This is a genomic window from Limosilactobacillus agrestimuris (genome assembly GCF_943193105.1).
Lineage (GTDB): Bacteria > Bacillota > Bacilli > Lactobacillales > Lactobacillaceae > Limosilactobacillus > Limosilactobacillus agrestimuris.
The window spans coordinates 115,343-173,013 of sequence record NZ_CALPCW010000003.1 but is presented as its reverse complement, the minus strand read 5'-3'; the positions used below and the strand labels follow the sequence as shown (position 1 = coordinate 173,013).

At 39.2% G+C, this 57,671-nt stretch carries 56 protein-coding genes, 1 pseudogene and 1 riboswitch (2 of these 58 running past the window's edge); of the genes and pseudogenes, 6 read left to right on the top strand and 51 right to left on the bottom strand.

What is annotated here, in order from left to right:
- The 5 genes from ylqF to NFR46_RS03605 all read right to left on the bottom strand — a co-directional run.
- Window positions 1-418, bottom strand: partial view of a ribosome biogenesis GTPase YlqF gene (gene ylqF / locus NFR46_RS03625; RefSeq protein ID WP_251574779.1) — the 5' end (the start) only. Its footprint begins 455 nt before the window's first position; the window shows 418 of its 873 coding nt (coding positions 1-418); its start codon is at window positions 416-418; its stop codon lies beyond the left edge, outside the window.
- 12 nt (window positions 419-430) lie between these two features.
- Window positions 431-658 carry a YozE family protein gene (locus NFR46_RS03620; protein ID WP_251574777.1) on the bottom strand — a complete coding sequence of 76 codons (228 nt, stop codon included), beginning with the start codon at window positions 656-658 and terminating at the stop codon, window positions 431-433.
- 14 nt (window positions 659-672) lie between these two features.
- A complete protein-coding gene (locus tag NFR46_RS03615) occupies window positions 673-1,263 on the bottom strand; it encodes a YpmS family protein (RefSeq protein WP_251574776.1) in 591 nt (196 codons plus the stop codon).
- A gap of 3 nt (window positions 1,264-1,266) precedes the next feature.
- On the bottom strand, window positions 1,267-2,190 hold the full coding sequence (locus NFR46_RS03610; protein WP_251574775.1) for an SGNH/GDSL hydrolase family protein: 924 nt from the start codon (window positions 2,188-2,190) through the stop codon (window positions 1,267-1,269).
- Window positions 2,191-2,260: 70 nt separating this feature from the next.
- On the bottom strand, window positions 2,261-3,103 hold the full coding sequence (locus tag NFR46_RS03605) for a DegV family protein (RefSeq protein ID WP_251574774.1): 843 nt from the start codon (window positions 3,101-3,103) through the stop codon (window positions 2,261-2,263).
- Window positions 3,104-3,285: 182 nt separating this feature from the next.
- Here NFR46_RS03605 and trhA point away from each other — a divergent pair, with 182 nt between their 5' ends.
- Window positions 3,286-3,924: a PAQR family membrane homeostasis protein TrhA gene (gene trhA / locus NFR46_RS03600; RefSeq protein WP_251574773.1), complete on the top strand. Its 639-nt coding sequence runs from the start codon at window positions 3,286-3,288 to the stop codon at window positions 3,922-3,924.
- Here trhA and NFR46_RS03595 read toward each other — a convergent pair.
- The 4 genes from NFR46_RS03595 to NFR46_RS03580 are packed head-to-tail and all read right to left on the bottom strand — an operon-like array spanning window position 3,904 to window position 8,506.
- Window positions 3,904-4,401 (bottom strand): dihydrofolate reductase, encoded by a 498-nt coding sequence (locus NFR46_RS03595; protein WP_251574772.1) that lies wholly within the window; start codon window positions 4,399-4,401, stop codon window positions 3,904-3,906. The genes trhA and NFR46_RS03595 overlap by 21 nt on opposite strands.
- Window positions 4,402-4,420: 19 nt before the next feature.
- Window positions 4,421-5,383 carry a thymidylate synthase gene (locus NFR46_RS03590; protein ID WP_251574771.1) on the bottom strand — a complete coding sequence of 321 codons (963 nt, stop codon included), beginning with the start codon at window positions 5,381-5,383 and terminating at the stop codon, window positions 4,421-4,423.
- 19 nt (window positions 5,384-5,402) lie between these two features.
- On the bottom strand, window positions 5,403-7,289 hold the full coding sequence (locus NFR46_RS03585; RefSeq protein ID WP_251574770.1) for an ABC-F family ATP-binding cassette domain-containing protein: 1,887 nt from the start codon (window positions 7,287-7,289) through the stop codon (window positions 5,403-5,405).
- 5 nt (window positions 7,290-7,294) lie between these two features.
- Entirely contained in the window at window positions 7,295-8,506 is a 1,212-nt protein-coding gene (locus tag NFR46_RS03580) for a CCA tRNA nucleotidyltransferase (protein WP_251574769.1), read from the bottom strand.
- Between the two features lie 144 nt (window positions 8,507-8,650).
- Here NFR46_RS03580 and NFR46_RS03575 point away from each other — a divergent pair, with 144 nt between their 5' ends.
- Complete coding sequence (locus NFR46_RS03575; RefSeq protein ID WP_251574768.1) at window positions 8,651-9,478, top strand: phage integrase N-terminal SAM-like domain-containing protein; 828 nt, start codon at window positions 8,651-8,653, stop codon at window positions 9,476-9,478.
- Window positions 9,479-9,536: 58 nt separating this feature from the next.
- Here the strand turns inward: NFR46_RS03575 and NFR46_RS03570 are convergent, their stop codons facing one another.
- The 17 genes from NFR46_RS03570 to dnaE all read right to left on the bottom strand — a co-directional run bounded on the left by NFR46_RS03570 (window position 9,537) and on the right by dnaE (window position 28,362).
- Window positions 9,537-10,799 carry a tetratricopeptide repeat protein gene (locus NFR46_RS03570; RefSeq protein WP_251574767.1) on the bottom strand — a complete coding sequence of 421 codons (1,263 nt, stop codon included), beginning with the start codon at window positions 10,797-10,799 and terminating at the stop codon, window positions 9,537-9,539.
- Between the two features lie 133 nt (window positions 10,800-10,932).
- A complete protein-coding gene (locus NFR46_RS03565) occupies window positions 10,933-11,208 on the bottom strand; it encodes an HU family DNA-binding protein (RefSeq protein WP_003717019.1) in 276 nt (91 codons plus the stop codon).
- A gap of 205 nt (window positions 11,209-11,413) precedes the next feature.
- A complete protein-coding gene (gene der, locus NFR46_RS03560; RefSeq protein ID WP_251574766.1) occupies window positions 11,414-12,727 on the bottom strand; it encodes a ribosome biogenesis GTPase Der in 1,314 nt (437 codons plus the stop codon).
- An 84-nt stretch (window positions 12,728-12,811) separates the two neighbouring features.
- Window positions 12,812-14,047, bottom strand: a complete 1,236-nt coding sequence (gene rpsA, locus NFR46_RS03555; RefSeq protein WP_191683980.1) for a 30S ribosomal protein S1 — start codon at window positions 14,045-14,047, stop codon at window positions 12,812-12,814.
- 72 nt (window positions 14,048-14,119) lie between these two features.
- Window positions 14,120-14,806, bottom strand: coding sequence for a (d)CMP kinase (cmk, locus tag NFR46_RS03550; RefSeq protein ID WP_251574764.1), 687 nt, complete (start codon window positions 14,804-14,806; stop codon window positions 14,120-14,122).
- A gap of 19 nt (window positions 14,807-14,825) precedes the next feature.
- On the bottom strand, window positions 14,826-15,395 hold the full coding sequence (locus tag NFR46_RS03545) for a LysM peptidoglycan-binding domain-containing protein (RefSeq protein ID WP_251574759.1): 570 nt from the start codon (window positions 15,393-15,395) through the stop codon (window positions 14,826-14,828).
- A gap of 63 nt (window positions 15,396-15,458) precedes the next feature.
- On the bottom strand, window positions 15,459-16,925 hold the full coding sequence (locus NFR46_RS03540; protein WP_251574757.1) for a RecQ family ATP-dependent DNA helicase: 1,467 nt from the start codon (window positions 16,923-16,925) through the stop codon (window positions 15,459-15,461).
- A complete protein-coding gene (locus NFR46_RS03535) occupies window positions 16,926-17,957 on the bottom strand; it encodes a helix-turn-helix domain-containing protein (RefSeq protein ID WP_251574755.1) in 1,032 nt (343 codons plus the stop codon). It lies immediately after the preceding gene.
- Window positions 17,958-18,104: 147 nt separating this feature from the next.
- Window positions 18,105-18,686, bottom strand: a complete 582-nt coding sequence (locus tag NFR46_RS03530; RefSeq protein WP_251574753.1) for an ECF transporter S component — start codon at window positions 18,684-18,686, stop codon at window positions 18,105-18,107.
- 112 nt (window positions 18,687-18,798) lie between these two features.
- Window positions 18,799-18,916, bottom strand: a riboswitch (FMN riboswitch).
- Window positions 18,917-19,053: 137 nt separating this feature from the next.
- The gene (locus tag NFR46_RS03525; RefSeq protein WP_251574751.1) at window positions 19,054-19,776 is read right to left on the bottom strand and encodes a pseudouridine synthase; all 723 of its coding nucleotides are present in this window, start codon (window positions 19,774-19,776) and stop codon (window positions 19,054-19,056) included.
- On the bottom strand, window positions 19,748-20,380 hold the full coding sequence (scpB, locus tag NFR46_RS03520; protein WP_251574750.1) for an SMC-Scp complex subunit ScpB: 633 nt from the start codon (window positions 20,378-20,380) through the stop codon (window positions 19,748-19,750). The genes NFR46_RS03525 and scpB overlap by 29 nt, the downstream gene beginning before the upstream one ends.
- Window positions 20,343-21,140, bottom strand: coding sequence for a segregation and condensation protein A (locus NFR46_RS03515; protein ID WP_251574748.1), 798 nt, complete (start codon window positions 21,138-21,140; stop codon window positions 20,343-20,345). The genes scpB and NFR46_RS03515 overlap by 38 nt, the downstream gene beginning before the upstream one ends.
- A complete protein-coding gene (locus NFR46_RS03510) occupies window positions 21,130-21,489 on the bottom strand; it encodes a reductase (protein WP_251574742.1) in 360 nt (119 codons plus the stop codon). The genes NFR46_RS03515 and NFR46_RS03510 overlap by 11 nt, the downstream gene beginning before the upstream one ends.
- A gap of 18 nt (window positions 21,490-21,507) precedes the next feature.
- Window positions 21,508-22,386 (bottom strand): tyrosine-type recombinase/integrase, encoded by an 879-nt coding sequence (locus NFR46_RS03505; protein WP_251574740.1) that lies wholly within the window; start codon window positions 22,384-22,386, stop codon window positions 21,508-21,510.
- On the bottom strand, window positions 22,370-23,266 hold the full coding sequence (locus NFR46_RS03500; RefSeq protein ID WP_251574738.1) for a CvfB family protein: 897 nt from the start codon (window positions 23,264-23,266) through the stop codon (window positions 22,370-22,372). The genes NFR46_RS03505 and NFR46_RS03500 overlap by 17 nt, the downstream gene beginning before the upstream one ends.
- Window positions 23,267-23,418: 152 nt before the next feature.
- The gene (gene pyk, locus NFR46_RS03495) at window positions 23,419-24,840 is read right to left on the bottom strand and encodes a pyruvate kinase (RefSeq protein ID WP_251574737.1); all 1,422 of its coding nucleotides are present in this window, start codon (window positions 24,838-24,840) and stop codon (window positions 23,419-23,421) included.
- Window positions 24,841-25,014: 174 nt separating this feature from the next.
- The gene (gene dnaE, locus NFR46_RS03490; RefSeq protein WP_251574840.1) at window positions 25,015-28,362 is read right to left on the bottom strand and encodes a DNA polymerase III subunit alpha; all 3,348 of its coding nucleotides are present in this window, start codon (window positions 28,360-28,362) and stop codon (window positions 25,015-25,017) included.
- Window positions 28,363-28,480: 118 nt separating this feature from the next.
- Between dnaE and NFR46_RS03485 the strand changes: the two genes are divergently transcribed.
- A complete protein-coding gene (locus NFR46_RS03485) occupies window positions 28,481-28,687 on the top strand; it encodes a DUF2929 family protein (protein WP_225209518.1) in 207 nt (68 codons plus the stop codon).
- 57 nt (window positions 28,688-28,744) lie between these two features.
- Here NFR46_RS03485 and NFR46_RS03480 read toward each other — a convergent pair whose 3' ends face one another.
- The 19 genes and pseudogenes from NFR46_RS03480 to rpsU form a co-directional block, all read right to left on the bottom strand.
- Window positions 28,745-29,542, bottom strand: coding sequence for a metal ABC transporter permease (locus NFR46_RS03480; protein WP_251574736.1), 798 nt, complete (start codon window positions 29,540-29,542; stop codon window positions 28,745-28,747).
- Window positions 29,542-30,210, bottom strand: a complete 669-nt coding sequence (locus NFR46_RS03475; RefSeq protein WP_251574735.1) for an ABC transporter ATP-binding protein — start codon at window positions 30,208-30,210, stop codon at window positions 29,542-29,544. The genes NFR46_RS03480 and NFR46_RS03475 overlap by 1 nt, the downstream gene beginning before the upstream one ends.
- 1 nt (window position 30,211) lies before the next feature.
- Window positions 30,212-31,126: a metal ABC transporter solute-binding protein, Zn/Mn family gene (locus NFR46_RS03470; RefSeq protein ID WP_251574734.1), complete on the bottom strand. Its 915-nt coding sequence runs from the start codon at window positions 31,124-31,126 to the stop codon at window positions 30,212-30,214.
- A gap of 187 nt (window positions 31,127-31,313) precedes the next feature.
- Complete coding sequence (pepT, locus tag NFR46_RS03465; RefSeq protein ID WP_251574731.1) at window positions 31,314-32,561, bottom strand: peptidase T; 1,248 nt, start codon at window positions 32,559-32,561, stop codon at window positions 31,314-31,316.
- A 2-nt stretch (window positions 32,562-32,563) separates the two neighbouring features.
- Window positions 32,564-33,403 carry a Nif3-like dinuclear metal center hexameric protein gene (locus tag NFR46_RS03460; protein WP_251574730.1) on the bottom strand — a complete coding sequence of 280 codons (840 nt, stop codon included), beginning with the start codon at window positions 33,401-33,403 and terminating at the stop codon, window positions 32,564-32,566.
- Entirely contained in the window at window positions 33,390-34,097 is a 708-nt protein-coding gene (locus tag NFR46_RS03455; protein ID WP_251574724.1) for a tRNA (adenine(22)-N(1))-methyltransferase, read from the bottom strand. Before NFR46_RS03455 ends, NFR46_RS03460 begins: the two co-directional genes overlap by 14 nt.
- Window positions 34,098-34,211: 114 nt before the next feature.
- On the bottom strand, window positions 34,212-35,396 hold the full coding sequence (locus tag NFR46_RS03450; RefSeq protein ID WP_251574721.1) for an aminotransferase class I/II-fold pyridoxal phosphate-dependent enzyme: 1,185 nt from the start codon (window positions 35,394-35,396) through the stop codon (window positions 34,212-34,214).
- A gap of 264 nt (window positions 35,397-35,660) precedes the next feature.
- Complete coding sequence (gene rpoD / locus NFR46_RS03445) at window positions 35,661-36,803, bottom strand: RNA polymerase sigma factor RpoD (protein WP_191683999.1); 1,143 nt, start codon at window positions 36,801-36,803, stop codon at window positions 35,661-35,663.
- Between the two features lies 1 nt (window position 36,804).
- Complete coding sequence (gene dnaG, locus NFR46_RS03440) at window positions 36,805-38,673, bottom strand: DNA primase (protein ID WP_251574716.1); 1,869 nt, start codon at window positions 38,671-38,673, stop codon at window positions 36,805-36,807.
- A 137-nt stretch (window positions 38,674-38,810) separates the two neighbouring features.
- Window positions 38,811-40,886, bottom strand: a complete 2,076-nt coding sequence (gene glyS, locus NFR46_RS03435) for a glycine--tRNA ligase subunit beta (protein ID WP_251574714.1) — start codon at window positions 40,884-40,886, stop codon at window positions 38,811-38,813.
- A gap of 1 nt (window position 40,887) precedes the next feature.
- Window positions 40,888-41,883, bottom strand: a complete 996-nt coding sequence (gene glyQ, locus NFR46_RS03430; RefSeq protein WP_251574713.1) for a glycine--tRNA ligase subunit alpha — start codon at window positions 41,881-41,883, stop codon at window positions 40,888-40,890.
- Window positions 41,884-42,169: 286 nt separating this feature from the next.
- Window positions 42,170-42,940, bottom strand: a complete 771-nt coding sequence (gene recO / locus NFR46_RS03425; protein WP_251574712.1) for a DNA repair protein RecO — start codon at window positions 42,938-42,940, stop codon at window positions 42,170-42,172.
- An 18-nt stretch (window positions 42,941-42,958) separates the two neighbouring features.
- Window positions 42,959-43,864, bottom strand: a complete 906-nt coding sequence (gene era / locus NFR46_RS03420; protein WP_251574708.1) for a GTPase Era — start codon at window positions 43,862-43,864, stop codon at window positions 42,959-42,961.
- Between the two features lie 15 nt (window positions 43,865-43,879).
- Entirely contained in the window at window positions 43,880-44,278 is a 399-nt protein-coding gene (locus tag NFR46_RS03415) for a diacylglycerol kinase family protein (protein WP_251574706.1), read from the bottom strand.
- On the bottom strand, window positions 44,262-44,741 hold the full coding sequence (gene ybeY, locus NFR46_RS03410) for an rRNA maturation RNase YbeY (RefSeq protein WP_251574704.1): 480 nt from the start codon (window positions 44,739-44,741) through the stop codon (window positions 44,262-44,264). Before ybeY ends, NFR46_RS03415 begins: the two co-directional genes overlap by 17 nt.
- Before the next feature lie 3 nt (window positions 44,742-44,744).
- Entirely contained in the window at window positions 44,745-45,779 is a 1,035-nt protein-coding gene (locus NFR46_RS03405; protein ID WP_251574702.1) for a PhoH family protein, read from the bottom strand.
- Between the two features lie 183 nt (window positions 45,780-45,962).
- A pseudogene (gene bsh / locus NFR46_RS03400) lies at window positions 45,963-46,939 on the bottom strand (choloylglycine hydrolase).
- 104 nt (window positions 46,940-47,043) lie between these two features.
- Window positions 47,044-47,490: a GatB/YqeY domain-containing protein gene (locus NFR46_RS03395; protein WP_251574700.1), complete on the bottom strand. Its 447-nt coding sequence runs from the start codon at window positions 47,488-47,490 to the stop codon at window positions 47,044-47,046.
- A 67-nt stretch (window positions 47,491-47,557) separates the two neighbouring features.
- The gene (gene rpsU / locus NFR46_RS03390) at window positions 47,558-47,749 is read right to left on the bottom strand and encodes a 30S ribosomal protein S21 (RefSeq protein ID WP_182581349.1); all 192 of its coding nucleotides are present in this window, start codon (window positions 47,747-47,749) and stop codon (window positions 47,558-47,560) included.
- A gap of 318 nt (window positions 47,750-48,067) precedes the next feature.
- Between rpsU and NFR46_RS03385 the strand changes: the two genes are divergently transcribed.
- The gene (locus NFR46_RS03385; RefSeq protein WP_251574699.1) at window positions 48,068-49,573 is read left to right on the top strand and encodes an ABC transporter substrate-binding protein/permease; all 1,506 of its coding nucleotides are present in this window, start codon (window positions 48,068-48,070) and stop codon (window positions 49,571-49,573) included.
- Window positions 49,563-50,303: an amino acid ABC transporter ATP-binding protein gene (locus NFR46_RS03380; RefSeq protein WP_277612846.1), complete on the top strand. Its 741-nt coding sequence runs from the start codon at window positions 49,563-49,565 to the stop codon at window positions 50,301-50,303. The genes NFR46_RS03385 and NFR46_RS03380 overlap by 11 nt, the downstream gene beginning before the upstream one ends.
- A gap of 91 nt (window positions 50,304-50,394) precedes the next feature.
- On the opposite strand, the gene aspS is transcribed toward NFR46_RS03380, so the two are convergent.
- A complete protein-coding gene (aspS, locus tag NFR46_RS03375; RefSeq protein WP_251574698.1) occupies window positions 50,395-52,197 on the bottom strand; it encodes an aspartate--tRNA ligase in 1,803 nt (600 codons plus the stop codon).
- A gap of 372 nt (window positions 52,198-52,569) precedes the next feature.
- Between aspS and NFR46_RS03370 the strand changes: the two genes are divergently transcribed.
- Window positions 52,570-53,421 carry a fructosamine kinase family protein gene (locus tag NFR46_RS03370; RefSeq protein WP_251574696.1) on the top strand — a complete coding sequence of 284 codons (852 nt, stop codon included), beginning with the start codon at window positions 52,570-52,572 and terminating at the stop codon, window positions 53,419-53,421.
- A gap of 114 nt (window positions 53,422-53,535) precedes the next feature.
- Here NFR46_RS03370 and dtd read toward each other — a convergent pair whose 3' ends face one another.
- The 5 genes in view from dtd to prmA are tightly spaced (at most 49 nt apart) and all read right to left on the bottom strand, a layout consistent with a single transcriptional unit that may run on beyond the window.
- Window positions 53,536-53,973, bottom strand: a complete 438-nt coding sequence (gene dtd / locus NFR46_RS03365) for a D-aminoacyl-tRNA deacylase (protein ID WP_251574694.1) — start codon at window positions 53,971-53,973, stop codon at window positions 53,536-53,538.
- A gap of 13 nt (window positions 53,974-53,986) precedes the next feature.
- Entirely contained in the window at window positions 53,987-56,224 is a 2,238-nt protein-coding gene (locus tag NFR46_RS03360; RefSeq protein WP_251574690.1) for a RelA/SpoT family protein, read from the bottom strand.
- Between the two features lie 21 nt (window positions 56,225-56,245).
- Window positions 56,246-56,590, bottom strand: a complete 345-nt coding sequence (locus NFR46_RS03355) for a hypothetical protein (protein WP_251574688.1) — start codon at window positions 56,588-56,590, stop codon at window positions 56,246-56,248.
- Between the two features lie 49 nt (window positions 56,591-56,639).
- Window positions 56,640-57,392, bottom strand: coding sequence for a 16S rRNA (uracil(1498)-N(3))-methyltransferase (locus NFR46_RS03350; protein WP_251574686.1), 753 nt, complete (start codon window positions 57,390-57,392; stop codon window positions 56,640-56,642).
- Window positions 57,392-57,671: the 3' portion of a 50S ribosomal protein L11 methyltransferase gene (gene prmA / locus NFR46_RS03345; RefSeq protein ID WP_251574684.1), read on the bottom strand. 683 nt of this gene lie beyond the right edge of the window; 280 of the gene's 963 nt are visible here — the last part of the coding sequence; the start codon falls outside the window, past its right edge; it ends in the stop codon at window positions 57,392-57,394. Before prmA ends, NFR46_RS03350 begins: the two co-directional genes overlap by 1 nt.

Sequence of the window (57,671 nt, the reverse complement as noted above, 5' to 3'; positions counted from 1 at the left end):
GATTCAATAAGGTTGATTTCCCAACATTAGGAACGCCCACACACATTGCACGAATTGGTCGCTTCTTTAATCCCTTTGATGCTTCCCTTGCTAATTTATCGTGGAGGATTTCCTTGCTCTTTGCTGTGACAATTTTACTAACATTTTGCTGCCGTGAGTCAAGGGCTAAGACTGGTTGATCATGTTCCTTAAAATAGTTCAACCATTCATTTAATCTCTTAGGATCAGCAAGGTCAGTTTTAGTCATAATTAATAATCGTGGCTTTTCACCCGCTGCTAGTGCTATTTCAGGATTCTGCGAAGAATATGGAACTCGAGCATCGACAAGTTCAAAGACAATATCCACCAAGGGCATCTGCTCACGAATTTGACGTAGTGCTTTTGCCATATGCCCTGGGAACCATTGAATTGTAGCCATTTATTCTACCTCCTAATTCATTGCGTCCTGATACTGCTGCCAGGCAGTATCAAAAATTGTCATTGATGGTAAATAATCTGCATTTTCTTCTAAATATTTAGAAATCTCATCAAAATCTGTTGACTGTTTAGGAAACGCTGAATCAAAAAATGCATTATTAGCAAATTGTTCAACTTCATCTGCATCAGTAGGTTTCCGTTGAGTCATTAGGTAATGGTAAAAGCTATCACGAATTGCCATTTAATCTCCTCCTCTTATTTTTCAGGAACAGTAATTAAGAATTTAAAGTGACCATCTTGCATATTAATTTCCTGTGCTGAATACTTCAATTGGCGATTCTTACTGTAACGTTTTAGGTCTAATAGAACCGTCTTCTTCTTTGGATTAATAGAAACCCATTTAGGAATATTATAATTCTTGGCAATATACCCCATAACAAACTTAATTGGGATATTAAGGCGGCCAACACTTAACCCCTTAGCACGTAAAAGAACATTTCCTTGACTTGTACGCTCAGGAATAAAATTAATTGCAAAACGAACTTTAGTACCAAGGAATTTAGTGTTTCCTACTAAAGTTGCGTACTTTTCGCCAACCATAAAGTTATACTTAATTTTATTATCCTTTAAGAAATTATCCAAGTAGTTTGCTGATAAGGCATTTACTTGCTTTCGGTTTAACTCAACTACAAACGATGAATCATTAACCTTTGTCGACTGGACCATTTCCGGTTGCGGTGCTGGCGCAGTTGCCCGATGGAGGATCACACCAGATGAAACTACAATTACCAATACTAAGACAATAAATGCCCATTTCCACCAATTAATTTTCTTCTTACTAACCATTATCTATTTCCTCACATATTCCCAGCTATCATACTTAACCATGCTCCTAAACAATTGGTTTGCCATGTGTTGGTATCCTAAATGATTGGGATGAAAGTTATCCTCAGTTGAAATATACTCATTCAAGTTATGATCCTTATTCCCCATAATCGATAGCAACTGTGACTGCTTCACTTTACCATGGTTAACTTTTTCTTCTTGCTGAATTAATTGTTGCCGTTGTTCCTTTGTTTGATATTGGCCATACGACATCACCTTATAAATACTAACAAAGTGCATCTTGGTATATTTTTTCGTTACTTTTTCGGTTGCTTGATTCCACTGCTTAATCGAATCGTTAATTGCTACAACATCCGGGAAGTACGTATATACCGGATTATAAATACTCATCACAAAAATGGGTGCATATTGATTTTCTTTTCTAATTGCTGTGAATAACTGATTTAATTTATTTTCATACGTTCCCTGGGCCTGATTAATGCTTGATTGAATTTTACTTTGTGAATCCATCATAATGTCTTTTTCAAGAGTTTGCATTAAGTCATTTCCGCCAACCGTTACTACAATTACATCAGCATTTTTTAAATCCGTCTGCATCTTTTTTTGTTTATTTAACCGGGCTAGGATTTGATCAGACCGATCACCACTTACACCATAGTTTGCTGTCGAGACAGTGGTCTTCTTATATTTGTTTTGAATTTTCTGTTTGATGATCCCGACATAACCGCCATCTTTTTCTTCGTCACCCTGACCATAAGTAAGCGAATCACCAACCGCAACCAATTTTACATTTTTTCTCTCTACACGCTTAACTGGCTGTTCTTGCTTAATTTCTGAGTGAAAGAAGTAACGGTAGCTATACCAACTACCAATTAGGAACAGTAATAAAATCAGAATTACCCAAAACCATATTTTTCTTTTTCTCATTATTATTTTCACCTTTTATTAAAAAAGCGGCATAGTAACTATGACCGCTTTGAAAATGTTAAATTTTAGACTATTCAGTATAGTAGAGCAAGCAACAAGCCCCTAATCCAGTATGGGTAGCGATAATTGGTACTGTTTCCCGAACAACCACATCAAGATTGGGTTCAAATTCCTTAATCTTAGTTAAAAGACGGTTGACTTCACTATCACCTTGAACGTGAGAGATACCAGCACCCATAACTTTTGCTCCATCTTTCATTTCTTTGAGAATCCGATCCCATTCTTTATGAAGGGCCTTCTTTCCCCGTCCCTTCATAATAATATGAATCTGACCATCATAAACCTGAAGCATTACCTTAATATTCAAAAGGTTAGAAAGAGCACCGGCAAATTTACTAACACGACCACCAGCAACCAGATTATCCAAATTATCAATTGCTAAGTAAAGTTTTGAATGGGCAAGAACATACTTCATTCGTTCAATGGCATCCTCAACAGAGCCCCCATTCTCAATCACCTTAGCAGCTTCAATTATTTGAAAGGCCATTCCCCGATCGGTTGTTTGAGAATCATAGACAGTAACCTTTGTCTGAGTCATTCCTGCAGCCTGTTCAGCTGCATGAACAGTTCCACTAATGGATTCCATCATGTTCACACAAAGGACCTCACTGCCATCCTCACCAAGCTTATTAAATGCGTCAACAAACTTACCAATCGGTGGCTGAGATGTCTTAGGTAGTGACTTAGCTTTTTTCATCAACTCTGGGAACTGGTCATTAGTAATGGTTTCCCGTTCTACATATACAGTTCCATCAATCATTACCGTTAATGGAATAACCGTAATGTCATACTTTTTAATTTCTTCTTCCGTTAATCCAGCAGAAGAATCACAAACGATCTTAATCTTTCCCATGAAAATTCACTCTTCCTAGAAAATGTTATGTTATAATATTCTAGTCTTCGAAACTAGATGACAAGATTTTACAAACTATTATGCTATATAGATTTGCTATGGTCAACTTAATTATTTATTATTTAAGTATAGCAAAAGTAGCAGCAAAATTCATTGCTACATTATACGAAAGGGGTAGAAAAATGGAAAAAAGCAGAAATACCGAGCATTCGGTAGTCATCGAGATTGGAAATGCAATCACACATGGAATTGGCCTTGGCCTTGCAGTTGCTGGCTTGGTTTTACTAATCCTTAGCGCAGTCCGAACAGGAAATCCAATGAGAATTGTTACGTTTACCGTATACGGAAGTACACTAGTACTATTTTACCTATTCTCTACTCTCTATCACTCACTTTACTTTACAAAAGCGCGCCGAGTCTTTCAAATTCTCGATCACGACTTTATTTATATCCTAATTGCTGGCACGTATACTCCTTATTGTTTAGTAAGTATTCGTGGTTGGCAAGGATGGACCTTATTTGGTGTCATTTGGGGACTAGCCATCATTGGGGTTGTATACAAGAGTATCTGGTTGAAAAAGAAGAGTCACTGGTCAACCATTTTATACGTCCTTATGGGGTGGTTATGCATTGTTGCCTTTTGGCCGCTTTGGGATGCTTTAGGGCCAGTTGGCTTTGGCTTACTTTTTGCCGGTGGGATCACTTTCACAATCGGTGCTCTCTTTTATAGTCGGCCCACTCAATACACCCACCTTATTTGGCACATCTTTGTTTTAGTAGGAACTATCTTGATGTTTTTCTCAATTCTTTTCTTTGTTTAGTTCCCAAGTTTCAAACCAACAATTAACTTTATTATCATCTCTATATTCATCGCGTCTAATCAAATGCCATTGATCATAATTGATCGGTGGCATTTTTACATCCCCATTATAATGTCCATTAATAATCGTTCGTTCAAGTTTATTAACTAATGGCATCATCAAAGAAAAGATCCGTGCCCCACCAATTACATAGACTTGGTTATCCGGTAAAGCATCAATAAGTTGATCAAGTGTTTCAACATCGTGCACAACAGTCAGCCGTTCATCAGCAATTGCCTGGTGAGTTAATACAATATTTTGTCGATGAGGTAACGGCCGTCCGATTGAATCGTAGGTTTTTCTCCCCATAATGATTGGGTGACTAGCGGTTAATTCACGAAAATGTTTCAGGTCTTCTGGAACATGCCATGGCAAGCTGTTCTCCTTACCAATCCAGCCATCAAGATCTTCTGCCCAAATAAAATTAACTTCACGCATTCTATCTCTCCTTATCAAGTTAAACTGCAACGGGAGCTTTAATCGCCGGTTCATGGGTATAGCCTTCTAGCTTAATATCGCTCATTTGGTATTCATCAATTGGCTTGGGCTCCTCCGGTAAAATTAGCTTAGGGGCTTCATGTGGTGCTCGTGACAATTGTTCCTTAACTTGTTCCAAGTGGTTTAAATAGATATGGGCATCTCCTAAAGTATGAACAAAGTCCCCAACTTGAAGTCCACACTGATGAGCAATCATGTGAGTCAACAACGCATAACTGGCAATGTTAAATGGTACCCCAAGAAAGATATCAGCACTTCGCTGATAAAGTTGACAACTTAGCTTTCCGTCGTTTACATAAAATTGGAACATCGTATGACAAGGTGGAAGTGCCATTGAAGGGACGTCTTCTGGATTCCAGGCGGAAACAATCATCCTTCGTGAGTTTGGAGTTGTTTTAATTTGCTGAATTACATTTGCAATTTGGTCAATGGTTTGTCCATTACTTGTCTTCCAATGACGCCATTGACTTCCATAAACCAGTCCTAAGTCACCATATTTTTTTGCAAAGTCGTCATCGTTAATAATTCGGTCACAAAATTCTTGCTTCTCTTTCAAATATACCTGCTTAAATTCTGGATCCTTTAACCAACGGTGACCAAAATCCGTCATATCAAGTCCATGGTATTTATCACTTTCAACCCACTTTTTAAACGCCCATTCATCCCAAATATGGTTCTTGTGCTTCAAGAGGAACTGGATATTGGTATCTCCACGAAGAAACCATAGTAATTCACTTTTAATTAAGCCAAACGGAACCTTCTTAGTTGTTAAAAGAGGGAATCCCTTTTCAAGATCAAACCGCATTTGATAACCAAAAACAGACCGAGTTCCAGTTCCGGTACGATCGCTCTTTGTATGGCCATGATCCAGTACGTATTGCGCTAAGGTTAAATATTGCTGTTCGTTTTCATTTGTTGCCATTACTTACCCTCACTATCTATTAATCAACATAGTTGCTCAAATACTCCCAACGTGCCGTCTTTTCGTCAATTTTCTTTTTTACCTGATCTAGCTTCTTTTGTAATTCCGCTAGTTTTTGATAATTTGCAGCCTGTTCAGTCATCTGCTTTTCGATTTCTTTTCGCTGATTATCAAGTTGGTCAAGATCATCATCAATATGATCCCACTCTAATTTTTCAGCATAAGTTAACTTAGTCTTTTCTTTCTTTTCACTAGTTGCTGATTGTTTCTTCTCCGCTTTCTTTTGCCGTTGTTCTACCTCCACCTGCTTTTTTGTATCAGCCAGGTAATCGGTAAAGCGGCCAGTATAACGTTGAATATCCCCATTCCCATGGAAAATTAGTAAATCATCCGCAACCTTATCCAAGAAATAACGGTCGTGAGAAACCGTAATTACTGTACCCGCAAAGTTATCTAGATAATCTTCAAGGACAGTTAGCGTCCCAATGTCTAAATCATTTGTTGGTTCATCAAGAAGAAGAACATTCGGTTGCTGCATTAAAATTTTTAATAGATAGAGGCGACGTTTTTCACCCCCTGAAAGTTTCCTAATTAAGGTTCCATGCATAAAGCGAGGAAATAAGAACCGTTCCAAAAGTTGGGTAACACTTAACTTATTACCATCTTTATCAGTAACGTTTTCAGCAATTTCACTTAAGAAACTGATCATTCTTTTATCATCATCAATTCCTTCAGTTTGCTGAGTATAGTAACCGAGCTTGACTGTTTCACCAATCTTCAATACACCACTATCCAATGGAACCCGTTGGGCAATTACATTTAGGAGACTTGTCTTTCCAGCTCCATTCTCACCCGTAATTCCGATCCGGTCTCCTGCTTGAACTAACCAGTCAAAATGCTGAAGGATTTGATGATCACCAAATGTTAAATTGGCATCTTTAAACTTAATAACATCCTTACCCAACCGTTGGGAACCAAGATTAATTGAAATATCCTCGTCTGTTTTAAGATTGCCAACTTTATTCTCTAACTCGTGAAAACGATTAATCCGGCCCTTTTGTTTAGTTGAGCGTGCCTTAGCTCCCGTTCTCATCCAAGCTAATTCTTTTTTATATAATTGTTGATTCTTTTTCTCAGTATCCTTGGCTAACTCTACACGCTCTGCTTTTTGCTGAACAAAATCTTTGTAATTGCCATCATAATGATAAAGATTACCAAAAGATAATTCCCAAATATGATTCGTAACCTGATCAAGGAAGTACCGATCATGAGTTACTAAAAGGACTGCTCCTTTATAAGAAGCAAGAAAGTCCTGAAGCCAAACCACCGAATCAAGGTCTAAATGGTTTGTCGGTTCATCTAATAACAAAAGGTCAGGATGTTGAATCAATACTTGGGCAAGGCCAACCCGCTTTTGCTGACCACCAGATAGTTCACTAACCTTTTGACTAACGTTTTTAATCTTTAACTGAGTAAGGATCGTCTTAACACGACTGTCTGCCTCCCAAGCATCTTCCTGATCCATCTTTGCTTGCATCTTTGTATACTGATCCATTGCTTTAGAATCTTCTGGATGATTACTAAAACGATCAAGGGCAAGTTCATATTCGCGAATTGTCTTAAAAACTGGTTGTTCACCTTCAAAAATTGCATCCATAATTGTTTTAGTTGGATCAAGTGTGGGTTGTTGTTCTAAATAACCAATTGTATAGTCATTCGGTGTAGTGATTGTTCCCTTCTCTGGACTTGTTCGTTTGCTAATGACGTTTAGAAGGCTTGTTTTCCCACTCCCATTAACGCCAATTAATCCAATCCGATCATTCTCGTTAATTGTAAAGGAAACATTATCAAATAAGGTCTTCTCCCCGTAGGTACTAGTTAAACCCTCAGCCTGCATTGTTTGCATTCTTTCTATCCCTCTTTTTTAATCTTTTCTACTTCAGTAATTAAGTCATCCTTATTATTTGCCAAATTACCGTTGACCACTTCTACCGTTAACTGGTTAAGGAGCTTTCCTAGTAATGGTCCCGGCTTAATCCCAGCTTCCTTAATTAAGGTTCCACCATTAACCGCTAATTCCTTGCCACTTTTGATAGGCAATGCGTTATATTGTTCTTTTAACTGTTCATCAGGAATTGACCAACCGTACAATTTAGCAACTTGGTTGGCGTCCTGTACTGCCTTTTCACCGGCGTTAAATAAAGATAACGATGATAATTCTTGAGTCTTTAATTCCTGAATTACCGGCAACATTCTTTTTACGTTAGTAATTAACTCATTTGAAGTTTTCCATTGCCGAAGAAAATTACTGGTTTCTTGTGCATTAAGTCCTAACTGTGTCACAATTACTGCCCATGCTTGTTCAGCATTTTGGATTTGCCAGTTATTCAGTAATAATAGCCCACTTAAGGAGTCATGTTGGTTAGCTAATCCAGGACAATACCGATAAAGTCCCGTACGAAGAAAATCACTAAGACCTGTAACTGGATTTTGACCCATTAATAATTTTTCGAATTCTACCCGGATCCGTTCTACAGCAATCTTGGCCAATAGCTCAGCATTTTGTTTAATTCCCGCTAAGGTTTCAGCAGCAATCACAAAATCTAATTTACTGGCAAAACGAACCGCTCGCATCATCCGCAAAGCATCTTCATGGAATCGCTCGTTAGGATCACCAACTGCCTTAATTAGATGCTTCTTTAAATCATCTAGGCCGTTAAAGAGGTCAATTACTTCACCATTTTCCTTTAAAGCAAGAGCGTTAATTGTAAAGTCGCGGCGTTTTAAATCCTCACTTAGAGAACGGACAAAGGTTACATTATCTGGTCGTCGAAAATCTTGATAGCCTGATTCAGTCCTAAATGTTGTGGTTTCATACCCCGTACCATGATCAAGAATCATTACTGTCCCATGTTCGATCCCAGTATCAACGGTTCGGTTAAAAATCGCTTTTATTTCACTAGGGTAAGCACTCGTAGCAATATCAATATCGTGAATTGGGTCCCCAAGAATTGTATCCCGAACACACCCGCCTACGAAATAAGCTTCGTAACCTGCATCTTCAATTCTTTGCAAAACAGGTCGCGCAGGTTCAAATATTGCTGGTAAGTGTTTGATGATCATTTAATCAAGTCCTCCGTATTTTAGTCAACATCGATTATAGCAAATCTAGCAAGGACGTGCGAATTGTTGTTTTTGCTTTTCATTTTGTGGTTTTTGTTTTAGAATATTAGTTAAAGTAAATTTCTGCTTATTAAGGAGGCCGCTATGAATTACCCATACCAAGACCGTTTTCAATTATTTTTAACCCAACAAGGACTTGCTCCCCTAACAATTAAAACTTACGACGCAACACTAACCCACTTTTTTAGCTTTTTGATGAGTAACCGACCAGAATTTGCCACCAATCCTCAACTAAAGAACCTTACAGAAGCTGACGTCCGTGCTTTCCTCACAGCGTTAAAAGAGGATGAAAAGATTACTCTAAGTACTTATAATAAGAATCTTTCCCACCTTAACCGTTACTTTCGCTACCTTTTCACTCACCAATTAATTAGCACCTACCCTACACTTACAATTCACGGAAAAGCTACTAACCCTAACAAACGGTTAACCACCAAGTGGATTACAAAGCTTCCCGAAATCCTTCAAGACGATCAAATTCACTTTTATACCCGTTTAACGCTTTTCCTTTCCAATCGTGGTTATACAGTCAGTGAATTTCTCGCTCCAGGATTCGAAAAGGTTTGGAATAGTCTTTCCCCAAACAATCCAGCTGAAAAACAATTCATTACAAGCTTCAACTCGTTCATTAAGCCCATTCAAGAACTGCAAAACTCTCCACAGATCTTTCTCAAGCAACGCTTTACTCCCGATAATCCTGGACTGTCCAATGCCGGGCTTCATAAGTATCTCCGTCAGGATGAAACTTACCTTGGTTTTAGTCTTGCCCCCAAGTTTCTTCACCAAGCATTTGTTCTTTATGAACTTAGCCATCATCCTGAATTATCTGATACTCAATTAATGGAACGGTTAAGGTTAGATCCGGCGTCGTTACTGTATTATCAAAAACAACTAATTAGCCATAATAAATAACAAGGATCAAATGACCATGCATTTCACTGATCATTTGATCCTTGTTCTGTTTAACTCTTTAGTAATCCTCATATTCATCCAACAGTTCCTGCATTTCATCGTCTGTCGGTACCAATTTAAGGTAATGCTTTAATTCATCTACCATTTGTTCAATATCACCGGCTTCACGATAAAAGTTAATTAGTTCTTTTAAGAAAGTTGGGTTTTCACTATAGTTAACCATTGCCTCTTGATAATATTTCCCAGCAAGATCAAATTTCTCCAACTGCTGATATGAACAAGCCAGGTTCCAGTAAATTTGTGGATCGACTTCATCCTCTTCGACAAGTGGTTCCAAAAGCTTAATATTGTCCTCATCATCATGAATATGCAAAAGAAAGTTACTATATTCTAGAGTAATAGTTAGGTTGTCTGGATCAAGTTCATGAGCCTTCTTTAGGTATTCATCCATCAACTTATTATTCCCAAGGTGGCTAGTTACTTCAGCTGCTTGAGCATACAGACGAGCATTATATTGGTCAACGGCTAACCCTTCTTGAAGAACTTTTAACGCCTGTTGGTACTTGTTTTCTTGAACGTAAGCCTTAGCCAATTCAGGATAAACTGAAGCATATTGAGAATCATCTTGAATTAAGTCATTAAAAGTCTTAATTGCATCAGCAGTTTTCCCTAACTGCAATTCAGTTAACCCTGTTTGAAAGCGAATATCACTCGTTCGGTATTCCGGACTAACCTGTCTCAAGTAACCAAGGGCCTGCTTGAACTTTCCGCTTTGGGCATAACAAATTCCCAGTCGTCCAGCAATATTTACCTTAGCAAATTCGGTATAGCCACTCCGAATAAGTTCAAAGTAGTACTGGATCGCCTCGTCAAATTGACTGGTCATGAAATAAAATTCCCCAAGAGCAAATTGGACTGCAGGTTCATCAGGGGCAATTCTGTATGCCTCTTTTAACTTCTCTTCAGTAACTTCATATTCGTTTTCAGTTTGGTATAAATCGGCTGCTACTAACAATGACTGTAAATACGCATCAGAATCTGGCTGTACTTGGGATAAATATGTTAGTGCTTCATCATTATGACCCTCACTAATCGCAATTTCAGCTAAATTAACCCGCAGTTCATCCTCATTCGGGTATTTTGCTAACAAATGTAAGTAGGCTTGCCGTGCCTGGTGTAAAAAACCCATCCCATAAAGCTCTTCAGCTAAACTAAAAATCATATCATCGCTATCTTTAGCCAGGGCCTCGGTAAAGGATTGTTGTGCGGCTGGCATTTGTCCAGCTTGAATTTGTTCTAACATTTTTTCAGAATAAGTCATTATTTTCCTCCTCTAGCATTACCCATCACACTAATTATCTTAGCATAGTTAGACTAAATACAGTTCTCAAGAGCATTAAAAAAGGACCGTGAGCCAAAAGTCACGGTCCTATTTATTATCAAGTAATCCGTAATTACTTAACAGCATCCTTTAAAGCTTTACCAGGCTTAAATGCTGGTACCTTGCTTGCAGGGATTTGGATTTCTTGACCAGTTTGTGGGTTACGACCCTTACGAGCAGCACGTTGACGTACTTCGAAGTTACCGAAGCCGATCAATTGAACCTTTTCACCCTTAGCTAATGATGCTTGGATTGAGCTAAATACTGCATCTACAGCAGCAGTAGCATCTTTCTTAGTTAAACCAGTTGCAGTTGCAACGTTACTTACTAATTCTGCTTTGTTAGCCATTGAATTTCACCTCCAACATTTAATACAACCAAATAATCGATTGCACCAATGAATGAATGTTAATTTTGAGTGGTCCAAAATTAACGAAACATACGAAGAACTCGTATAATTTCATTGTTAAGATTAGCATAGTGAAACCTTGATGACAAGCGGTTTATAGGCTTTTTCACCCTTTTTTCAGAATTTTATAACCAAAACGAGCAATTTATTGTCGCTTCCGCTTAATAATCCGAATTGGAGTACCCGTAAAATCAAATGCCTGCCGAATTTGATTTTCTAAATATCGTTGATACGAGAAATGCATTAGTTCTGGATCATTGACAAAAATTACAAATGTTGGTGGCTGAATTGCTACCTGAGTTCCATAATAAACCCTTAATCGTCTCCCATTTTGGGTTGGGGTTGGGTTAGCAGCCAACGCATCCATAAGGACATCATTAAGAACTGATGATTGAATTCGTTGCCGACTATGTTTATAAACATCCTCAATCATTGTTGGTAATTGATTAAGTCGTTGCTTAGTTTTAGCAGAAACAAAGACAATTGGGGCATAATTTAAGTACTGGAACTCATTCCGAATTAAGTTTGTAAAGTCAGTCATTGTTCGGTGATCCTTGTTCTTAATGGTATCCCATTTATTAACAACAATAATCACTCCACAGCCGGCCTCATGAGCATAACCAGCAATGTGCTTATCAAGTTCCCGAATACCTTCTTCAGCATTAAGAACCACTAAGACAACATCACTATCATCAATTGCACGCATTGAACGCATTAAAGAATATCGTTCAGTATTTTCATAAATTTTACCCTTTTTACGAATTCCGGCTGTATCAATCATGGTAAATTCTTGGCCGTCTTTAGCCGTAAAACGGGTATTAATAGCGTCACGGGTTGTCCCAGCAACGTTTGACACAATTACCCGGTTCTCACCCAGCATAGCATTAACTAGTGATGATTTTCCCACATTTGGTCGTCCGATCAAACTAAAGTGAATTGTTCCATCATCTTCGTTATCTGCCGTCTCAGGGAAGTGGTTAATAACTGCATCAAGCAAATCACCAACTCCTACCCCATGAACTCCAGAAACAGGGTAAGGTTCACCTAAACCTAATGAGTAGAAATCGTATATATCACTTCGTCGTTCAGGATTATCAACCTTATTAACAGCCAATACAACTGGCTTATCAGAACGATAAAGGATTTTTGCAACCTGCTCATCCGCATCAGTAACACCGTTTTGGATATCAACGACAAGAACAATAACATCTGCCTCATCAATTGCTACTTCTGCTTGTTGACGGATCTGGGTTAATAAGGGTTGATCAGAGATTTCAATCCCACCAGTATCAATTAAGTTAAAATTCTTTCCTAACCATTCAGTATGGGCATAAATCCGATCACGTGTAACTCCAGGCGTATCTTCTACAATTGAAATTCGTTCTCCAGCAATTCGGTTAAATAATGTCGACTTCCCCACATTTGGCCGACCGACAATTGCAACAACAGGATTTGCCATTTTTACACCTTCCTTCTCTTATTCGAAATAAAAAGAGTATGACAGAAATGCCATACCCCTTTCTAAGCTAATATGTGGTCTCGATTACTTCAAGCCCTTTAATTGATCACCAATTAAGTCACCCATTGAGAAGCCACTTTCTTCTTCAGGGGCGTTGTTCATGAAGTTACGGTTATTGTTACGACGAGGACGACGACGACCACGGTTTTCGTTACCGTTGTTTTCTTCATCCTTTGGACGTTCTTCAAGAGCCTTCATGGATAAACCAAGACGTTGACGTTCAGGATCAACATTCAAGACCTTAACCTTAACTTCTTGACCAGGCTTCAAAACATCAGCTGGTGTAGCGATGTGCTTGTGAGAGATTTGAGAAATGTGTACCAAACCTTCAACACCTGGGAAGACTTCAACAAAGGCACCAAAACTGGTCAACCGCTTTACAGTACCAGTAAGAACACTGCCTTCTGGAGCCTTTTCTTCAATATCATCCCATGGTCCAGGTAATGTTTGCTTAATTGAAAGTGAAATCCGTTCACGTTCAGGGTCAACACTTAGGACCTTAACCTTAACATCTTGACCGGCTTCCAAAACATCAGAAGGCTTGTCAACATGATCATAAGAAATTTCAGAAACGTGAACTAATCCATCAACACCACCAAGGTCAATGAAGGCACCAAAGTTAGTCATCCGAGCAACCTTACCTTCAACAACATCACCTGGTTGAAGCTTAGCAAAGATTTCCTTAGCTGCTTCTTCGTGTTGAGCCTTAACAATTTCCTTGTGAGAAAGAATAAGGCGGTTTTCACTAGGTTCGATTTCAATAATCTTAAATTCAAGTTCTTGACCCTTAAATTGGTTCAAGTCTTCTACGTAGTGATCAGTAATCATTGAAGCAGGGACGAAGCCACGTACTCCGGCATCAACTACTAAGCCACCCTTAACAGCTTGTGTAACCTTAGCTGTAATGTGTTCACCAGCATCGAACTTCTTTTGGATGTCATCCCATACCTTACGAGCTTCGAGACGACGGTGTGAAAGTAAGTAGCTACCATTTTCCTTATCGTTACCGATCTTAGAAATAACTACTAAGTCAAGTTCGTCACCGACTTTAACTGCGTCATTGATGTCTTCAACTGGCTTGGTTGATAATTCCTTAGCAGGGACGACACCTTCAACCCCTGCATCTTTAATACCAACGATAGCTTGGCGATCATCATCAATTGCCAATACTTCACCCTTAACAACATCACCCACTTTTACAGTTTCAATGCTATCGAGAGCTTCTAACATATCATTTTTGTTTTCGTTGTTTTCAGCCATTAAAAAAAATCCTCCTTGCGACAATCAACTCTAAAAACTATTTTACTAGAAAGGCGCTAACATTTCCAGTAATTATGCTAAATGTTTTTCAGTTTTTTTAATTATTTCACTAATTTTATCAACAACCTCGTCAATTGTTAGGTTAGTGGTATCTAATCTTATGGCATCACTCGCTTGAGTTAGAGGTGATACCTTACGGGTTGAATCCTTCTTATCCCGCAATTCAATTGCTCGTTGTAATTCTTCAAGGCTCGAAGTTGTTATTCCTTTTTGTTTATTTTCTAGGTAACGACGACGGGCACGTTCGTAAGCTGTAGCTACCATAAAAATTTTTACAGGTGCATTGGGAAGCACTGTAGTTCCAATATCTCGACCATCCATTACGATTCCGCCCTCAGCAGCAATCTGTCGCTGTTGCTTGGTCATTTCCTGACGAACAGCTGGAATCGCAGCAACCGCTGAAACATTCTTTGCAACCTTTGGAAGACGGATACCCCTTGTTACTTCTTGACCATTAATGAAAACCCGTTGTTCTGGTTCAGCAGGTTGAAACGTAATTTTAATCTGTTTGGCCAAGTCAGCAATCTTTTCTGTATCGTCCATTGCAATTCCTTCTTGCAATGCTGCTACAGTTACTGCACGATACATTGCCCCTGTATCACAATAAATATACCCAAACTTTTTAGCAACCAGCTTAGCAACCGTACTCTTTCCTGCTGAAGCTGGGCCATCAATAGCGACTTGTAATCCAGTCGACATTTAATCCTCTCCTAATCTATTATCGAACTCTTAAACGTTGCCCAGGTGTTAGGTGGGCATTGGGGGTTAAACCATTTAACCGCATCAGCTCATTAACAGAGATCCCATTCTGTCTTGCAACACGATACAAGCTTCCATTACGTGGCACAATTGCATACTGGGCCATGCTTGAAGATGACTGACTCACCGTTGAAGAAGAACTTGAACTAACTGATGAACTACTGCTCATTGTCGAGCTGGAACTCCCTTTAATCTCACTAGACGAGCTTATAGAGCTTCGTTTGCTTGAACTGGTTTCCCGTTTTTTTGATTGAGCTTTTTTTTTAGATGATTGAGACTCTGCTAACCGCTCAGTCCTTACTGGATGATTCAATGTTTGCTTATGGTTAACCCAATATATCAGTGGAATTGCTGCTAAAATAATGATTAAAACAATCAGGACGGTGGTAATTGTAGAATTATGTTCTCTTTGCCGCCGATGTTCAGTCCGTGACAAGTGTCCATCACTACCTAAATCTTCATTATCAGCAAACTTTTTATCCCATAACCGGTCATTTGCCTCACGACTTTCCTCTCGTCGTTCACTCATGGTTACCCCTCCTTTTCATTTAAAATTAACATTCTGATTGTAGCGCAAGTAATCATTAAATGTCTAGTTTTCTTTATCGTGATTAATATTAAGTAACTGATAAAGTCGTTCCTGCCAATCTAATTTCACACTTATCTGTCGCCCTTTTGTTGTCTTATCGTCATGGTGTTCAAACCGTTGAATTAACGTCGGTTCAGTAATATCACAACATGGTCCCTGTGGATGTTCAAACTGCTCACCAAAATAATCTAATATCATTTTTCGTCGGCAAATCTTCGTATTGTTTATATAACGAGCCATCCATTCCAAATGACTGCTTAAATTCTTCTGCCGTTTTTTAAATGCTTTTATAATCATTTTCCCGTCATACCCATGCTTTAGGTAAAAGGAAAATAGTTCATGATTATCTCCCAGTACACTAGCAGGTTGTTGTTTGTTCTTAACTGCCTCTAAGAGCGTACTTTCTGGCAAGTCAATATAATTTAGCGTTCGCTGAATTCGTTCATCCCCTGGGCAATACAAGAGAAGTGCCAAACTTGGCTGACCATCACGACCAGCTCGTCCCACTTCCTGAACATAACTTTCTAAGTTTGCTGGTTCATGGAAGTGAATGACAAAGCGAATATCTTCCTTGTCAATTCCCATTCCAAAAGCGCTGGTTGCACAAATTAACTGAATCTGATTTTCCATAAATTGCTGCTGCAACCGGTACCGATCAAGCGGTGCAATTCCCGCATGGTAAGCGGCAACGCTTTTATTGGTTTCTTTATTTAACTTTTCTGCAAATTGACTTGCTAATTTTCGACTAGCAAAATAAATAATTCCTGGGCCAGCTAATCGACTAACCAGCTCAACCAAGTACTGTCCCTTTTCGTTTGCAGATAAGAAACGCTCAACAGCATAATAAATATTTGAACGATTTACGGAACGAATCACTTGAGTAACTGCCGCTTTTTCCAATCCCATTTTTTGGATAATATCTTGTCGTACTTCTGGAGTTGCGGTTGCGGTTAACAGGAGTGTAGTCGGTGAACCAAGGTCCTTCCTAATCGCACTAAGGAGAAGGTACTCAGGGCGAAAATCTGGTCCCCATTGTGAGATACAATGGGCTTCGTCAACCACAAATAGCGAAATTTTAGTTTTCCTTAGCGCCTGAATAATCTCCGGATTAGTAAGAGACTCAGGCGAAGTAAAGATAAACTTAAATGAAGAAAGTTGCTGAATTGCCTGCTGGCGACTCTTACCGGTTAATTGACTATTAACCATTAGAACCTTTTTCTCTCCGGAGCGATGTAGGCGTTCAACTTGATCTTGCATTAATGAAATTAGTGGCGAGACGATTAGTACACAGCCAGGAAGCAAATACCCTGGCAATTGGTAAAGAAGTGATTTCCCACCCCCAGTTGGCAGAACAGCAAGCGTATCTTGATGTTCCAAAACTGCTTTAACGGTTTCTTTTTGTCCATCACGAAATGACGAGAAGCCAAATTTAGCGTTTAACGTTGCTAATAATTGATGATCACTAATCATTTACCTTACTTTCTCCTGATAAAGTTGAAAAAGACGAAAATAATAAAAAGCTGCTGATCCACCAGGAACAGCCTCTGGATTAAATCTCCATTTATCGATTGGCCCATGATATTGTTTAGTCAACTGTAGTCGGATATTCTCCGGTAAAAGTCGCTCCCAATCAATAGCCTCAGGATAAACGATCGCTGCTTCTAACAAATGCTCACGAACGGTATTTTCCTTAATCCTTCTTCTTTTTGCAATTTGAGTAATCGAATAACCACGTTGGTAGAGTAATAGAGTTTGGTTACCACTATAACTCAACGGGCTTGGTGCTAATAACTCCTCTAACAACCGAGCTAATGCTCCTTGATAACTATTAGCAAAAGCTGCAATTGCTAATAGGGCATCTTGCTTAATAATCGGTAATTGTCCCTTAGGAATGGGGAATTGCTGGCAAAATTGAAGTTCGTTTTTACCAGTTATCTGATGGCCAATTAGTGAGTAAAAGAAATAGTTAACTAATCGTTCATCCACACTCTCTAGCGAATTACCAAATAATTCAAGCTCCTTAAATAGCTGCTTAGCAATGTTCCCACGCCAATTAAAGAGCCAGCGTTTAACAACTTGTTGTTCATGATATTCATTAGTTAACGGTGCATAATAACGATTATGGTATGTTAGTTCAGAAACAACCTGGATACCGAGAAGTAACCGTTGTTCAATTCGTCGTGTATTAGCTAACCAATACCAGTCAAAGAAATGTGGTTGATATTCTTCATCAACTAATTTCTCCTGTTTCAACACTCCGGAAGTTGTTAAAAGTGCTTGCCCTGCTGAATCAAGACGAATTAGGTTATCTTTAACCAAGCTCTTAATTGAATGATCAAATTCTTCACGCTCTAATGAACGGTAAGCTCCCGTCCAGTTGAGAAGTCCGTATTGCTTAGCCCAGAAAAGCGTCGATACTGTTCGCCGGTTTTTTAACGTATTTTCAATTACCCTAATCCGCCGTGGCTGATGCTCATCAAAGAATCTTAATAAGTTATCCATTTTTCACTCTCCACTCTAATTAATTATAACGGAAAGAATTTAAAATGATCCGAAAAGAAACGTGATTATTTTAAAGTTGCTAAAGACCAAGAAAGCGACCTTTAACTTCACAAATTGCAAAGATAAAGGTCGCTTATTAATATCAAATTATCCTTCAAGTCGTTTTTGATTAAGCCACGATTTTAGTCGAACAGCTATTAGCGCAAACACAGCCGAAACGAGGACACCTTTAATTAAATTAAAAGGAACAACACCAACAGCAATTAATTCAGGAATTGGTAGTGTTGATTTCCAGTTCCAAAGGGCCATGTAAAGTGGAGTTAAGACCCACCAGTTTAATAGAGCCATAACCACAACTAAGATAATTGTAGAAGCAATTCCCCCTAGCCATAATTGACGCTTAAATGACCATGACTTATGTTTCCAAGCCCAGCAAAATGGTAATAGTAATGCTAGTGAGGAAAGAAAATTGCCCAATATTCCAACTAACTCACCAGCAGAAAAGCCACGGGTTAGAGCATGGATAAGACACTTCAAAAATGCAATCATTACCCCGGCAGCTGGGCCATAAATAAACCCACCAATCAGTACCGGCAAATCCGAAAAATCCATTTTAAGGTATGGAGCAACTGGCAAAATCGGGAATTCAAATAGCATTAAAATAAACGCTAATGCACTTAAACAACTAACACCAACCATTTGGTGAACTTTTTGATGTGATGTAACCATCGACAACAACCTCCTATCGAGATTGCCTTCAAAATATTTAAACATAAAAAACACGTCACTTAACCTAGGTTGTCAGCAACGTGCATTCTCATTCATGTTTAAATAAATGTAGTAGAATCTTCTGCATACCAGACTATACTGTCGGCTCTGGAATCAAACCAGATCAACCATCGAAATGGGTTGCGGGCTATACCGCCGGTCGGGAATTTCACCGCGCCTTGAAGACAACTCCTATAAAACTTTACACCATTATAATACCCGGGATTTAGTGGTCTGTCAAGGATAAGGCAAAATGCTACATTCCGTAAAATTCCGTAGTTTTCCGTTTTTTACTCCCTAGTTTTCTAGTCCTTCTCGGGTATCATAACTATTTACTCATTTTCTTTAGTAATTTAACCTCATCAGGTTTCAATTCTCGGAATTCGCCTGATTGGAGCCCATGAAGATCTAATGGACCATAATTTTCACGGTGAAGCTTGATAACGGGGTAGTGAACTGCATCAAACATCAACTTTACTTGATGATAACGTCCCTCATGAATGGTTAACTTAACCAAGCTTGTTTTCTTTTTCTGGTCGGTTTCGATTAGGCGAGTTTTAGCCTTCTTCGTCAATCGCCCATTAACTTTTACCCCGACCCGTAATTGCTTAAGATCATTATTATTAATAATTCCCCGAACCTTTGCAATGTATGTCTTTTCAACTTCAAATTTCGGGTGCATTAACCGGTTGGCAAGGTCGCCATCGTTAGTCAATAGTAAAATCCCGGTAGTATCATAATCTAATCTTCCAACAGGATATACTCGTTCTTCAATTCCTTCCTCCTTCAGGATATCAACAACTGTCCGCCGCCCTTTATCATCATGAGCGCTCGTAATTACTGAACGAGGCTTATTCAGTAAGTAGTAAACATGGGCTTCACGATGAAGGGGGACACCATCGACAATCACTTCATCGTGTTCACTAACTTTAATCCCCATCTCCGTTACTGTCTTCCCATTAACCTGAACATGGCCACTAGCGATTAATTTCTCAGAAGCCCGGCGAGATGCGACTCCTGCTTCAGCCATTACCTTTTGTAGACGTTCCATTTTGCTCCTCCTGTTGTTTTTGTCGTGCCTGTAAAGCTTCTAAAAATAAGTCACCATCCAGATTATCTAAATCAAGATCTTCTTGTTCAGCCAAGGGTGGCAATTCTTTTAATGAGGATAAGCCGAAGTAATCTAAAAAACTATCCGTTGTCACATATAAGAATGGTCTCCCTGGTGCTTCTAATCGGCCATGGGTACTGATCAATCCACGGGCCATTAATTTTTGTAATGAAGCAGAACTTTGAACTCCACGGATATCATCAATTTCCAAACGAGTAATTGGTTGACGATAGGCAATAATTGCTAGGACTTCTAATAATACCCGTGTCAAAGGAATCGTTAAAGGCACCTCAAAATAGTGCTTAATCACTGGTGATAGTTTATGCTTAGTTGCTAAGCGGTATGTATCACCACTATTTAATAAAACTAATGCAGAGTCAGACTCACCTTCATACCTTTCCTTTAATCTTTTTAGTAGTTCCAGTACAGCTGGTTTCATGAAACCAGTAATTTTTGCGAGATCTCCTAAAGTTATTCCTTCATCCCCACTAATAAAGAGTAACCCTTCAATCTTCGCTAGGTTGGTTGGCTCGGTATTGCTCACCTTTTGATCCCTCCACTAAAATAATTGGTCCAAATAATTTTTCCTGGTGTACAGCGATTGCTTGATGTTTAGTTAATTCCAAAATTGCTAAAAACGTTGTAACCAATTCATCACGGGTCCGTTTTCCAATAAATAAGTCATCAAACCTCGTAGCTGCCTGTTTAACGATTGCAAAAACCTGGTTCATCCTTTGGGCAACACTTACTTTTTCCGCTGCCACTGTTTCGTGAACTGGAGAAGTTAACTGATGACGTTTAAGGACATCGGCAAATGCTTGCTGAAGTTGGCCTAACGTAACCCCTGGTTCAACATGCTTAGCAATCATTTCAGCCGGAACATGCATTGCTGGCCTAGTATATTCTGCCTGCCGAAAATCAGCCTTATCTTTCAAATGTGAAGCTGCCTTCCGGTAACGTTGGTATTCTAATAACTGTTCAACTAGTTCTTGCCGTGGGTCAACACTTTCTTCGTTTTGTTCCTCTACCTCTTCCTCTGATTGTGGAAGAAGCAACCGGCTTTTAATATTCATCAAGGTCGCGGCCATCACAAAATAATCACCAGCTACCTCAAGTTGGTGACTTTTCATCGTTCTTAAATAATCAAAGTATTGTTGTGTAATCTCCTCAATTTGGATATCATAAATATCCATTTTTGATTGCCGAATTAAATGGAGTAAAAGATCAAGTGGTCCCTCAAAGCTACCAATCTTAAGTGTTGGTTGAAAGGGATAGCGTGGAATTACTTCTTGTTCACTTTTCATTGTTTCGCTCCCAATTTGAAATTAGCGGTTGAGTCTTTAATGTCCCCATCAATCTTCGTTCACGATATTGTTCGTGAACTGCCGTTAACAATGCATAAACATTTTTTCCGGAACGATCAGTTGGTGTAAATGATATATGGCGGACCAAGACATATTCCTTACCGACTTCGATAACAATAATTCCAATAAAATGATTATCTTCTGTATCCTTCCAGAGATAGATCTGATAATTCTGATCCAAAGAAAATTTAATTGCATCAGCAAGCTGGTCATAATCACGTAATTCTGGGAGGAAGGATAAAAGTCCCATTGCAATTTTCTCATAGTCTTTTCGGTATCGAACTAACATTTTTTCCTCCCTGAGATTTTATGCTCGTGGGTGACATTGGCGATAAATCGTCACTAATTCCTGTGAATCAAAATGAACATATGATTTATAATTTTCTCGTCCACTTTCTCTCCCTAGAAGCGTCTGGACTACCTGCCAACTAGCACCATTATTCAATAGATCAGCAATGAAAGTATGGCGGAGGGTTTGAAGAGTAATGTCCTTTTTCAATCCTGATTTCTTAACAATCATTTTAAAGTTCTTCCAGACTCCCTGCCGCGTCATCTGATGACCACGAGCATTTAAGAAAACATACTCACTGGAAATATCAGCCGTAGTCTCCAGGTACTTTTTAAGCCATTCACCTGCAATCTTTCCTAAAGGAACAATTCGCTGATGATGGGGATTATCCTGGAGCTGAAGAATTTGTAAATCAAGATGAACCTGTGAGCGCTTGAGGTTAATCAATTCACTAACTAACATTCCCGTTCCATACATTAATTCTAATAATGTCCGATCACGCAAGCCATTAGTAGTAGTCGTATCGGGAATCATAAATAATTGTTCAATTTCTTTTTGAGATAATATAATCGGAGGCTTCTTTGGTGCCACATGTTCATGATCAACATAGTCCATGGGGTTTAACTGAATTTCATGCCGACGCAAGAGATAACGAAAGAGTTGACGAAGACTAGAAATTGTCCGATTAATCGTCGTACTAGCACGGTGTTCCTGTTTCAGTTTAGCAATCAGGTTAATTACAGCGTATTGGTCAACATTTTGCCAACTTCCAATTCCGTTGGCTTCAAAAAAAGCAACACACATTTTTAAGTCATGGCGATAACTTTGACATGTATTATGCGAGCGCCCCTTTTGAGTTACTAGGTAATCAATAAAGCGATCAATCGTTTCCAGCATTATCATTCTTCTTTTCAAGGAGGATTAATTGACCGTCCTCTTCTTTTACTAGCCCAGCTTTTAATAGGTGACCAATTGCCCGTTTAAATTGTCCCTTACTAATTCCAAAGACCTCGCGAATCACAGTTGGATCAGTTTTATCAGTATATGGCAACCGACGATTTTGATTATGCTCCAACATAGCCAGGAGCATTTGGGCATCTTCACTAATTGCCTGGTATGCCCGTGGCTTTAAGGAGAGATTCAGACCGCCATGAGATGAAAGGCCAATTACCCGTGCCTTTACTCGTTGTCCAAGCCGCGGTTCTTGCTCACGTTCGCTTGGGTGAATATAACCAAGATGGTAACCATCAGTTAACACAAAAGTACCGCTCATCTTTAATCGGTAAACAGTTGCATAAGTATCACGATTTAAAAGGCGTTTATTAGGAGCAACAGAAATAGCTTGGTAAATTTGATCATCAGCAAGCTTCCCCCAAATTCGATCTTTATCATCAACCTGCAAAGAAAGGAGAAGTCGATCACCGGGTTGAGGCCAAAGGTGCTTTAGTGATGGCAAATCATCTAATGATACTGCAATATCTTTATTTGGCAAACCAATATCTACAAATACCCCAAGATCTCGCCGCACACTGACCACTGTTCCATAATCATAATGATCAACCTGGACCGTTGGAATATACTTACACGTCATTTGAAGTTGGTGATCCTCATTTTCATAAACAAAGCCGCGAACCTGACCTCCAATATGTAAAACTTGGGGACTTTCATCCTTGGGAAGCCGGTACGTTTGCCCATTCCGGTCAGGTTGGACAAAGTAATCATTTTCATTTTCATCAATCATTACTGCTGTAACAACTTTTCCTAATGCTGAATTCATTAAATAATCCCACTTTCATTAATCCGATTTCATAATTACTAATAATTAATTTTACACGGCTCAGCGTGATTTTACTAGTATTATGAAAAACAAAAGCTCTCGTGGAATTCCACAAGAGCTTTTAATTAATTTGATAGTTTCATAAGACTTAATTAGTCAATAGTCTTAATCCGCATCATGTTAGTAGCACCCTTAACACCTAGAGGTACACCGGCAACAACGATGATCTTGTCACCCTTCTTAGCAAAGCCAAGTTCTACAGCCTTCTTGGCAGCCAAGTCGAACATTTTATCAGTGTTCTTCATTTCGTCAACAACGTATGGTTGAACACCCCAGTTGATCATAAGACCGCGTTCTACCCGTTCATTAGGAGTAAGAGCAACGATATCAGCGTTAGGACGGTACTTAGAAATCATCTTAGCAGTGTAGCCTGAAGCAGTGTAGGCAACAATGGTGTGAATGTCTAAGTCCTTAGCTGCATTAGCAACAGCTGAACCGATAGTTTCGGTAACGTCTGACTTGTCCCAGTCAAACTTTTCAGTACCGAATTCCCAAAGGTGGTTTTCAGCCTTGATATCGATAGCGTTCATCATTGCAACTGACTTAACAGGGTAATCACCGTTAGCACTTTCACCAGAAAGCATAGTGGCATCAGTACCATCAAAGACAGCGTTAGCAACGTCAGAAACTTCGGCACGAGTTGGACGAGGGTTTTCTTGCATTGAATCAAGCATTTGGGTAGCAGTAATAACTGGCTTACCTAATTCATTACAACGCTTGATCATGTGCTTTTGAACGATTGGCACATTTTCAGCAGGAATTTCAACACCCATGTCACCACGAGGAACCATTAAACCATCAGAAACTTCAATGATTTCTTCGAAGTTGTCGATACCTTCTTGTGATTCGATCTTAGGGAAGATTTGAACATCTTCCATGTTCTTTTCCTTAAGGAGTTCACGAATATCAAGAACATCTTGAGCCTTACGAACGAATGAAGCTGAGATGTAGTTAATGTTGTTGTCCAAACCGAAACGAATATCACTGCTATCCTTTTCAGTAATTCCTGGCAAGTTGATAGAAACACCAGGAGCGTTAACACCCTTCCGAGAACCAAGAACACCATTGTTAAGGACGTGGCAAACAAGTTCCTTGTGTTCTTCATCCTTTTCATCGATTAACATGTCAATAAGGCCATCATCGAAAAGAACGTGGCCACCAACATGAGTATCGTCATAAAGGCCTGGGTAAGTAACAGCGATCTTTTCGTGGGTACCTTCAATTGAAGGATCCATGGAAATACGAACCTTGTCACCGATCTTAAAGTTGATTTTGCCTTCCTTTTCAACAGTAGTCCGAATTTCAGCACCCTTGGTATCAAGCATTAAACCAACGTGCTTACCAGTAATTTCTTGCGCCTTCTTAACGTTTTCCATCCGTCCCAAGTGTTCTGGGTGGTCACCGTGTGAGAAGTTAAACCGGAAAATATTTGCACCAGCATTAATCAACTTAACGATGGTGTCAACATCTGTACTTGCAGGACCAAGTGTACTTACAATCTTGGTTTTCTTCATAAATGAATCTCTCCTTTGCATTTATGCATCAACTGCGGTTTGCATTTGCATACCTCATTTGCACAGCCTTATGATAGCACTTTTCAAAATCTGTGTCTGTAGTTTTTTACGAAAAGATGTTGAGAAAACGCTATCATTTAATAAATCTCATTAAGTATTAATTTTTGACAAATATCAAGATAGCTTTTGGAGGACCACGTTTCCCTTTCCCAGAATTTGGATTAATCCCTGGTATGTCTCATCCTTTGAATTTAGCCACCGTAATTGTGGCAGAATCCTTTTTTGGTCATTTTCCGGATAATAAATGATAACTGGAATTGGTCCTCGATGAGCTGCCATAAATTGATAAAGCTGCTGATGAATTTGTTCGGTGTTATTTTGGGGTAAAATTCGCAAAAACCACCGTTGCTGAGTAGTCAGTTGTTGTTGACGTAGCCGCTTTGCATCCCAAATTCGGTCAGCAATAATTTGGAGGCCATGCCCTTTACGTTGCTCTGCATAGCCACTAACCATTACTACGCGATTATTTTGTAATAGTTCTTGGTAACGATCAAACTGACGGGGAAAAACCGTTACCTTAATTTCACCGGTTTGGTCGGTTCCTGATAAGAATGCCATTTGTCGATGATTCTTCTTCGTATAAATCGTTCTAGCATGGTTAATTAGCACTAAAACTGTAACATTTTGGCCAGGATGGAGTTGACTAGCAGACTGGACATTATATCTCATCATTAGTCCTTTATATTGGGCTACAGGGTGTCCAGAAAGATAAACCCCTAAATATTCATTTTCCTTTACTAAGCGTTCCGTAAGTGGATATTCTTGGCGGGAAGCAATGGTTGATTGTAATGCCGGATCACCTTCAAGTTCATCAGTACTGCCGAATAGTTGAATTCCGGAGATTAACATTGGCAAAGCGTTAATCATCTCGGCCCGGTTATAGCCTAATCCATCAAACGCTCCGGCATAGATGAGTGGTTCAATTAGCTCACTCTTCTGCCACTTACTAGCCAATCGAGAAATGAAGTTTCGAATATCCTTATACGGACCGTTTTGCTTGCGCTCTTGAATGATTTCTCGAATTAAGTCTCGACGCAGTCCCTTAACTGATGCTAAGCCAAAATATAATTGACCGTTATTGAGTGAAAAACTAGCTTGACTTTGGTTGATGCGTGGACCGACAAGTTCAACCCCAAACTGACGCGCATCTTGAACGTGTGCCTTTAATTTATCAACATTTGGCTCAGCGTTCATTAACGCGGTAAAGAACTCTCCCGGATAATTAGCTTTTAGATATGCCATCTGGAAAGCCATCTTTGAATAGGCAACTGCATGTGATCTATTAAAACCATAATTAGCGAACTGATCAATATAATTAAATACCTGCTCTGCCAAATCTTCTGTATACCCATTAGCCTGTGCACCATTTAAGAACTTAGCACGCATTCCTTCCATCGTCGCCTGCTTTTTCTTACTCATCGCACGACGTAACAGATCGGCTTCACCCAAACTAAAGCCAGCCATCGCTGAAGCCAGTTGCATAACTTGTTCCTGATAAACTAAGATCCCGTATGTTGAACCCAAAATAGGCTCTAGCGAAGAATCTGGTAATTGGTATGTTTCTTCTCCCCGTTTACGAGCAATAAAATGAGGAATATTTTCCAACGGTCCTGGACGGTAAAGAGCGTTAACAGCAACAATATCTTCAAAATCATCTGGGTGAAGATTTATCAGCACTTCTCTAATCCCCGCTGATTCAAATTGGAATACGCCATCGGTTGATCCGCGTTGAAAGAGGGCTAATGTCTTGGGATCATTTAATGAAATCGTAGAAAGATTAAAGTCCGGCTGCTGCTGTCGAATTAATTTTAGGGTATTATCCATGATCGACAGGTTCCGTAATCCCAGAAAGTCCATCTTTAGTAGTCCCAAGGCTTCAACCGTATCCTTAGGAAACTGCGTCATTAATAGTCCCTCACTCCCGTTCTGGAGAGGAACAATCTCATGAAGCGGGCTTTCGGATAATACTACCCCAGCAGCATGAATCGAATAATGTCGGGGAAGACCCTCTAACTTTTGAGCGATCTTATACAATAATTGGTATTCTGGATGATCACTAAGCAGGTTTTGCAAACGTTGTGATTCTTTTAATCCCTCTGCTAATGTGACGTGGAGGCCATGAGGAATGGCACTAGCAAGTTCATTAACTGCATAGCGATTTAAGCCAAATACCCGACTCACATCACGAATAACTTGCTTAGCCGCAAGGGTACCAAAAGTGATAATCTGGGCAACACGTTGATGCCCGTACTTTTGGTGGACATAGTCAAGAACTTCACCACGTCGGTTATCAGGAATGTCCAAATCAATATCCGGCATCTGTGCTCGCTCAGGATTAAGAAAACGTTCAAATAACAGATGGTACTGTAAGGGATCAACATCGGTAATTGCTAAGGCATAAGCTACCAAAGAGCCAGCCGCTGAACCCCTTCCCGGATCCGTTGTTATTTTTTTCCGGTGGGCAAATCGCATAACATCCCAAACAATTAGGAAGTAATCGTCAAATCCCATCTTATGAATCACTTTTAATTCCTTTGTCAGACGTTGTTGATAATCACTTAATTTCAAGCCTGGAGCAATCCGCCGTTTCTTCAATCCCTCAATACACAAGTGTCGAAGATATTCAGCCGCTGATTGTCCTTCAGGGGTACTAAAATGTGGCAGAATTGGTTGTTTAAATTCAAAGTCAAGGTTGCAATTTTTTGCAATTTCTACTGTCTTCGCAGCTGCCTGGTCAAGTTTTACTCTTTGGTAAGCAGATAAAACATCTGCCTGGGTACGAAGGTAGTGATTGCCTAGCTTTCTTGCATTGGTTTCCACATTATCTAACTGAACATTCGCGTCAATTGCATGAAGGACCTTAGTGGCAAACAAATCATCTGCATTCAAATATTCAACGGGACTCACTCCTACAAGCTCTAAGGAATGGTTTATCGCTAATTGACTTAACGTTGACCGTTGAATTTGATCTAATTGGGGATTAGTTCCTAAAAGAAGGCTATCCTGATCTGTCGTATCACGTAAAAGCTGAATAACTGTGTCATCGGCCTTTAACCAACTAAATACCGTGGATTGTGGTGGAATAATAACATAAAGTGAAGAAAGAAATGATTTAATCTGATCAAATGATAATGGCAACTGTTCACGATTACTTGTCTGCTGAAGAGTAGAAAGTTCCATTAGGTTCTTATAACCTGCCTTGTTCTTAGCCAAAAAAACTAATTCTAAGTTAGTCCCGTCAACGTTATTTAATGTAATCGTCAATTGCAAGCCAATAATTGGTTTTATTCCAACTTCTTTAGCAGCATTATAAAAATCAACAGCACCATATAAAACATTTTTATCAGTCAACGCAAGCGCTGAATAGCCACGTTCTTTAGCAGCCGTAACCAATTTCTTTATCCGAATTGGACTTCTTAACAGTGAATAGCTACTTTTTACTTGAAGCGGTGCAAAATTCACCTTCATTCATCCCCCTTTCATTAAGAAATTATAGCAAATGTTGTTAAATTATGCTGTGTAGGGCTAGCAGGATTATTTAGTAAGTGTTAAAATTATTTTAATTGAGATGGATAAGGAGATGTTCCGAGTGAAACTATTAGAAGCAAACATCGGTGGTGGTGTTATTGCTCTCATCTTAGGTGAGATCTTAGCTTACATTGATAGTCAACTAGAAACAATGACACCAGATTACCTATTAACCGGTATTTTGGCCGTTGTCTTCGGCTTAGTTGCTGCTAACTGTGTATACTTCATCACACGAAAAGCTGATCCATCAAGAAACTAATTCTTAAAAAAAGAAAGAATAAAAAAAGAACCAGGAAAGCAATTTCCTGGTTCTTTTTTATTCAACTCCACTCATCTTTTGTTTAATTAAAGCACTGCAATAAATTATAACTTCAATCACCGCAATAAAGAAACTGACTGGCCAATTAGTTAAATAACCAAGGAGCAGTCCTAACCAAGTTCCTAAAAGTGAAAAGAGGATCGCTAACCCAATCATCTTAGCAACCCCATGAGTAAAGTATTTTGCACTAGCTGCCGGTAGAGTTAAAAGGATAAAAATTAAGAGTGAACCAACAATTTGAGCCGCGACACTCACGCTTAACGCTAAAATAACCAAAAAGATAACGGAATACAATGTAGCATTAAGTCCACTCACCCGTGCTCCAACTGCATCAAACGAAGTAAATTTAAGTTGCCGATAAGTTGCAAAAATTACCAAAATAACAATGATTGATAAATAAATTAGTTGCCAAACTTCACCTAAATTTATCCCCACAACACTCCCAAAAAGAATATTAGTTGCCGAGCTAGCATTTTTACTGCTCAAAGAAAGAAAAAGGATTCCAAGGCCAATAAAAAGAGCCGAAACAGCACTAGTAACTGCTTCACGACGCGATTCTTTAATACTCATTTGACCAACAAGAATTGAGCTAAGCATTGTAAAGAGGATCATCCCATTAAGAACCGGCCAGCCAACGAAGACCGCAAACGCACCGCCAGCAAAGCCAATTTCAGATAGTGTATGAGTCAGAAATGAAAGATTCCTTGCAACAACAAAGACGCCAACAAAGCCACTAACAATGGCAATAAAAGTACTGGCAATAAAGGCATGGCGCATAAAACTTAGTTCTAACATTACTTAACCTCCTTTTCTGGTTGGGGAAGTTCATTGATCGTCCCCGTTAAGTACCCATCCCCTGTCATCTGAAGAAAGCGAGTTCCATAATGTTGAGCTAGTTCCCAGTCATGGGTTACAAACATCACGCTAAGTCCCTGTTGTTGAAAACGAGTAACTAAATCTAATAGCTCATATTTCATCTCATTATCCAAACTTGCAGTTGACTCATCCAAAATTAACAGTCCCGGGTTAGGAAGCAGGGCTTGAGCCAAGTACGCCCGCTGCTTCTCACCACCAGAGGCCAAGCCAAGGAGACGGTCAGCAATTTTTTGTAAGTTTGTCTCGCTAATTACCTGGTTTACCCGTTGACGTTCATCCTTTTTTAGCCAGGGAAGGAAACTATGAGGAACATTCAATGCTATAAAATCACGGATTGAAAGGGGGTATTCCTGATCAATATTCCGAAATTGAGGAACATAACCGATTCTTGTTTGCGGATTAATTATTATTTCGCCTTTTTGTGGCTTAATAAAGCCCAGCATCGACCGAACAAGAGTTGTTTTTCCGACCCCATTTTCGCCGATTACTACTAAAAAATCTCCCTGATTAATATTAAAACTTAAATCATGAATTACCTGATGGTTACCATAAGCAACTGTTAAATCGTTAACTGTGACAATTGACATTCTACTTCTCTCCCTGCTGAATTCGTGATAGTGCCCGATATTGTGAAAGCATCCACTCTTGATAAGACTTGGCACTATTAGGCTTGATTTCCGTTACTTTTAACACCGGAACATGGTGTTTACGTGCGAGCTTTACCAAACCATTAACAACGTGATCACTCGTTTGGGAATTTTCAACGAAAAACGCAATTTCATGATTTTTAATTGCAGATTGCAGTTGTTGAATATCTTGTGGTGATGGATCGTTACCGTCTTCAATGGCTTTTTCAAAGTGTTGATCTACTACTTGGTAGCCTAAAGCCGTTAATGCGTAATCAAATACCGGTTCACTGACTGCAACTCTATTATTTTCTGGACTAACGTTTGCTTTAATTTTAGCAATTTCCTGTTCCAATGGTTTTAATGAGTCAATGTATTTTTGCGCATTCTTTTGGTAATAGCTTTGGTGATTTGGATCCAATTTTCCGTATTGGACAGCTAAGTCCCGTGCTAGTCTTTTCATCGTTGATGGTTCATACCACAAGTGCTCATTTTGCCCGGTTTGTTTACCCATTAAATGACCAACATTTACCACTTTCTGTGCGTGATGCTGGCTATCTGAATGAGCAATTTTATTTAACCATTCATCATAACCCAAGCCATTTTCAATAACGACATTTGCATCCTCAACCTGTTTTGCCTGCGCCGTCCCTGGCTGATAATCATGAGGATCAACCGATGCATTATCAATTAATGACGTTACTTTCCCGTACTTTCCAGCAATCTGTTGAGCAACCTCTCCGTAGAAGTTTAAACCAGTAATTACCCGAATTGGTTTTTTTTCAGTATTAAGCGTTTTGAAGGGGATAAATGATAACGCTAAAATTACAAGTAATAAACTAACAAGGCCACTCACACCAATGAAGTATTTTTTCATTCTCTTCTCCTTTAAGAGTAATCATTATCATTAAGAACAGTTGCTATCTTACCGAACTATTCATTTGAATGCAAGTTTAAACTCAATCATGATCTCTAGAGTAAAAAGTATTTACATCAGTTAAAACAAAAAGGAACTTTACAGAAAGCAAACATAACTTCCGCCAAGTTCCTTTAATAAATAATTATTAATTATTCTGACTATTTAATTCATTAATCTTAAGAAGAACATCCAATGCCTTTTCCATCGTCTGTAGGGAAACGTATTCAAATCTGCTGTGCATGTTTTCACCACCAGCAAACAGGTTTGGTGTTGGTAATCCCTTATAAGAAATTGTTGAACCATCAGTTCCACCACGAACCGGGTAAATTACTGGCTTAATGTTCAAGTCTTTCATTGCCTTTTTAGCAATTTCAACCGATTCCATCTTTCCTTTAAGCGCATCTTTAAGGTTATAGTATTGATCATAAAGGTTCATGTTGATCCGTTTGCTACCTAGCTCATTATTAAGACCGTCGACAATCCGTTCAAGCAGATTCTTTCGTTCTTCGAAAGTTTCCCGATCATGATCACGAATAAGGTAAACCATCCGCGCATGGTCAACAGTTCCATCAAACTTATACAAGTGGAAGAACCCTTCCCGACCTTCAGTCCGCTCAGCACGCTCATGGGCTGGTAAACTGTTATGGAGATCAATGGCAACCTGGATAGCGTTAACCATGGTTCCCTTAGCTACTCCAGTATGAACATCCTTTCCGGAAATTTCTATTTCTGCTTGAGCAGCGTTAAAGGTTTCGTATTCTAGCTCACCTAATGGGCCACCGTCAACAGTATAGGCAAAGTCAGCACCAAAGTCGTCAACATCAAAGTGATCAGCACCGGTACCAATTTCTTCATCTGGACCTAAACCAATCTTGATTTCACCATGCTTAATCTCCGGATGATTCATGTAGTATGCAGCCATTGTCATAATTTCGGCTACTCCTGATTTATCGTCAGCACCCAGTAGTGTTGAACCATCAGTGGTAATTAACGTATCCCCTTGGTAATTCTTTAGGTTAGGGAATTCCGTGGTTGATAATACATATTTACCATCTTCATCTAATTGAATATCACTTTTACCATCATAATTTTCAACAATCTGTGGGTTAACGTTATGTGCATTAAAGTCTGCTGTATCAACATGTGAAATATAACCAATTGTTGGCACTTCATGATCCAAATTACTTGGGATGGTGGCAAATAGGTAGGAGGATTGAGGGTTAATATGAACATTGCTTAACCCTAATTCCTTTAGCTCAGCCGCTAATTCATTCAAGAACGCTGTTTCCTTGGGATCAGACGGAATAGTGTCTGAATCAGGGTTAGAGCGTGTTTCTGTCTTTACGTACTTTAAAAAGCGGGGTAATAAGCCTTCATATTTTTCTTCTGTCATTATTAATTCTTCCCTTCATTATTCAACATAAAATTAAATGGATCGGTATTTAGCTGGTTTCGAATAATCTCAAAATCCCAGTTATTTTCTTTCTTCCATTGATCAAATAGCTCAGCTAATCGTGGTTCACAAATTGCCTCAATATGATGTCCAGGATCAATTACAGTTAAATGGTTAGCAAGCATATCATGTGCAAAGTGATAAGTGACATCACCGGTGACATACGCATCTGCTCCCTTATCAACCGCTGCTTGCCAGAAGTCTTGACCAGCCCCACCAAGGACCGCTACTCGATGAATTGGTTTGTCCATATCTGATGGAGCAACAAGCCAACGAAGGCCCTTAATGCCAAAGATCCGCATACAGTACTGGGCAAATTCCTTAGCATTCATCGAACCATTTAACGTTCCAATCCGGCCCATCCCAACTTCTTTTTGTGATACTGGGTCAAGACCAGCCTCAATCAGACGTTCCGTATTAGTTAACCGTAATTGACTAGCCAACCAATCATTCATCCCCCCATTTGCTGTATCTAAATTAGTATGGGCAGCATAAACTGTGATTCCATGGCTAAGCAACTGGGCATACATTTCATTTTGTGGGATCCGAGTGTCAAGATTCTTTGCCGGATGAAACATAACTGGATGGTGGGCAAAGATAAAATCCACATCCTGTTCAATTGCTTCCTGCGCAACTTCTGGACGGACATCCAACGTTGTCATCAACCGCTCAATCGGTTTATCAGGATTCCCTAATTGAAGTCCCGGATTATCCCAACTTTCTGCCAATTTTGGACTAGCAAATTGTTCAAAGCGGTGAATCAATTCATTACCTGTCGTCATTATTTAACGCCTCCTCTATTAAAGCTATGTATTCCTCCTGTTGGTGAATTTTCTTAACCGGTGGTTGACTGGCATGGCTCATTTGTTGAAGCACCATTTTCTGTCGCTGTAGTTCACCATGCCATTTCTCATCAAACACCGGAGAATGTGCCTCAAGTAAAAACGGCCCAAAAGTCAGTTCGTACTTACTATAACGAAAAGGAACAATTGATGATTCAGCAACAATCACTTCATAAATGTGGCCATCTTCAGCAATCATTTTTTCAGCCATAATTTGGAATTGGTGATCCATCAGCCACGTTCTTAAGCGAGCCTCACCAACGTTCGGCTGTAATATCAAACGGGACACATTAGCCAATTTTTCGGGGTGGGCATCAAGAATTTGGGTAATTAATGCTCCCCCCATTCCTGCAATCGTAATTGTATCGATCCGATCGGCATCTTCAATTGCAGCTAATCCATCTGCTAGTCGTGCTTGAATAATATTAGCCAAGTTTAATTTTTGAATCTCATGTACAGCATTTTCGTAGGGGCCCTTTACAACTTCACCTGCAACCGCATAAGTAATTTGTTTCTGCAAGGCTAATGCCGCTGGTAAGTAGCCATGATCAGATCCAATATCTGCTACTCGCGCTCCTTTAGGGACAAATTCAGCTACAGTTTCTAAGCGTTGGGATAAGTTTTGCGCATCCACTCTCTACCATTTCCTCTCAACATTTCTTTATACATTAAGTATAGCAAATGTTTAAAAAAAGAGGAGGTTCACAACAAAGTCAATCCCGACTTCATTGCTCTCCCTCCATCTTTTCTAATTTAGTTCTTTTACAAATTTACCAATCCGATTAAGCGCTTCATGAAGGTCCTCGTCTGAAGATGCGTATGAAAGACGAACATAGCCTTCACCACCAGCACCAAAAGCACTTCCCGGAGTAACACCAACCTTAGCTTGATGGGCTAATTCAGTAGCAAATTTAACGTCATCCTTACCAAATGCTTCCGGAATCTTTGCAAAGATGTAAAATGCTCCTTCTGGCGTTGACATTTCAAAACCAAGATCACGTAAACCAGCAGTTACAAAATCACGACGCTTTTCGTAGATCTTGCGGAATTCAACCGGATCATCTTGACCATTATTCAATGCTTCGACAGCTGCTGCCTGAACATTGTCCGTAACGGTGGTTACAAGGAAGGCGTGCATTTTACCAATACTTGCAATAATCTCTTGCGGACCAGCCACATAGCCTAACCGATAACCAGTCATTGCATGAGACTTTGACAATCCAGAAATAAAGATCGTTCGGTTAGGGATAATTGAAGCCAATGAGTAGTGATCAACACCATAAACAAGGTCACTATAAATCTCATCAGCAATTGCATATAAGTGGTGTTTTTCAATTACTTTTGCTAACCCCTTCAAAGTTTCTTCCGGATATTCACGACCAGTTGGATTACTTGGATAATTCAAGAGAACCGCTCGTACACCGTGGCCTTCCTTTTGCAATACTTCTTCAAGCTTCTCTGGAGTTAAAACAAAGCCATCAGCAGATGTATCAACCTGAATTGGCGTTGCACCAGTCATTGCTACTAAGGGGAAGTAGAGTGCAAACACCGGTGTTGGAATGATTACCTTGTCACCAGTATTTAATAAGGAAAACAGGGTTGCTGCTAATGCTTCAGTCGCACCAACCGTTACCACAACTTCATTTTCTGGATCATAATCAACACCACGGGTTCGCTTGATATAGCCAGAAATTGCTTTCAATAATTCCGGTTTACCCATTTGTGGTGCATAATGAGAATCATTATCTTGAATACTCTTAATTGCTGCCTGCTTAACGTGTTCCGGAGTATTCATATCTGGTTCTCCAAGGGTCAATTTAATAATCCCAGGAATCTTAGAAACTGAGCGGTCAAACGCACGAATCCCTGAAGGGGAAGTGGCTGCTAATTTATGATTGATAGTACCTGTCAGATCTTTAGCTAATTCTGGCATAACGACGGTTCCTCCTTGTTAAAAAACACACATTATAAAGAAAATTAAGTAAAATCATTTAAAACTTAAACAATTTAAGTTTACTTTGTTTACTACCCTTAAGTCAAGATTCCTTTAATCGTTTTCTTATAATTATTTAATTTAATAAGTATTTATTTAAGAATAATTAATAAAATAAGGTAACTCTAAAATAAATTCAAATATAACCACCATATTTTTTGTTTAAACTAAAAAGAGACCCAAGCCTGAGTCTCTTTCACATAATTATTCCAAGAAATCCTTTAATTGCTTAGACCGTGATGGGTGGCGTAACTTCCGCAATGCCTTTGCTTCAATTTGCCGGATCCGTTCACGGGTAACTCCAAAGACTTTCCCGACTTCCTCCAATGTTCTGGTCCGACCATCATCAAGTCCAAAGCGAAGACGTAACACATTTTCTTCCCGATCCGTTAACGTATCGAGAACGTTTTCTAGTTGCTTCTTCATCATTTCATAAGCAGCATGATCAGCTGGACTAGTTGCATCCTGGTCTTCAATGAAATCACCTAAGTGTGAATCATCCTCTTCACCAATTGGCGTTTCAAGAGAAACCGGTTCTTGAGCGATCTTAAGGATGTTTCTTACCTTTTCAGTTGGCATGTCCATCTCGGCACCAATTTCTTCTGGTAATGGTTCACGACCTAGATCCTGAAGCAACTGCCGTTGGATCCGAATCAATTTATTAATTGTTTCTACCATGTGGACTGGAATCCGAATTGTCCGAGCTTGGTCGGCAATTGCCCGAGTAATCGCCTGACGGATCCACCAAGTAGCATAGGTTGAGAATTTGAATCCACGCCGGTAATCGAACTTTTCAACGGCCTTCATCAGACCCATGTTCCCTTCTTGAATTAAGTCAAGGAATTGCATTCCCCGACCAACATACCGTTTAGCAATTGAAACAACTAACCGCAAGTTAGCTTCAGCAAGTTCTTGCTTAGCCTCTTCGTCTCCTTGTTCAATTCGTAATGCCAAAGCTACTTCTTCGTCAGCACTCAAGAGATTAACCCGACCAATTTCCTTTAAATACATCCGAACAGGATCGTTAATCTTAACCCCAGTTGGTGCAGAAGTATCCTTCATTGCCTTTTGGGATAATTTTTCGGTTGCCTTTAATGCTCGAGGATCTGGATCACCATTCTCATCAACAACACTAATTCCTGAATCTTCGACGTTTTGAAGTAGGTTATCGATCCCATCGGCATTCAATTCAAATGGCTTTGCAACAAGTTCTGTTAAATCGCTATACTTAATGTGCTTACGCTTCTTATAAGTACGAATTAATTTACCAACAGCGGTATCATACTTTTTTTGATCGAAGTTATCACTATTTGAAATGATGATTTCTTTCTTTTTACTTTTTGCCATATTAATTGGTCTCCTCCGCTTTTAATTCTTGTTGCTTTTTTAATAGTTTTATCAATTCCATTGTTAGTTGAGTTGCTAACTCATTATTGTTTAGTGAACTTGCTTCCCTAATCTGCGACTGTAGTTCTTTAATCTTCTGCGATAGTGGGATTTGTTTTTGAATCAGTTGAATACAGTCATCAATTAATTGCATATCTACAACTTCATCAACATTTAATTGTTCAATTTGACCCAATGTTGAACGAAGACTATCTTCCTTTAGATAATCCATTAGTCTTGCAGCCGAATACTCACCATGTTCAGAAAAATAACCCTCCGCTAATAAGTATAACGTTTGATAGCGCTCATGTGCAAAGTGAAAATTATTTATTGCTGTCACATGGTCCCATACTTCTTGATCGTGAAACATGTATCTTAATAATAGCTGCTCAGCTAACTCAGTCCGATTAACCTTTTTTTGCCGCTGAACAGTATGGCTAACAACTGGTTGAACTTGTACAGAACTGGCAGAACGCAAGGGAAAATGCCCCTTAATTCCTAAGCGATGGCTAACCTCCACTAGCTGGCTTTTTAACGTTTCCTTATCAAGGTCAAACTCTTTTGCCAGTTTTGTAAGGTACATATCTTGTTCTAATGAAGATGGCAGGGTTGCAAGTAGTTTCAGTGATTGATCCAAATAAGAAATCAACTCGTTCTGATTATTAAGGTTCTTATTTATCCGGTAGAAACGCAAATAAAAGTCAACTACTGTTTCTTCCTGATCAACTAGGTACTTACTAAATTTTGTAGCACCATTTTGCTGAACATACTCGTCAGGATCAACACCAGCTGGCAATTGGACGACCCGTAATTGCATCCCCCGCGGCTGGTGATCATGAAAAAGGCTGATTGCCCGATCAATCGCGTTCTGCCCAGCTGAATCACCATCATAACAAATATCAACTTGGTTAACTGCACGACCAAGAACTGCTACTTGTTCCTCTGTTAAACTGGTTCCCATTGAGGCAACCCCATTTTTGACGCCCGCAGCATAAGCAGAAATAACATCCATAAATCCTTCAAACAGGTAAATCTTTGATGCCTGTCGTGCTTCTTTTCGAGCAACGTCAAAATTGAAGAGGGTTCGTCGCTTATTAAAAATGGGTGTTTCAGGACTATTTAAATATTTTGGTGTATCTTCTGGAACTTTACCAATTACTCGACCAGAAAAGCCAATTACTCGACCATATTGATTTCGAAGAGGGTACATTACACGGCCAACAAAGCGATCATGTAGTTCTCCTTCATTATTTTCAACAAACAACCCCGATTTTCTTAACAGCTGGTAATCATTAACTTTCTGGGTTAAAAATGGCTTTAAAATTCGCTGCTCAGGCGCAAAGCCAAGATTAAAATCATTAATAAGCTCATCAGTCATTCCCCGCCCTTTTAAGTACTTCAATGCCTGAGCTCCAGCTGGGGTATTTAAAAGGACATGGTGGTACAATTTAGCGGCCTCTTCATGTATCATCATTAATTTGCCGTTAGGGGTATCACTTTTCTGCTTATTATCCTTACTATTATTATCAAGATATTGAGACGGCATCTCAATATTAGCTAATTGGGCCACTTCCTCAACAGCTTCAGTAAACGGAATATGTTTTAATTCCATTAAAAACTGGAATACGTTTCCACCGCGACCACAACCAAAGCAATAATAAAATTGCTTTTGTATATTAACGTTAAAGGAAGGAGTCCGTTCCTCGTGAAATGGACAAAGACCAACGAATCCCTTACCAGATTGATGGAGTTGAACATAATGACCTATCACATCACTAATATCTACAGAATTCCGGATCCGATCGATGACCTCTGATGGTATTCTTGCCACTAGCTGACACCCCCCAATTATACTAAGACAGCTACGAAAGGCCGCAACCTCATCGGAATGCGACCTCCATAATTATTTAGCCAAAATTAACTAATATATATGATACCACAAGTTAACAACAATACAATTAAAAAGACTTATTTAACAATCAGTTTATCCAAATTACCAATTAAGTATGCTTGTTGAGCAAGAATTCCCAACTGGGTTAAACGATTATTCTTAATCCTCTCGTCCTTATCCATAATCATATTTTCGTCGAAGTACTCATTAATAATTGGTGCTAGTGAACGGAGTGCTGTAAAGTTTTCGTCAACTGTTCGTTGCACTGCTTTACTGGTCAAATCATTTACTGCATCATATAATTTTTGTTCTGATGGATTTTGGAACAAGCTAGGATCTACCTTAGTGGCAGAATCATTCTTCCCCTTCTTTGCAATCCGGAGTACCCGAGTCAATGCTTCAATAACTTCCTTAAAGTTTTCATCATCATGATGAGCCTTAATTGAGTTTGCGGCATCAAGGATATTTTCAATATCATTAGACTTAGTATCAGTAACAGCATCAATCACATCGTGCTTCATGTGCTGACCACTTAATAACTGGTGGATCCGATCCATAAAGAAGGCACGAACTTGATCTGCGTTATTATCAATATCAATGTCAACATCAAGATTTGCTTCAGCAAAGGCTTTGATAATTTCTGGTTGAATATCCAATAATGGTAAGTGCCAATTTCGATCAGCAATAATCCGTACGATACCGAAGGCTTGCCGCCGCAATGCATACGGATCATTTGAACCACTTGGAATCATATCAACAGCAAAGAAGCTCATAATACTATCAAGCTTATCCGCAATTGCTAGAGCAGCCCCAATCTTACTTTCTGGTAACGCTCCTTCTGCAGAAACCGGCATGTAATGTTCACGAATTGCTTGAGCAACGTCTGCCTTTTCACCAAAGAGCTTAGCATAAATTTCACCCATTACCCCTTGCAATTCAGCGAATTCACCAACCATTTGCGTTGTTAAATCAAACTTATAGATATGAGCCGCACGATCTAGATCAGCTAATTCTTCTTCACTGAAATTTAATTGCTTTCCAATAACTGCCGCAATCACAGCAACTCGTTGCATCTTATCATACATTGAACTGATCTTATCATGGAAACTAACCCGCTTTAGTCGTTCAACATAATCTGCAATGCTCAACTTTTGGTCTTCTTCATAGAAGAACTTAGCATCTTCAAGTCGTGGAACCAAGACCCGTTCGTTACCCTTAATCACATTTTCCAGATAATCCGTATTACCATTACGAACAGCAATAAAGTTTGGTAAGAGGTTTCCTTCATGATCACGAAGATAGAAGAACCGTTGATTATCCTTCATGGAAGTAATTAAAACAGCATCTGGAAGGACCAGGTATTTCTTATCAAATGAACCAGAAAAGGCGGTTGGCCATTCAACCAAATTATTAACTTCTTCTAACAGGTCAGGATCCTTATCAATTACCCAATCATTGCTAGAAACGATGTTATCAATTTGCTCTTCAATCAGTTGTTTCCGCTTTGCTTGATCAGCAATGACAAAATCATCATGCAATGCCTTTTCATAATCGGTTGCTTGTTTCAATTCAACCTCATGACCAAGGAAACGGTGACCACGAGTAGTCCGTCCCGCCTCAATGTCAAGAATCTTAAATGGCACTACTTGGTCATCTAGTAATGAAACTAACCACCGAATTGGCCGAATAAATTGAAGATTATTATAGCCCCACTTCATTAGTGTTGGGAAAGTCATTGAGGTGATCACATCTGGTAATCCCTTAAGTACTTCGGCAACAGACTTACCAGCAATATGCTTTTCAACAAAAACATACTCAACACCCTTTACCTCTTTGAACTCAATGTCATCAACTGATGCTCCTTGACCACGAGTAAACCCAATTGCGGCCTTTGTCCAGTTACCGTCTGCATCTTGGGCAATCTTTTTAGCTGGTCCCTTAACAGATTCATCAATATCTGGTTGCTTATCACTTAAGCCGTGGATTAAGAGTGCCATCCGCCGTGGGGTCGCAAATTCTTGGATCTCATCAAAAGAAATCCGTTGTTCCTTAAGATACTTTGCTACCCGTTCATGTAACTGCTTAATGCTTGGTGTTACAACATGGGCAGGCATTTCTTCAACGCCGACTTCTAGTAAGTATGAGTTAGCCATGTTACTTGTCCCCCTTTTGTACTTTCTTTGCCTTTTTAGCAGCTTGCTTAGCTGCCCGTTGCTTAGCTTTTTCAGCTTTCTTTGTGTATTCATCTAATGTCTTTTGACGAAGCTTTTCATCATGAATTAGTGGGAAGCCACGTTTCCGTCGTTCTTCAACAAAGGCTTTAGCAATGGACTTTGCCATAATCCGGATTCGGTGAAGGTAACCAGCACGTTCAGTAACGGAAACAGCACCACGAGCATCTAATAAGTTAAAGGTATGGCTACACTTTAGAACATAATCGTATGCTGGGTGAACCAGTCCAAGCTTAATTAACCGTTTTGCTTCAGTTTCATAGTTATTAAATTCTTTTAGTAGCATGTCTTGGTTACTTTCTTCAAATGCGTATTTGGAGTGTTCATATTCAGGTTCCTTAAAGATATCACCATAAAGAACACCATCAGCCCATTCAAGATCATAAACTGAATCAACATTCTGAATATATTCAGCTAACCGTTCAAGTCCATAAGTAACTTCGGCAGCTACTGGGTTCATTGGTAATTCACCAACTACTTGGAAGTAAGTAAATTGAGTAACTTCCATTCCATCAAGCCAAATTTCCCAACCAACACCGGCACATCCCATTGAAGGGTTTTCCCAGTTATCTTCAACAAAACGGATATCATGTTCAAGCGGGTCAATTCCTAATTCACGGAGACTTCCTAAATAAAGTTCTTGAATATTATCAGGAGATGGCTTCATAATCACTTGGAATTGGTGGTGTTGGTATAGACGATTAGGATTTTCACCATACCGTCCATCGGCAGGCCGCCGTGATGGTTCGACATAAGCAGCATTCCATGGTTCTGGACCAATTGCTCGCAAGAAGGTGTAAGGACTCATTGTTCCGGCACCTTTTTCATTATCATAAGCCTGCATCAACATGCAGCCTTGCTTTGCCCAGTACTTTTCAAGTGTAAATATAATATCTTGAACACTTAACTTATCAGACATATAGACTCTTCCTTTCAAAAAAGTCCCTGTAGAAACTAGTCTACGACCAATTTCTACAGGGACGAATTAATTCGCGGTTCCACCCTGCTTTTTTGTATTGCTACAAAACAGCTTAGTTAGTACAGCTGCTAAAGTGCCCCACTAATAGACTAATTCAAGGGCTTTCACTCTCCCCTTGTCGCTTCACATTAATCATCATTAGCTTTTTCTTTGTCATTGCTGTAAATATATTTTTATACGTGACTTATGATAGATAAACATCTTCTAAATGTCAATTGGCAAATTGTTATTTTTTTAATTTCTCTTCCCATTTTCCCATTTGACGGATAAACCGTTTACTCTTTAAATTTAATCCGACTTCATTATCATACAACGAATCTAATACAAACTGGATACGACGCTTAGTAGAAGGATTAATTTTAATTGAGTTAAGTTTTTGGAGGTTTAAGGTTGAAAACCGTTGTAAATAATAAACAGACCGTAGATCAAGGTGCATTCGTCGCTCATCAAGATGCCAATGATTTCGACAAAGCATTCCCCCGGACTGTTCCGAAAAGTCTAAGGGAATATCATCACGTCCACAAATAACACACCGATCCCACGTTGGCGAAACACCAAAGCGTGTCAGTAATTGTGTTTCAATGACATTTGCGATTACCTGTTCATCAAGACCTTGGTTAATTAGTTTTAGAGCAGCAGCAACCTGCCCAAACCAGCCACCAATTCCTTGACCATCTTGAAATGCACTATCAACTAAAGCCAGAATATACGTAGAATATGCATTTTTACTAATATCAGTTGCAATATTCCGATATTGAGCCGTATCACTGGCCGCATTAATAAAGCTGAGGCCATCATTAGCCAATGACCCAATATATTCACCATGGGTAAATGGCAAAATATCCGCTGCTAAACGAAAGCCCCGTTTTTTAGCCCCTTTAACAAAAAACATTGCCGGGCCAATTTTATCAGTTAAAATTTTTACCAGGAGATCTCGCTCGCGATAATCGCGACGAAACATTATAATTCCCCGAAAATCAGTATTAATCCGACTCATTGGGGTTCATCCCTTCAATTAATAATCTTTGTTCCGGTAACCGTAGTCCTTTAACATTGCAGACTTATCCCGCCAATCAGGAACAACTTTAACCCATAATTGGAGAAAGACTTTATCGCCAAGAAGATGCTCAATATCTAAGCGCGCCCTTGTACCGATCTTCTTTAGCATTTGCCCCTTTTTACCAATAATAATTCCCTTTTGTCCGGGACGCTCAACAATAATATTGGCAGAAATATGTACATGCTTGTCATCTTCCCGCTTTACAGAAGTTACGTCAACCGCCACTGAATGGGGAACTTCTTGGCGAGTTAATTCAAAAACCTTTTCACGAATCATTTCTGCAATTACAAATCGTTCAGGATGATCACTAATTTGATCGCTTGGGTAGTACTGTGGTCCATTAGGCAATGTTTCGATTAACTTGTTGATTAGTGGATTAACATTATTCCCCTGAAGCGCAGAAATTGGGTAAATTCCTGCAAATGGGAGGGTGTCCTTGTATTGAGCCGTAATTTCAGGCAAGTCGTTTGGATTGATTTGATCAATCTTATTAATCACCAAAAAGATTGGCTGTTTAACATTCTTTAGGCGATTGATAATAAAATCATCACCGGGTCCCCGATCCTCTGTTGCGGAAACAAGGTATAAAACAGCATCCACCTCATCAAGTGCGGAAAGAGTTGACTTCTCCATAAAATCGCCTAATTTAGTTTGTGGTTTGTGGACACCTGGTGTATCAATAAATACTATTTGTGCCTGATCAGTAGTATAAATCCCCTGAATCTTGTTCCGAGTAGTCTGAGCAACATTACTCATAATCGCAACCTTTTGGCCAACTACATAGTTTAAAAATGTTGATTTACCAACATTTGGTCGTCCAATTAAGGCAACAAAACCGGATTTATAATTTGGATTATCCATTATTTTTCTTCCTTTCTAGTATCCCAACAATTTTACTATTCTTGGTAAAAAGATAATTAAACCAACTAAAACTGCAAAAATTGCTGTAATTAATACTCCACCTGCAGCAACATCCTTTGCTTTCTTAACGTTAATGTCATAGTGGTGTTCTCCAAGTAAGTCAGTTACAGCTTCCGTTACAGTATTTAAGAATTCTGCTGAAAAGACAACTAAGATTGCAAGGAGAAGCCATAACCATTCTAAGCGATCGACATGTAACACAAAGCCTAAAATAACCACTATCGTAGCAACTGCAATATGATAGCGCATATTTCGTTCTTGAGAAATAACATCAAAGATTCCCTCAAGCGCATGCCTCATTGCTTGAATTAGGTGGTGATTTTTTTCGGTTTGTCGACTATCTTTCGAGGCCATACTGATCTAATATCTCCCGTTGTAGTGAAAACATCTTTTTCTCATCCTCTGGTTTTTCATGGTCGTAGCCATTTAAATGAAGAAAACCATGAACAACTAAAAAGCCAAGTTCCCGTTCAAATGAATGCCCAAGGAACTTTGCCTGCTCAGCAACTTTATCAACGGAAATAAAAAGATCACCTAAGTTTGCTGGCAATTCGGCTGCTAGTTCTGGCTCCATAATGATCGGGGTCTCATCACCTGATTCTTCTGCAGCAAAACTTAAGACATCAGTTGCCCGATCTACGTGCCGGTACTGAGAATTAAGTTCCCGAATTTCAGGGTTATTTACTAAGGTCACAGATATCTCAGTATTATCAGCCAATTCTAGCTTTTCTCCCGCAAAATCGATTAATTTCTTAATCAACTCAAGATGTGCTGGACTAACTTTTTCTTTAGTATGATCGTAAATTTCTAGTTCCATAAACTAATCCTTTTTCTCAGCTGACTTCTTTGTTGCAGCTTCCTTTTCTTCATCGCGTTTAATCAATCGCTTGGTTGCGTTTGTTTCATAAGCATTAATAATCCGTGCAACAACCGGGTGCCGAACAACATCTTCAGCAGTAAACTGAACGAATTTGATTGATTTAATATCTTTTAAAATCCGTTCTGCACTAATCAACCCACTTCGCGTTCCATGGGGGAGATCAATTTGTGAAACATCCCCATTGACTACCATCTTTGAGCCAAAGCCAAGGCGGGTTAGGAACATCTTCATCTGCGCGTTAGTGGTATTTTGTGCTTCATCAAGAATAACAAAAGCACCATCCAACGTCCGCCCACGCATATAAGCAAGTGGGGCAATTTCGATAACTCCTCGTTCCATCAACCTTTGCGTATGATCAGTTCCAAAAATATCATTTAAGGCATCATATATTGGCCGCAAATAAGGGTCGATCTTCTCTTGGAGATCACCAGGAAGGAACCCAAGACTTTCACCTGCTTCAACCGCAGGACGAGTTAAAATAATTCGTTCCACTTCGCCCCGTTTCAAAGCTGCAACAGCCATCGCCACTGCTAAGTATGTCTTCCCGGTACCAGCAGGACCAATCCCGAATGTAATATCATTATGCTTAATGGCATTAACGTATTGGCGTTGACCAAAGTTTTTAACGCGAATAGACCGTCCCCGTCGATCACGAATGATGGTTTCACTATAAAGATCAGCAAAATAATCTAATGTTCCACGATGAGCCATCTTCATTGCACTAACAATATCAGTACTATGAATCCGAATTCCCTGCTCAGTTAAAGTAACTAATGCGTGAAGGACATCCGCTGTCAGCTTAACGTCTTCTGTTAGTCCCTTAATTTTAATGTTGTCGCCAAACGGGTTAATTGTGACGTTCATTCCCTGTTCATACAAGGAAACAAACTTGTCTTGAACTCCAAGTAAGGCAACTTCTAATTCTGGACTTGTTATTTGAAATGTTTGTTCAATTTCTTCGTTTTTTTCTACCAACTAAAATTTCTCCTCTAGTTTAATATAAGTAGATTCTGAATATGATTATATCATAGCCACTTTATTCTCGTTGGATTTTTAGTATAAGACTCTCTACTATATTTGCAAATAAATCATGAATGGAAAGATAAATAAAAAATGCCGTCAGTAATATACTTTCATATACACCGACGACATTAATTTTTAAGCCTGATAGTGAATTGTTTGTTTAGTTTGTAGAGAGTAAGTAAGCAATTCACTACTGTCAAGCTTGCTTTGATCGAGCTTAACAGCATTAATTTGGTTATTTTCATACGTTGTGTAATAGAAGGTTCCTGTTGTAAGGTCAACACCATCTGAATAGATTGTGTATTCAAAAGTGTTCGGTGCTACTTCGTCAAGCCCCTTTTGTTGTTCAACGGCATGAAGAAGGTGGAAATAATTAGTAACATATTCCAATTCATCTTTGCCTTTAGGTTCATGCATCTTAGTAAAGGTTTCCTTAACAAACCGACTCTCAGAATCCATCCCACCTGGAAGCATATGTGTTCCTAAACCACGACTATACAATTCAAGCTTTGCACCTGGTGCGATTATATTGGTTGGTTGAGCTGGTGAAACACTTTGATAGTTACTCAAATTATTAAGTTGTTGTGGAAATTCAGGATTATTTGTTAAGACTCCAACTGGATTATCGTAAACATTTAAGCCCTTCTTGGTTGATTCAACTACAATCGAATCACCAGATTTATCAGCAATCAGCCAATGAAGTGGTGACAATGGGAATTTCTCTGAGAAATTAATATTAACCAAGTTCAGATTCTTAATCATTTCCTTGGCTTCACTAATATTTTTGCATTGACCAAGAACATATGGGATAAATTCAAACGGCGTAACATTATCTTTTTTGGATCTTCTGGAAAATAATGACAAGGACCATCAAAGTTCAATCCAGCCATTCCCAATCCCTCTTCGTTAGCACCATCAAAGTATAATGGATAACCATCTTGAACGGTTGCCATCCCGGTAATAGCATAATGATGACTTAATCACTTCATCTTCCGAAATTTAAACTCGTAATCACGAGGAGTAACAACAACTTCTTCACCAAAAGGAATTTCTAAATCCAAATTACGACCAAAGTAACTATCGCCAGCCGTATAAATAATTGACGTACACATAACGGTAAACCTCCTAGAAAAAAATAACGTATTACTTAACCTACTTGTTAATAGATAAATAACACGTTATCCACTTATTCTCAAGTTTTTATCAATTAAATAAATTATTTATTTAATTCGCTCTTAACAATTTGGTTAACTAGCTTACCATCAGCTTGACCTTTGACCTTTGGCATAACAGCGCCCATTACCTTACCGAAATCCTTCATACTTGAAGCACCAACTTGTTCAATTGTTTCATCAACAATCTTTTTAACATCGTCTTCTGAAAGTTGTTGTGGCATATACTTTTCAACAACTTTCATCTCAGCTTCTGTTTTTTCAACAAGATCCTGACGCCCAGCTTGCTTAAATTCATCGAGTGATTCCTTACGCTGCTTATATTCACGCGCCATTACAGCTACTTCTTCATCAGGGGTCAAATCATGACCTTGTTCAATTTGCTCATTTTGTACTGCAGCTTTAAGCATCCGTACCACACCAAGAGTTTCCTTGTCACGGTTTTTCATAGCAGAAACCATATCAGAAGTTAAATCTTGTAATAAACTCATTTCAAATTCTTCCCTTCTTGAAAACTAAAAAAGCTCCCACCATCAGGAAAAGGTAGGAGCAAATAAATTAGTAACGACGACGGCGCTTGTTCTTACGCTTCCGTGCCGCTTCAGATTTCAACTTACGTTTTACACTTGGCTTTTCGTAAAATTCGCGTTTACGGTATTCTTGCAAAGTTCCGTTGCGTGAAACTGTACGTTTAAAGCGTCGAAGAGCGTCATCCAAAGATTCATTCTTACGAACGACTGTTTTTGACATGTTGATTCCCTCCCTCCGAGCTTAAAGTTACGTATTAGAGCGATATAACCCCGCTCCTTCACTACAAATGCAATTGTAACTAATTAGATTCTGAGTGTCAATAAATCTTTCAAAATTATTAAGATAAATTTTTGCTCCTATATTTAGAAATCAAGTTGCAGTTTAGATCTATATTATCTTTTATTCAAAAATCGCACCATTTATTCAACTAATTTGAATAAATTACACCTAATTTTAAATATTTATTGCATATTTAATCATTTTAGAGTATATTACTCACCAACGTATTTATTTTCTAGATTGAAGGAGTTATTGATTATGAAATATTTCAAACATTTACTAATGCTGATAATCATTACATTCCCGATACTATGTGTACCGGTATCAGCTTTAGCGGCTACCGAAAGTAGTAGTTCAAGTTCTTCTACTAACCCTGCTCAAGTAGCCGAAAATGATTCGCTGCAAAAAATCAAGCAAAAGGGAACGTTAGTCGTCGGGATGAGTGCCGATTATCCTCCGTACGAATTCACCACAAAAGAACACGGAAAAACAAAGTATGTTGGATTTGAAGTATCACTTGTCAAGCAATTTGCTAAAGATATTGGCGTTAAATTAGTAATTAAAAATATGGACTTTGATTCCCTACTGGTTGCTCTTGAAACCGGGAAAATTGATGTCATTGCTTCCGGAATGAATATTACTAACGAACGGAAAAAGAGCGTTGACTTCTCCGATACCTATTACTCTGGCGACAGTTACTTCTTAATTAATAAGAGTGATAAAGATAAATTAGTTAGTGCCAAAAGTTTTAACGGAAAAACGGTTAGTGCACAAAACGGTACCCTCCAATCAACTATGATTTCTAAAGATATGCCACAAGCTAATGGTAAGGGATTAACCAAGCTATCTTCCCTTGTAATTGGTTTACAATCTCATAAGTATGATGGGGTATTGATGGATGCCGCTACCGCCAAAGCTTACGCGGCTAATAACTCTAACTTGTATGCCTTTAATTCAAAGTTACCGGTTACCGCAGGAGGAATTGCTCTTGCCTTTCCAAAGGGTGACACTTCACTAATGAACGCTGCCAACCAAACTATTAAAAAGGTTAATCAAGAAGACCTAATCAACAAAAAATGGATCCCTGAAGCATCACAATACATGAAGAGCTACAAAAAGCAAAACACTGTTCTTAGCTACTGGCGCTACTTCGCAAAGGGGCTCGGCTATACATTAATTATTACTATCGTTTCTGTCTTCTTTGGTTTCCTTTTAGGAACAATCTTTGCCCTAATGCGTCTATCAAAGAATAAGATTCTCCATTCAATTGCAGTTTGCTATATTGAATTCTTACGGGGAACACCAATGATGGTTCAAATTATGTTCGTTTATTTTGGTATTGGTGCAATTATCCAGTCCCTTCCTGCGCTACTCGCCGGAATCATTGCCGTCTCACTAAACTCAGGGGCCTATGTTGCTGAAATTATCCGTTCAGGAATTCAATCAATTCCAGCTGGTCAAACAGAAGCTGCACGAAGCCTTGGAATGAGCAAAAACGAAACTTTCCGTTATGTTGTCATGCCCCAAGCACTTAAAAACATCTGGCCAGCTCTTGGTAATGAATTAATCACCCTATTAAAGGATAGTTCTCTTGTTTCTGTCATTGGGGTAACCGAATTAATGTTCCAAACACAATTAGTTCAATCTGCTACCTACAAGGGAGTCCTTCCCCTCTTCATTACCATGATGATCTACTTTGTATTAACGTTTACGCTTTCCAGAATTCTGCTTTACTTTGAAGGGAGAATGAAACATGCCCACTAAAATGATCGAAGTTCAAAACTTACAAAAGAAATTCAAGAATAATATTGTCCTTAAAGATATTACCGAACATGTTGATAAGGGTCAGGTAATTTGTGTAATTGGTCCATCAGGTGCCGGAAAAAGTACCTTCTTGCGTTGCTTGAATGCCTTAGAGCAACCGACGAACGGAAAAGTGCTCTTTGAAGGACAACAATTAACTGGTCTTAATGATAAAAAGCTCGATCAACTACGAGAAAAAATGGGAATGGTTTTCCAAGACTTTAATCTTTTTCCAAATATGAACGTCATCGAAAACATTAAGCTAGCTCCGATGAAGGTTAAGCATATTCCAGAAGATGAAGCGACAGCAACAGCTATGAAACTATTAACTAAAGTTGGTCTTGCCGATAAAGCTCAACAATACCCAACCCAGTTATCTGGGGGACAAAAACAACGGGTCGCCATTGCGAGAGCTCTTGCAATGAATCCTGAAGTGATGTTATTTGATGAACCAACAAGTGCCCTTGATCCTGAAATGGTTGAGGAAGTATTAACTGTAATGCACGATCTTGCTGATTCCGGAATGACAATGGTTGTAGTTACTCATGAAATGGGATTTGCTCATGAAGTTGCAGACCAAATTTGGTTTATGGCTGACGGTTATATCCAGGAAACAGGTACTCCAGACGAATTCTTTGCCCACCCAAAGAGTGATCGGGCAAAAGAATTCCTCAAGAAAATTTTAAAATAGATACAAAAGAGGCTGGAAAAACATTTTGCTTTTCCAGCCTCTTTTGTATCTAGTAGATTTTTTAATTTACAAGATTTTAACCACGAAAAGACTAATCTTCAGCGCCATCATTATCTAGCTTATAATCAACCTTATCATCAAACTGAACCTTCAAGTCGTCCAGTTGTTGTTGACTAACCTTACCAGGGGCAGCGGTTAATGGTTCAACAGCCTTCGAATTCTTAGGGAATGGAATGACGTCACGAATGTTATCAGCTTGTGCAAGTAACATTACCCAACGGTCTAACCCAAAGGCCAATCCCCCTTCAGGAGGCATCCCAAGTGTTAATGCTTTCAATAAGAAACCAAAGCGGGCTTCTGCACGTTCTTTAGTGTATCCCAATGCTTTAAGAACCTTTTCTTGTACCTTTGGATCATGGATACGGATTGAACCACCACCAATTTCTTGGCCGTTCAAAATAATATCATAACTTTGAGCATGAGCCTTATGTGGATCTTCACCATCTTCAAGATAATGCAAGTCTTCTTCATTTAACATGGTGAATGGGTGGTGCGCAGCAATCCACTTACCAAATCCTTCATCATATTCAAACATTGGCCAGTTAACAACCCACAAATAATTCCATTGGTTAGGTGCAATCATATCTTGTCCTTTTGCAATTTCACGACGTAAGTAACCAAGTGAGTCACTAACAACGTGGAAGGAATCAGCAACAAAGAGGATCAAATCTCCTGGTTTTGCTCCCATTTCCTTATTAATTGCATCAGCATAATCGTTAATAAACTTGGCAATTGGCCCAGAATAACCATCTTCGGTTACCTTTACCCAGGCAAGTCCTTTAGCTCCAAACCGCTTAATGTATTCTTCCTTCTTAGAAATGTCTTTCCGTGAATACTTATCAGCGCCACCAGGAACACAAATTGCCCGAACAAAGTTACCATCAGCAACAGTTCCGGAGAAGACTTTAAATGAACTATCCTTAACGATGTCAGACAAGTCATGGATTAACATACCAAAACGAGTATCAGGCTTATCTGAACCGTACTTATCCATGGCTTCTTGCCATTCCATCCGTGGGAATGGTGTTTTAACATCAACCCCTAATACTTCCTTCATGACCTTCTTAATTAATCCTTCAGTCATCGTTTGGATATCCTCAGGAGTTGCAAAACTCATCTCAGTATCAATTTGGGTAAATTCTGGTTGGCGGTCACCACGCAAATCTTCATCCCGGAAACAACGAGCAATTTGGTAGTACTTATCAACCCCGGCAGCCATCAATAATTGCTTAAATAATTGTGGTGATTGTGGAAGGGCGTAGAAATGACCTGGATAAACCCGTGAAGGAACGATATAATCACGAGCCCCTTCTGGAGTAGAACGAGTTAAGTCAGGTGTTTCAACATCCATGAACCCTTGACTATCATAGTAGTGGTGAACAACGGAAGTAACCTTGCTCCGTAACATAAGGTTCTTCATCATTTCAGGACGACGAAGATCAAGGTAACGATACTTCATCCGCAAATCTTCACTTGCATCAACATTGTCTGCAATGTCAAATGGCGTTGTTTCAGACTTTGCTAAAACCTTAATTTTATTAACCGCAACTTCAACCTTTCCAGTCTTCATGTCAGGGTTAATTTCCTTTTCAGTCCGTAATTGAACCTTTCCTTGAACCTCAAGAACATATTGGTTACGAACGGCGTTAGCAACTTTAAATGCTTCTGGATTTTCTTTTTCATTAAAGACTAATTGAACAATTCCTTCACGATCCCATAAATCAATAAAAATCAATCCACCAAGATTACGTCGTTTAGCAACCCATCCCTTAAGGACAACTTCTTGGCCAACTTGCTTTTCACTGGTATCACCAGCGTAATTAGTTCTCTTCATCCTCTAATTACCTCTTTAACCATTTTTAGATTGGTAGTATTAATACTAATTTCTAATAAAAAAGCACCCCTGTTATTCACAAGGGTGCTTTTAGCACGGTACCACCTTAGTATCACTCATAGATAACGTCGAACATCGACGGGACAAATTGTCCAGCCTCAAAAGTGTCAATTACTACCTAATCGTCATGGGCTTCCACCAATTCCCACTCGCTATCGACTAAGGTGAATAAGCATTCTTTTTCATTGGCTATTAGTATTAAAATTACATTCTTACCCTACCCGAGTTCACAAAAAAAGTCAATAGGGATATGACTTAATTGGTTTTATAAAAATAAAAGTTTAAAATATAAATCAAGAGAAGGTGTTTACTTTGAATAATCAACAATTATCTACCAACTGGTTAGCGCAACTTCCCCTGAATAATATTATAAGTTGCGAGCCGGTTAGCGGTGGTGATATTAATCTTGCCTATCAAATTACAACTACTAACGCAACGTACTTTATTAAGGTCCAGCCTAAGCATCCATCGTCATACTTCGATCACGAAATTCTTAGCCTAAAAGAAATCGGTAAGGTAGCTAACGTTCCCACTCCAGTTGCCCATGGCGAAATTGATGGTGACGCCTACTTAGTTCTTAATTGGATCACTAACGGTTACGGAGATCAATACGCCCTTGGTCAGGAAGTTGCCAAAATGCACCAACAAAGAAATGAAGAATTTGGTTTCCCAGATAACCATCAGACAAAAGTATTAGTTAAAAATAACCATTGGAATCCTAGTTGGCGCGATTTTTATATTAATCAACGGTTAAAGCCAGAAATCTCTGCAGCCATAAAAACAGGTCGGTGGAATAAATGGCGGCAAATACACTTTGACCAAATGGTCGCAAAATTTGATAATTATTATTCAACAACTGAGGTTCGACCAAGTCTTCTTCATGGTGATCTATGGGCCGGGAATTTCATGTTCAACCAGGAACACCAACCATACTTAATTGATCCGGACTGTGTTTATGGCGACCGAGAATTTGATCTTGCAATGACAACAGTTTTCGGTGGCTTTGATGAACAATTTTATCGTGGTTACAATGATACATACCCAATTAAGCCTGGAATTAACGAACGTCTTCCTTGGTACAGGTTCTATTATCTTTGCATGCACCTCATTTTATTCGGTGAAAGTTACGGACCAGCTGTTGACCAGATCCTCAATAAATATTAAAGACCAATAATAATAGAATTATCTCATCTAAAAAGAGCTCCAAGACGCGGAAAAACCGAGTTTGGAACTCTTTTTACTTGCAGGAATATAAACAACTTCTGTCATATTCCCTTATTATTTCTCGTAAATAATAGTGGTTGGCCCATCATTTTCTAAATCAACCTTCATGTTAGCACCAAAGCGACCCGTTTCAACATGAACACCAGTTGCTGCTAACTTTTCATTAAATCGCTGGTAAAGCGGTTCTGCGATTTCAGGACGAGCAGCCCCTGTAAATCCAGGACGATTACCATGTTTAGTATCTGCATATAAAGTGAACTGAGAAATCGAAAGGATTGAGCCATCTACATCCTGAAGTCCCTTATTCATCTTTCCATTTTCATCTTCAAAGACCCGCAGATTGACAATTTTGTGAACAAGGTAGTCTAACTGCTCATCCCTATCATCAGGAGCAAAACCAACTAGCAACATGTAACCGCGCTTAATTGCACCAACTACTTCACCATCAATCGAAACTGAAGCATGGTTCACCTTTTGCAAAACAACTCGCATTGATATTTTCCCCCTAACGAATAGTCCGTTTAACCACGTAAACATCCTTAATATTCTTTAATGAATCCATAATAAACTGTAATTGTTGAAGATTACGAACACCAATTGTCATGCTAATAGTAACCATCTTATTGTGGTCGGCTTTCCCGTTGACTGAGTTTAGGAATTTCGTCGTGTTATTTACCGAACGTAAAACATCATTTAAAAGGCCACTTCGGTTATAACCCTGAACTTCAATGTTAGAATTATAATTCGTCTTATCACCGTTTGGATTTGCCCAGTAAACATGGATAATCCGTTGACCGCTCTTTTCAGCAGCCTTAATATTTGGACAATCCGCACGGTGAACGGAAACCCCACGTCCCTTAGTAATGTAACCAACAATTTCATCACCAGGAACTGGACTACAGCAATGACTCAACCGTGTTAATAGGTTATCGACACCCTCAACGATAATTCCATCACTTGTCTCTTTAGCCTGTTTTTTTTGTTCACGTTGGTCAGGTTTTTCAAGGGTGGCATGATCTTCAAGAACTGCCTTCTCAGCAGCCTGCTTACGTGAATCTTCCTCTTTTTTCCGTACGTCAGCGGTAAAACGATTACGTACCCCAACCGGAGCTAGATCACCAAAGCCAATTGCAGCAAACATATCGTCACTAGTTTGGTAGTGCATTTGTTTTGCCACTTCTTCGATCTTTTCTTCAGTCATTAACGAGAATGGATCAAATCCTGCTTCACGAATTTCTCGTTCAAGCATTTGTTTTCCTTCCTCAATATTCTTTTCTCGATCATGAGCCCTGAAGAATTGACGAATCTTATTCCGTGCTCGCCGTGTAGAAACTAAATCAAGCCAGTCACGGCTCGGGCCAGCAGAAGAAGATGATGTCAAAATATCAACAATATCTCCCGTTTTGATTTCATAGTCTAACGGCACAATCCGCCCGTTAACCTTGGCCCCAGTCGTATGATTACCAACTTCAGTATGGATTTGGTAGGCCATATCAAGTGGTCCCGAACCTTGCGGCAGTTCAATCACATCACCCTTGGGTGTAAAAGCGTAAACCTTATCGGCAAAAATATCACTCTGAACGCCCTGCATAAATTCGTCAGTACCGTTACTTTCACTCCGTAACTCAAGAATTTCCTTGACGACGTTTAACTTTTGACTATCACGAGTTTGCTGAACACCATTGGTCTTCCCTTCCTTGTATGCCCAGTGAGCAGCAACCCCATATTCTGCAACCTGGTGCATGTGATGTGTTCTTATTTGAACTTCAAGTGGTTTACCACCAGGTCCCATAATTGTGGTATGTAAAGATTGGTAACCGTTAGCCTTAGGCATCGCAATATAATCCTTAAACCTACCTGGCATTGGCTTCCAATTAGTATGGATCGCTCCTAATGCGGCATAGCAATCCCGAATTGAGTCAACAACAATCCGCACAGCAAGCAAGTCGTAGATTTGACTAAACTGCTTATGTTGATTAACCATCTTCCTGTAGATTGAATAAATATGCTTGGGCCTACCGTAGATTTCAACATCTGAACCTAATTTAAGATCACTAATCGCTCTTTTAATTTCTGCGATCGCTTCATCAATGTATTCTACTCGCTGATCTCGCCGTGAATTCATCAAGTGAACAATTCGGTAATATTGTTGTGGATTAAGGTAGCGGAGAGAAAGATCTTCTAATTCCCACTTAATAGTGCTAATTCCTAGTCGATCAGCAATCGGTGCATAAATTTCCAGCGTTTCATTTGAAATTCGTCGTTGCTTATCGGGCCGTAAATGCTGTAAAGTCCGCATATTATGAAGCCGATCAGCAAGTTTGACAATCATCACCCGGATATCTTTCGACATTGCAAGGAGTAGTTTCCGGTGAGTAGCAGCCATTTGCTCCTTGTTTGACTTATACTGAATCTTCCCTAACTTAGTATCACCATCAACAATTAGGGCAATTGTCGGCCCAAAGATCTCTTTAATATCGTCTAAAGTTGCTCCAGTATCTTCAACAATATCATGAAGGTATCCAGCACAGACAGTTTCTGGATCCATATGCAGCTCAGCCAAAATACCAGCAACTTGAATTGGGTGGATAATGTACGGTTCTCCTGATTTTCGCCGCTGATCACGATGACAAATAGAGGCAAAACGGTATGCCCGTTCAACCAAAACAACATGTTCATCATTCATATATGAAGAAACCTTCTTCAGGACATCTTCATGTGATAATTCTTTAACTTCTGACAATATGCCACCCTCCTATCCAGATTAATCTTTTTGGTTTTGTGAATTAATTGACCATGCCAAATAAGTAACTCCTAGGTAAAATAAGGCAAAATAAATAGTATATCTAGGCATGAATAAGTAAGAAATGATGAGGTATAGAATTGGAAATATCAGCATATTCCACCACTTCAAGTTATGCTTTACAATATATCGGCCAAGCCAAATACTAAAAAGCATATTAATTAAGAATAGGAATAGGCCAACCATCCATACACGACGAATTAAATGAACCTTATCACTAAAAAGTGGCAGGATAATCCCAAAAAAGATACTCCATCCCCATACAACAATCCATGTTTTACTTTCAACTTTTTTAAGCCAATCCATAAACTAACTTCCTATACATATATGATGAGAATAATTGTACCACAAACTATCAGTTATTCCCTGACAATTCGGTAACAAATGAAACGGTTGCCAAAAAATATAAGGGGGCTGTTTCGGTACGAAGAATTCGTGGCCCTAGTCCAACAGGAATCACTTTATTTTCTTCCATTACGTCAATTTCTGCTGAACTTAAGCCACCTTCAGGTCCAAAAATTGCCAAGACCGAATCACCCTTAGCTAACTTAGACAAGGACTGGAAAAGACGACTACTCTCTCCCTCCTTTGCCGATTCTTCCCACGCAACCATTCTAGTAGTTGCTGGATAGTTAGCAAGTAATTTCTTTAGCGAAGGACAATATTCAACCCATGGTTTAACATTCCGGTGCGATTGTTCAGCAGCAGCGTCGGCAATTTTCTGAAGACGGGCAATCTTTCGTGATTGCTTCTGACTATTCCAATGACTAATCGAACGCTCAGCTTCAAAAAATACAATTTTGCTAGCACCAAGCTCCGTTCCTTTTTGAACGATTAATTCTGGCTTCTCCTTAGTTTTCGGTAAGCCGCACGCAAGAATTACTTCTACAGGAAGTTCACTATCCTTACCAATTTCTTTTATAAGTTTAGCTGTTGCATCCGGTTTTATAGAAGCCAATTCAGCAAGGTAAGCCTGGCGATCCGCGAACACTAATTCAAATTTAGTACCAATAGTTGCACGAAGGACGGTGATAAGGTGATGAGCCATATTTTGTGGCAGATTAACCTTTCCTTCCGTCTTCGCTTGATCTATAAAGTAGCGTTGCATTATTCTTCACCTTCTACTGGCTTATGGGCGATGATCCCGTACCAGTCCTTCATTCGTAACTTCTGATCAACAATAAAGTGATGTTTCGTTAATTCTTGTTCTACTAGAGCTACTTTATCCTTAATAATTCCGGAAGCAAGGAACTGACCACCTGGTTTTAAATTCTCAAAAGCTTGTGGTACTAATGGAACAATAATTTCAGCAAGAATATTAGCAACAATTAGATCTTCTTGAGTGTGGATACCATCGAGCAAACTATTAACACCAACTTTTACATCA

Bases quoted from the DNA above. Each gene is read 5' to 3' on its own strand.
- NFR46_RS03525 (WP_251574751.1), bottom strand. From the start codon at position 19,776: ATGGAACGTCTACAAAAGGTAATGGCTGAAGCAGGAGTCGCATCTCGC.
- glyS (WP_251574714.1), bottom strand. From the start codon at position 40,886: ATGGCTAACTCATACTTACTAGAAGTCGGCGTTGAAGAAATGCCTGCC.
- NFR46_RS03510 (WP_251574742.1), bottom strand. From the start codon at position 21,489: ATGTTAGTTCGATACCGAAAAGACTATGAGAAAATTGCAATGGGACTT.
- ybeY (WP_251574704.1), bottom strand. From the start codon at position 44,741: ATGGAACTAGAAATTTACGATCATACTAAAGAAAAAGTTAGTCCAGCA.
- NFR46_RS03535 (WP_251574755.1), bottom strand. From the start codon at position 17,957: ATGGATAACTTATTAAGATTCTTTGATGAGCATCAGCCACGGCGGATT.
- NFR46_RS03585 (WP_251574770.1), bottom strand. From the start codon at position 7,289: ATGCAAACAATGCAGGCTGAGGGTTTAACTAGTACCTACGGGGAGAAG.
- dtd (WP_251574694.1), bottom strand. From the start codon at position 53,973: ATGCGAGTTGTTTTGCAAAAGGTGAACCATGCTTCAGTTTCGATTGAT.
- NFR46_RS03515 (WP_251574748.1), bottom strand. From the start codon at position 21,140: ATGAAAAGTGAACAAGAAGTAATTCCACGCTATCCCTTTCAACCAACA.
- NFR46_RS03385 (WP_251574699.1), top strand. From the start codon at position 48,068: ATGAAATATTTCAAACATTTACTAATGCTGATAATCATTACATTCCCG.
- NFR46_RS03590 (WP_251574771.1), bottom strand. From the start codon at position 5,383: ATGGCAACAAATGAAAACGAACAGCAATATTTAACCTTAGCGCAATAC.
- NFR46_RS03450 (WP_251574721.1), bottom strand. From the start codon at position 35,396: ATGCCAGAATTAGCTAAAGATCTGACAGGTACTATCAATCATAAATTA.
- NFR46_RS03485 (WP_225209518.1), top strand. From the start codon at position 28,481: ATGTTCCGAGTGAAACTATTAGAAGCAAACATCGGTGGTGGTGTTATT.
- cmk (WP_251574764.1), bottom strand. From the start codon at position 14,806: ATGTCGACTGGATTACAAGTCGCTATTGATGGCCCAGCTTCAGCAGGA.
- pepT (WP_251574731.1), bottom strand. From the start codon at position 32,561: ATGACAGAAGAAAAATATGAAGGCTTATTACCCCGCTTTTTAAAGTAC.
- NFR46_RS03355 (WP_251574688.1), bottom strand. From the start codon at position 56,590: ATGGATTGGCTTAAAAAAGTTGAAAGTAAAACATGGATTGTTGTATGG.
- NFR46_RS03595 (WP_251574772.1), bottom strand. From the start codon at position 4,401: ATGCGTGAAGTTAATTTTATTTGGGCAGAAGATCTTGATGGCTGGATT.
- NFR46_RS03480 (WP_251574736.1), bottom strand. From the start codon at position 29,542: ATGTTAGAACTAAGTTTTATGCGCCATGCCTTTATTGCCAGTACTTTT.
- rpsU (WP_182581349.1), bottom strand. From the start codon at position 47,749: ATGTCAAAAACAGTCGTTCGTAAGAATGAATCTTTGGATGACGCTCTT.
- NFR46_RS03460 (WP_251574730.1), bottom strand. From the start codon at position 33,403: ATGACGACAGGTAATGAATTGATTCACCGCTTTGAACAATTTGCTAGT.
- NFR46_RS03620 (WP_251574777.1), bottom strand. From the start codon at position 658: ATGGCAATTCGTGATAGCTTTTACCATTACCTAATGACTCAACGGAAA.
- NFR46_RS03540 (WP_251574757.1), bottom strand. From the start codon at position 16,925: ATGATTAGTGATCATCAATTATTAGCAACGTTAAACGCTAAATTTGGC.
- NFR46_RS03610 (WP_251574775.1), bottom strand. From the start codon at position 2,190: ATGAGAAAAAGAAAAATATGGTTTTGGGTAATTCTGATTTTATTACTG.
- NFR46_RS03395 (WP_251574700.1), bottom strand. From the start codon at position 47,490: ATGAGTTTATTACAAGATTTAACTTCTGATATGGTTTCTGCTATGAAA.
- NFR46_RS03505 (WP_251574740.1), bottom strand. From the start codon at position 22,386: ATGCTGGAAACGATTGATCGCTTTATTGATTACCTAGTAACTCAAAAG.
- NFR46_RS03615 (WP_251574776.1), bottom strand. From the start codon at position 1,263: ATGGTTAGTAAGAAGAAAATTAATTGGTGGAAATGGGCATTTATTGTC.
- recO (WP_251574712.1), bottom strand. From the start codon at position 42,940: ATGAGTCGGATTAATACTGATTTTCGGGGAATTATAATGTTTCGTCGC.
- NFR46_RS03530 (WP_251574753.1), bottom strand. From the start codon at position 18,686: ATGGTTACATCACATCAAAAAGTTCACCAAATGGTTGGTGTTAGTTGT.
- der (WP_251574766.1), bottom strand. From the start codon at position 12,727: ATGGCAAATCCTGTTGTTGCAATTGTCGGTCGGCCAAATGTGGGGAAG.
- pyk (WP_251574737.1), bottom strand. From the start codon at position 24,840: ATGAAGAAAACCAAGATTGTAAGTACACTTGGTCCTGCAAGTACAGAT.
- NFR46_RS03575 (WP_251574768.1), top strand. From the start codon at position 8,651: ATGAATTACCCATACCAAGACCGTTTTCAATTATTTTTAACCCAACAA.
- glyQ (WP_251574713.1), bottom strand. From the start codon at position 41,883: ATGTCTGATAAGTTAAGTGTTCAAGATATTATATTTACACTTGAAAAG.
- NFR46_RS03470 (WP_251574734.1), bottom strand. From the start codon at position 31,126: ATGAAAAAATACTTCATTGGTGTGAGTGGCCTTGTTAGTTTATTACTT.
- aspS (WP_251574698.1), bottom strand. From the start codon at position 52,197: ATGAAGAGAACTAATTACGCTGGTGATACCAGTGAAAAGCAAGTTGGC.
- NFR46_RS03475 (WP_251574735.1), bottom strand. From the start codon at position 30,210: ATGTCAATTGTCACAGTTAACGATTTAACAGTTGCTTATGGTAACCAT.
- rpsA (WP_191683980.1), bottom strand. From the start codon at position 14,047: ATGGCTGAAAACAACGAAAACAAAAATGATATGTTAGAAGCTCTCGAT.
- NFR46_RS03565 (WP_003717019.1), bottom strand. From the start codon at position 11,208: ATGGCTAACAAAGCAGAATTAGTAAGTAACGTTGCAACTGCAACTGGT.
- rpoD (WP_191683999.1), bottom strand. From the start codon at position 36,803: ATGGCAAAAAGTAAAAAGAAAGAAATCATCATTTCAAATAGTGATAAC.
- NFR46_RS03545 (WP_251574759.1), bottom strand. From the start codon at position 15,395: ATGAGTGAACGACGAGAGGAAAGTCGTGAGGCAAATGACCGGTTATGG.
- NFR46_RS03350 (WP_251574686.1), bottom strand. From the start codon at position 57,392: ATGCAACGCTACTTTATAGATCAAGCGAAGACGGAAGGAAAGGTTAAT.
- NFR46_RS03500 (WP_251574738.1), bottom strand. From the start codon at position 23,266: ATGAATTCAGCATTAGGAAAAGTTGTTACAGCAGTAATGATTGATGAA.
- NFR46_RS03570 (WP_251574767.1), bottom strand. From the start codon at position 10,799: ATGACTTATTCTGAAAAAATGTTAGAACAAATTCAAGCTGGACAAATG.
- NFR46_RS03580 (WP_251574769.1), bottom strand. From the start codon at position 8,506: ATGATCATCAAACACTTACCAGCAATATTTGAACCTGCGCGACCTGTT.
- era (WP_251574708.1), bottom strand. From the start codon at position 43,864: ATGGATAATCCAAATTATAAATCCGGTTTTGTTGCCTTAATTGGACGA.
- trhA (WP_251574773.1), top strand. From the start codon at position 3,286: ATGGAAAAAAGCAGAAATACCGAGCATTCGGTAGTCATCGAGATTGGA.
- NFR46_RS03415 (WP_251574706.1), bottom strand. From the start codon at position 44,278: ATGGCCTCGAAAGATAGTCGACAAACCGAAAAAAATCACCACCTAATT.
- NFR46_RS03380 (WP_277612846.1), top strand. From the start codon at position 49,563: ATGCCCACTAAAATGATCGAAGTTCAAAACTTACAAAAGAAATTCAAG.
- NFR46_RS03605 (WP_251574774.1), bottom strand. From the start codon at position 3,103: ATGGGAAAGATTAAGATCGTTTGTGATTCTTCTGCTGGATTAACGGAA.